General features: G+C 71.1%; 50 protein-coding genes and 3 pseudogenes (2 of these 53 only partly in view). 27 read left to right on the forward strand and 26 right to left on the reverse strand.

The window, feature by feature from the left end; genetic code table 11:
• Both CLV67_RS31910 and CLV67_RS31915 read left to right on the forward strand, forming a co-directional pair.
• Positions 1–134, forward strand: partial view of a lipid-transfer protein gene (locus CLV67_RS31910; protein ID WP_106325033.1) — the 3' portion only. The gene continues 772 nt to the left of window position 1, outside the view; only the last 134 of its 906 coding nucleotides appear in the window; its start codon lies beyond the left edge, outside the window; its stop codon occupies positions 132–134.
• Positions 131–1282: a thiolase domain-containing protein gene (locus CLV67_RS31915; RefSeq protein ID WP_106325035.1), complete on the forward strand. Its 1152-nt coding sequence runs from the start codon at positions 131–133 to the stop codon at positions 1280–1282. Before CLV67_RS31910 ends, CLV67_RS31915 begins: the two co-directional genes overlap by 4 nt.
• A 36-nt stretch (positions 1283–1318) precedes the next feature.
• Here the strand turns inward: CLV67_RS31915 and CLV67_RS31920 are convergent, their stop codons facing one another.
• Positions 1319–2482, reverse strand: coding sequence for an RNA-guided endonuclease InsQ/TnpB family protein (locus CLV67_RS31920; protein ID WP_106325037.1), 1164 nt, complete (start codon positions 2480–2482; stop codon positions 1319–1321).
• Positions 2483–2674: 192 nt separating this feature from the next.
• Between CLV67_RS31920 and CLV67_RS31925 the strand changes: the two genes are divergently transcribed.
• Complete coding sequence (locus tag CLV67_RS31925; RefSeq protein ID WP_106325039.1) at positions 2675–4252, forward strand: GMC family oxidoreductase N-terminal domain-containing protein; 1578 nt, start codon at positions 2675–2677, stop codon at positions 4250–4252.
• 198 nt (positions 4253–4450) lie between these two features.
• Positions 4451–6277, forward strand: coding sequence for a right-handed parallel beta-helix repeat-containing protein (locus tag CLV67_RS31930; protein WP_106325041.1), 1827 nt, complete (start codon positions 4451–4453; stop codon positions 6275–6277).
• Positions 6278–7293: 1016 nt separating this feature from the next.
• Here the strand turns inward: CLV67_RS31930 and CLV67_RS31935 are convergent.
• A complete protein-coding gene (locus tag CLV67_RS31935) occupies positions 7294–8019 on the reverse strand; it encodes an SDR family NAD(P)-dependent oxidoreductase (protein ID WP_106325043.1) in 726 nt (241 codons plus the stop codon).
• Between the two features lie 84 nt (positions 8020–8103).
• On the opposite strand from CLV67_RS31935, the gene CLV67_RS31940 reads away from it, so the two are divergent.
• Positions 8104–9081 (forward strand): helix-turn-helix domain-containing protein, encoded by a 978-nt coding sequence (locus CLV67_RS31940; protein ID WP_106325045.1) that lies wholly within the window; start codon positions 8104–8106, stop codon positions 9079–9081.
• On the opposite strand, the gene CLV67_RS31945 is transcribed toward CLV67_RS31940, so the two are convergent.
• A complete protein-coding gene (locus CLV67_RS31945) occupies positions 9078–9806 on the reverse strand; it encodes a DedA family protein (RefSeq protein WP_146169364.1) in 729 nt (242 codons plus the stop codon). The two genes, CLV67_RS31940 and CLV67_RS31945, sit on opposite strands and share 4 nt — an antisense overlap.
• 188 nt (positions 9807–9994) lie before the next feature.
• Between CLV67_RS31945 and CLV67_RS52790 the strand changes: the two genes are divergently transcribed.
• The 3 genes from CLV67_RS52790 to CLV67_RS31960 are packed head-to-tail and all read left to right on the forward strand — an operon-like array spanning position 9995 to position 12284.
• Entirely contained in the window at positions 9995–10498 is a 504-nt protein-coding gene (locus CLV67_RS52790) for a MarR family winged helix-turn-helix transcriptional regulator (RefSeq protein ID WP_203737730.1), read from the forward strand.
• On the forward strand, positions 10495–11721 hold the full coding sequence (locus tag CLV67_RS31955; protein ID WP_106325242.1) for an MFS transporter: 1227 nt from the start codon (positions 10495–10497) through the stop codon (positions 11719–11721). Before CLV67_RS52790 ends, CLV67_RS31955 begins: the two co-directional genes overlap by 4 nt.
• Positions 11715–12284, forward strand: coding sequence for an HD domain-containing protein (locus CLV67_RS31960; protein ID WP_106325049.1), 570 nt, complete (start codon positions 11715–11717; stop codon positions 12282–12284). Before CLV67_RS31955 ends, CLV67_RS31960 begins: the two co-directional genes overlap by 7 nt.
• On the opposite strand, the gene CLV67_RS31965 is transcribed toward CLV67_RS31960, so the two are convergent.
• Together CLV67_RS31965 and CLV67_RS31970 are read right to left on the reverse strand one after the other, a co-directional pair.
• A complete protein-coding gene (locus CLV67_RS31965) occupies positions 12277–12894 on the reverse strand; it encodes a hypothetical protein (protein WP_106325051.1) in 618 nt (205 codons plus the stop codon). The two genes, CLV67_RS31960 and CLV67_RS31965, sit on opposite strands and share 8 nt — an antisense overlap.
• A 14-nt stretch (positions 12895–12908) precedes the next feature.
• Complete coding sequence (locus CLV67_RS31970) at positions 12909–14132, reverse strand: cytochrome P450 (protein WP_239166859.1); 1224 nt, start codon at positions 14130–14132, stop codon at positions 12909–12911.
• A 95-nt stretch (positions 14133–14227) separates the two neighbouring features.
• Here CLV67_RS31970 and CLV67_RS31975 point away from each other — a divergent pair, with 95 nt between their 5' ends.
• Both CLV67_RS31975 and CLV67_RS52150 read left to right on the forward strand, forming a co-directional pair.
• Entirely contained in the window at positions 14228–15328 is a 1101-nt protein-coding gene (locus CLV67_RS31975; RefSeq protein ID WP_106325244.1) for a steroid 3-ketoacyl-CoA thiolase, read from the forward strand.
• A gap of 13 nt (positions 15329–15341) precedes the next feature.
• The gene (locus tag CLV67_RS52150; RefSeq protein ID WP_170154075.1) at positions 15342–15509 is read left to right on the forward strand and encodes a hypothetical protein; all 168 of its coding nucleotides are present in this window, start codon (positions 15342–15344) and stop codon (positions 15507–15509) included.
• 42 nt (positions 15510–15551) lie between these two features.
• On the opposite strand, the gene pgfA is transcribed toward CLV67_RS52150, so the two are convergent.
• The 3 genes from pgfA to CLV67_RS31990 form a co-directional block, all read right to left on the reverse strand.
• The gene (gene pgfA / locus CLV67_RS31980) at positions 15552–16568 is read right to left on the reverse strand and encodes a cell envelope lipid trafficking protein PgfA (RefSeq protein ID WP_106325055.1); all 1017 of its coding nucleotides are present in this window, start codon (positions 16566–16568) and stop codon (positions 15552–15554) included.
• Positions 16569–16645: 77 nt separating this feature from the next.
• A complete protein-coding gene (locus CLV67_RS31985) occupies positions 16646–17416 on the reverse strand; it encodes an SDR family oxidoreductase (protein ID WP_106325057.1) in 771 nt (256 codons plus the stop codon).
• Complete coding sequence (locus CLV67_RS31990; protein ID WP_106325059.1) at positions 17413–18588, reverse strand: acyl-CoA dehydrogenase family protein; 1176 nt, start codon at positions 18586–18588, stop codon at positions 17413–17415. The genes CLV67_RS31985 and CLV67_RS31990 overlap by 4 nt, the downstream gene beginning before the upstream one ends.
• A gap of 54 nt (positions 18589–18642) precedes the next feature.
• On the opposite strand from CLV67_RS31990, the gene CLV67_RS31995 reads away from it, so the two are divergent.
• The 6 genes and pseudogenes from CLV67_RS31995 (at position 18643) to CLV67_RS54825 (ending at position 26419) form a co-directional block, all read left to right on the forward strand.
• Positions 18643–20136 (forward strand): FadD3 family acyl-CoA ligase, encoded by a 1494-nt coding sequence (locus CLV67_RS31995; protein WP_106325061.1) that lies wholly within the window; start codon positions 18643–18645, stop codon positions 20134–20136.
• Positions 20133–20969 (forward strand): enoyl-CoA hydratase, encoded by an 837-nt coding sequence (locus tag CLV67_RS32000; RefSeq protein WP_106325063.1) that lies wholly within the window; start codon positions 20133–20135, stop codon positions 20967–20969. The genes CLV67_RS31995 and CLV67_RS32000 overlap by 4 nt, the downstream gene beginning before the upstream one ends.
• Positions 20966–22099, forward strand: coding sequence for an acyl-CoA dehydrogenase family protein (locus tag CLV67_RS32005; RefSeq protein ID WP_106325065.1), 1134 nt, complete (start codon positions 20966–20968; stop codon positions 22097–22099). The genes CLV67_RS32000 and CLV67_RS32005 overlap by 4 nt, the downstream gene beginning before the upstream one ends.
• A pseudogene (locus tag CLV67_RS32010) lies at positions 22096–23109 on the forward strand (acyl-CoA dehydrogenase family protein); the annotation flags it as partial. The gene CLV67_RS32005 and the pseudogene CLV67_RS32010, both read left to right, overlap by 4 nt.
• Positions 23110–23293: 184 nt before the next feature.
• Positions 23294–24265 (forward strand): acyl-CoA dehydrogenase family protein, encoded by a 972-nt coding sequence (locus CLV67_RS32015; protein ID WP_106325069.1) that lies wholly within the window; start codon positions 23294–23296, stop codon positions 24263–24265.
• A gap of 9 nt (positions 24266–24274) precedes the next feature.
• A complete protein-coding gene (locus tag CLV67_RS54825; RefSeq protein ID WP_106325071.1) occupies positions 24275–26419 on the forward strand; it encodes a serine/threonine-protein kinase in 2145 nt (714 codons plus the stop codon).
• A gap of 567 nt (positions 26420–26986) precedes the next feature.
• On the opposite strand, the gene hsaB is transcribed toward CLV67_RS54825, so the two are convergent.
• From hsaB to hsaA, 4 genes are all read right to left on the reverse strand, one after another.
• Positions 26987–27538, reverse strand: coding sequence for a 3-hydroxy-9,10-secoandrosta-1,3,5(10)-triene-9,17-dione monooxygenase reductase subunit (hsaB, locus tag CLV67_RS32025; protein ID WP_203737734.1), 552 nt, complete (start codon positions 27536–27538; stop codon positions 26987–26989).
• A gap of 101 nt (positions 27539–27639) precedes the next feature.
• Positions 27640–28548 carry an iron-dependent extradiol dioxygenase HsaC gene (hsaC, locus tag CLV67_RS32030; protein ID WP_106325075.1) on the reverse strand — a complete coding sequence of 303 codons (909 nt, stop codon included), beginning with the start codon at positions 28546–28548 and terminating at the stop codon, positions 27640–27642.
• Complete coding sequence (gene hsaD, locus CLV67_RS32035) at positions 28545–29360, reverse strand: 4,5:9,10-diseco-3-hydroxy-5,9,17-trioxoandrosta-1(10),2-diene-4-oate hydrolase (RefSeq protein ID WP_106325077.1); 816 nt, start codon at positions 29358–29360, stop codon at positions 28545–28547. The genes hsaC and hsaD overlap by 4 nt, the downstream gene beginning before the upstream one ends.
• Before the next feature lie 4 nt (positions 29361–29364).
• The gene (gene hsaA / locus CLV67_RS32040) at positions 29365–30531 is read right to left on the reverse strand and encodes a 3-hydroxy-9,10-secoandrosta-1,3,5(10)-triene-9,17-dione monooxygenase oxygenase subunit (RefSeq protein ID WP_106325079.1); all 1167 of its coding nucleotides are present in this window, start codon (positions 30529–30531) and stop codon (positions 29365–29367) included.
• An 81-nt stretch (positions 30532–30612) separates the two neighbouring features.
• On the opposite strand from hsaA, the gene CLV67_RS32045 reads away from it, so the two are divergent.
• Genes CLV67_RS32045 through CLV67_RS32055 form a run of 3 tightly spaced genes read left to right on the forward strand, consistent with a single transcriptional unit; the run spans position 30613 to position 32902 of the window.
• On the forward strand, positions 30613–31740 hold the full coding sequence (locus CLV67_RS32045; protein WP_106325081.1) for a 3-ketosteroid-9-alpha-monooxygenase, oxygenase component: 1128 nt from the start codon (positions 30613–30615) through the stop codon (positions 31738–31740).
• Entirely contained in the window at positions 31737–31979 is a 243-nt protein-coding gene (locus tag CLV67_RS32050; RefSeq protein WP_106325083.1) for a hypothetical protein, read from the forward strand. Before CLV67_RS32045 ends, CLV67_RS32050 begins: the two co-directional genes overlap by 4 nt.
• Positions 31979–32902, forward strand: a complete 924-nt coding sequence (locus CLV67_RS32055; protein ID WP_106325085.1) for a ferredoxin--NADP reductase — start codon at positions 31979–31981, stop codon at positions 32900–32902. The genes CLV67_RS32050 and CLV67_RS32055 overlap by 1 nt, the downstream gene beginning before the upstream one ends.
• Before the next feature lie 745 nt (positions 32903–33647).
• Here CLV67_RS32055 and dmpG read toward each other — a convergent pair.
• From dmpG to CLV67_RS32075, 4 genes and pseudogenes are all read right to left on the reverse strand, one after another.
• Positions 33648–34679: a 4-hydroxy-2-oxovalerate aldolase gene (gene dmpG / locus CLV67_RS32060; protein WP_203737732.1), complete on the reverse strand. Its 1032-nt coding sequence runs from the start codon at positions 34677–34679 to the stop codon at positions 33648–33650.
• On the reverse strand, positions 34657–35535 hold the full coding sequence (locus CLV67_RS32065; protein ID WP_106325089.1) for an acetaldehyde dehydrogenase (acetylating): 879 nt from the start codon (positions 35533–35535) through the stop codon (positions 34657–34659). Before CLV67_RS32065 ends, dmpG begins: the two co-directional genes overlap by 23 nt.
• Positions 35532–36320 (reverse strand): 2-keto-4-pentenoate hydratase, encoded by a 789-nt coding sequence (locus tag CLV67_RS32070; protein ID WP_106325091.1) that lies wholly within the window; start codon positions 36318–36320, stop codon positions 35532–35534. The genes CLV67_RS32065 and CLV67_RS32070 overlap by 4 nt, the downstream gene beginning before the upstream one ends.
• Positions 36321–36405: 85 nt before the next feature.
• A pseudogene (locus CLV67_RS32075) lies at positions 36406–37980 on the reverse strand (FAD-binding protein); the annotation flags it as partial.
• Between the two features lie 48 nt (positions 37981–38028).
• On the opposite strand from CLV67_RS32075, the gene CLV67_RS32080 reads away from it, so the two are divergent.
• The 5 genes from CLV67_RS32080 to CLV67_RS32100 all read left to right on the forward strand — a co-directional run bounded on the left by CLV67_RS32080 (position 38029) and on the right by CLV67_RS32100 (position 44206).
• Positions 38029–39606: an FAD-dependent oxidoreductase gene (locus tag CLV67_RS32080; RefSeq protein ID WP_275414976.1), complete on the forward strand. Its 1578-nt coding sequence runs from the start codon at positions 38029–38031 to the stop codon at positions 39604–39606.
• Positions 39607–39704: 98 nt separating this feature from the next.
• Positions 39705–41066, forward strand: coding sequence for a hypothetical protein (locus tag CLV67_RS32085; protein WP_146169365.1), 1362 nt, complete (start codon positions 39705–39707; stop codon positions 41064–41066).
• Positions 41063–42052 carry a glutamate ABC transporter substrate-binding protein gene (locus CLV67_RS32090; protein ID WP_106325097.1) on the forward strand — a complete coding sequence of 330 codons (990 nt, stop codon included), beginning with the start codon at positions 41063–41065 and terminating at the stop codon, positions 42050–42052. The genes CLV67_RS32085 and CLV67_RS32090 overlap by 4 nt, the downstream gene beginning before the upstream one ends.
• Before the next feature lie 88 nt (positions 42053–42140).
• Positions 42141–42665, forward strand: a complete 525-nt coding sequence (locus CLV67_RS32095; protein WP_373873215.1) for an NfeD family protein — start codon at positions 42141–42143, stop codon at positions 42663–42665.
• A 29-nt stretch (positions 42666–42694) separates the two neighbouring features.
• Complete coding sequence (locus tag CLV67_RS32100; RefSeq protein WP_106325101.1) at positions 42695–44206, forward strand: flotillin family protein; 1512 nt, start codon at positions 42695–42697, stop codon at positions 44204–44206.
• 20 nt (positions 44207–44226) lie between these two features.
• Here CLV67_RS32100 and CLV67_RS32105 read toward each other — a convergent pair whose 3' ends face one another.
• The 6 genes and pseudogenes from CLV67_RS32105 to CLV67_RS32125 form a co-directional block, all read right to left on the reverse strand.
• Positions 44227–44868 (reverse strand): hypothetical protein, encoded by a 642-nt coding sequence (locus CLV67_RS32105; RefSeq protein ID WP_106325103.1) that lies wholly within the window; start codon positions 44866–44868, stop codon positions 44227–44229.
• Between the two features lie 3 nt (positions 44869–44871).
• The gene (locus CLV67_RS32110; protein ID WP_106325105.1) at positions 44872–46011 is read right to left on the reverse strand and encodes a lipid-transfer protein; all 1140 of its coding nucleotides are present in this window, start codon (positions 46009–46011) and stop codon (positions 44872–44874) included.
• Positions 46008–46376: a hotdog family protein gene (locus CLV67_RS53700; protein WP_275414977.1), complete on the reverse strand. Its 369-nt coding sequence runs from the start codon at positions 46374–46376 to the stop codon at positions 46008–46010. Before CLV67_RS53700 ends, CLV67_RS32110 begins: the two co-directional genes overlap by 4 nt.
• Positions 46368–47210: pseudogene (locus tag CLV67_RS53705) on the reverse strand (bifunctional MaoC family dehydratase N-terminal/OB-fold nucleic acid binding domain-containing protein); the annotation flags it as partial. The pseudogene CLV67_RS53705 and the gene CLV67_RS53700, both read right to left, overlap by 9 nt.
• A gap of 5 nt (positions 47211–47215) precedes the next feature.
• Positions 47216–48352 (reverse strand): acyl-CoA dehydrogenase family protein, encoded by a 1137-nt coding sequence (locus tag CLV67_RS32120; protein ID WP_106325109.1) that lies wholly within the window; start codon positions 48350–48352, stop codon positions 47216–47218.
• Positions 48337–49497, reverse strand: a complete 1161-nt coding sequence (locus tag CLV67_RS32125; RefSeq protein WP_106325111.1) for an acyl-CoA dehydrogenase family protein — start codon at positions 49495–49497, stop codon at positions 48337–48339. Before CLV67_RS32125 ends, CLV67_RS32120 begins: the two co-directional genes overlap by 16 nt.
• Before the next feature lie 101 nt (positions 49498–49598).
• On the opposite strand from CLV67_RS32125, the gene kstR reads away from it, so the two are divergent.
• Positions 49599–50246 carry a cholesterol catabolism transcriptional regulator KstR gene (kstR, locus tag CLV67_RS32130; protein WP_106325113.1) on the forward strand — a complete coding sequence of 216 codons (648 nt, stop codon included), beginning with the start codon at positions 49599–49601 and terminating at the stop codon, positions 50244–50246.
• Between the two features lie 68 nt (positions 50247–50314).
• On the opposite strand, the gene CLV67_RS32135 is transcribed toward kstR, so the two are convergent.
• Both CLV67_RS32135 and kstD read right to left on the reverse strand, forming a co-directional pair.
• Positions 50315–50746, reverse strand: a complete 432-nt coding sequence (locus CLV67_RS32135) for a type II toxin-antitoxin system Rv0910 family toxin (RefSeq protein ID WP_106325115.1) — start codon at positions 50744–50746, stop codon at positions 50315–50317.
• An 11-nt stretch (positions 50747–50757) separates the two neighbouring features.
• Positions 50758–52404 (reverse strand): 3-oxosteroid 1-dehydrogenase, encoded by a 1647-nt coding sequence (gene kstD, locus CLV67_RS32140; RefSeq protein ID WP_106325117.1) that lies wholly within the window; start codon positions 52402–52404, stop codon positions 50758–50760.
• 110 nt (positions 52405–52514) lie between these two features.
• Between kstD and CLV67_RS32145 the strand changes: the two genes are divergently transcribed.
• Positions 52515–53207: a PaaI family thioesterase gene (locus CLV67_RS32145; RefSeq protein WP_146169366.1), complete on the forward strand. Its 693-nt coding sequence runs from the start codon at positions 52515–52517 to the stop codon at positions 53205–53207.
• 3 nt (positions 53208–53210) lie between these two features.
• Here CLV67_RS32145 and CLV67_RS32150 read toward each other — a convergent pair whose 3' ends face one another.
• Positions 53211–54392 carry a hypothetical protein gene (locus CLV67_RS32150; protein ID WP_106325119.1) on the reverse strand — a complete coding sequence of 394 codons (1182 nt, stop codon included), beginning with the start codon at positions 54390–54392 and terminating at the stop codon, positions 53211–53213.
• A gap of 59 nt (positions 54393–54451) precedes the next feature.
• Positions 54452–55504: a pectinesterase family protein gene (locus CLV67_RS32155; RefSeq protein ID WP_239166860.1), complete on the reverse strand. Its 1053-nt coding sequence runs from the start codon at positions 55502–55504 to the stop codon at positions 54452–54454.
• Positions 55505–55662: 158 nt separating this feature from the next.
• Between CLV67_RS32155 and CLV67_RS32160 the strand changes: the two genes are divergently transcribed.
• Positions 55663–56809 carry the 5' portion of a serine hydrolase domain-containing protein gene (locus tag CLV67_RS32160; RefSeq protein WP_106325121.1) on the forward strand. Its footprint extends 401 nt past the window's final position, so 1147 of the gene's 1548 nt are visible here — the first part of the coding sequence; its start codon is at positions 55663–55665; its stop codon lies off the right edge, out of view.

A 56809-nucleotide genomic window follows, 5' to 3' on the forward strand; every position in this document is an offset into this window, starting at 1 on the left:
CGGCCGGGTTGTCGCGGATCGGAGCGGCGGCCGGGGAGGTGATGTCCGGCCGCTCGCTGACCGCGGCCGGGCACGCCACCAGCGGCCCCGCGCTGCAACAGAACCTGATCTGCGCCCTGAGGGGGAAGCGATGAGACGGGCGGCCGTGCTCGGGACCGGGCAGACGGAACATCGGACCCGCCGCACCGACGTGTCGATGGCCGGGCTGTGCCGGGAGGCGATCGACCGGGCGCTCGCCGACTCCGGGACCGACTGGTCGCAGATCGACGCCGTGGTGCTCGGGAAGGCGCCGGACCTGTTCGAGGGCGTGATGATGCCCGAGCTGTTCCTGGCCGACGCGATCGGCGCCGCCGGGAAACCGCTGCTGCGCGTGCACACGGCCGGAAGTGTCGGTGGCGCGACCGCGATCGTGGCGACCACCCTGATCCGGTCCGGAGTGCACCGGCGGGTGCTGGCGGTGGCGTTCGAGAAGCAGTCGGAGTCGAACGCCATGTGGGCGCTGTCGATCCAGCCGCCGTTCAGCGCACCGATCACCGCGGGCGCCGGCGGATACTTCGCGCCGCACATCCGCTCGTACATCCGCAGGTTCGACGCGCCGCGTCACATCGGCGCGCTGGTCGCGGTGAAGGACCGGCGCAACGGGGCTCTGAACCCCTACGCGCACCTGCGGCAACCGGACATCACGCTGGAGTCGGTGCAGGCGTCGCCGATGCTGTGGGACCCGATCCGGTACGACGAGACGTGCCCCTCCTCGGACGGGGCCTGTGCCGTCGTCATCGGTGATCAGCAGGCCGCCGAGGCGTCGGAACGCCAGGTGGCGTGGATCCGGGCGACGGCCATGCGGACCGAGCCGACGTTCTACTCCGGCAAGGATCACGTCGATCCGCGGGCGGGAGCGGAGGCCGCCGCCGCTCTGTGGGCCGCGGCCGGCGTCAAGGACCCACTGGAGGAGATTGACGTCGCCGAGCTCTACGTGCCGTTCTCCTGGTTCGAGCCGATGTGGCTGGAGAACGTGGGCTTCGTCGGGCAGGGGCAGGGCTGGAAGCTGGTCGAGTCCGGCGAGACCGCGCTCGGCGGTGCTCTGCCGGTCAATCCGAGCGGCGGGGTCCTCTGTTCCAACCCGATCGGCGCGTCCGGTCTGCTGCGGTTCGCCGAAGCCGCGATGCAGGTGATGGGACGTGCGGGAGAGCACCAGGTGGCGGGCGCCTCTACGGCGCTCGGCCACGCGTACGGGGGCGGATCGCAGTTCTTCTCGATGTGGGTCGTCGGGAGAAACCCTTAACGGCATCCCACGGATGAATCCGGGGGATTTCCCAGCTCAGACAGCATCTGATTCATCGTCCCGGAAGGAGGCGATCCGATGTCTTACGTCGTCGGCACTGGCACGGTTGCGTTCGGCCGTGGCGAGGATCGTCCTCGCGGCGTTGAGGTCGCGGTCCGCGGTGAAGCCGCAGGCCGGGCGCTCGAAGATTCGTACGCCCAGTCCGAGGCGGCGATTGGTTCTCTCGTCGCACCAGGAGCAGGTCATGGTCGTGTAAGCGGGTGGTACCAGCACCACCATCCGGCCAGCCCGCTTGCCGCGGTCGACAAGTTCCCGTTTGCAGGCGCCGATCGCGGCGTCGGCGGCCTTACGCGCCATCGGCGTCCTGGCGAGAAACGTGGGCTTGAAGTCCTCCACGGCGATCAGGCCGTGGTGGTCGACCACATTCTTGGCCCATACACGGGCGTCGTGGGTGTTCTGCCGGGCGGCTTTCCTGGCGATGCGGGCGGCCTGCCGTTTCGCGGCCAGGTAACCGTTCGACGGGGTCTGCCCTCGGGGCCGGCGGCGGGCCATCCTGCGCTGGGCCTTGGCCAGTTCGGCGGCGCAGCGGCGGCGATGGCCCAGGTGCGGCAGGTCGAAGGCCGGGTTCGTGGTGGTCGCGGTCGTTGTCACGCCCCAGTCCACGCCGATGCCGGGCAGGTCCGGATCCGGTGCGGCGGCGGCGTCGCGGGTGACGACGAACGACGCGTACCAGTGGCCGAGATTGTCCTGGTGGACCCGCATGGACGTGGGATCCGAGGGAAGCTGACGAGACCAGACGATCGGGACGATGATGCCCTTGGGCAGCCGCAGGCGGCCGCCCTCGACGGCGAAGCCATTGGTGGTGAACTCCAAAGTCGGCAGCGCGGCCGTCTTGCGTTTGATCCGAGGCCGGCCCCGGCCCTTGACCGTGAACGAGGCGTTCAGGGCGACGCCGTAGGTACGCAGAGTCTGCTGCTGGGCGTTCTGCGAACCCTGCCGCAGCCACGCGAACCGGGCACGGGCCTCGGTCAGCATCCTCGACAGCCTGCCGAACGTCGGTTTCTGCCCCGATTTCTGCTGGTGGACGGCTTCGTTCCACAGCCAGCGGCAGCGGTTCCACTCGGCGAGCAGTGCGGCCTGCGCGATGCGGCCGGGCCGCAGGCGGTAGGTGAAGCGCACCGTCTCGACCACACCAGCCACTGCACAGACGACATCTTGACCCTTGCAAACCAGGCGAGACTCGATCCGGCGACAACATCACGTATCGCCTGCTGGAAACGTCTGATCGGACGCCCATCCACCCTGACGGCGATTGGGTCACCCTCTGACCTGCTTCGCATGAAATCCCATTCCTTCCCATAGCTGAAGCCAGGGAATCCACGGAGGTTTTCGATGAAACGTCGAACCCTGTTGCAGGCCGGTGCCGCCGCCGCGGTCGCACCGGCACTCAACGTCGCAGCCCTGCGGGGCCGGACCGCGCTCGTCATCGGCAGCGGGTTCGGCGGCGCGGTCGCGGCGTACCGCCTGGCGAAGGCCGGGATGACCGTGACGGTCCTGGAGCGCGGCCGGCGCTGGGACAACGACGGCTCCGGCACCACGTTCTGCACGATCGGCAATCCGGACTGGCGGTGCGCCTGGTTCGGTGACCGGCCGCCGCTCGGGCTGGACGTCAGCAAGACCATCACCCGAGGGGCGGGCCTCATCCAGAAACACGTCGGCGACGGCATCCAGGTGATGTGCGGGGCCGGGGTGGGCGGCGGATCCCTGGTCATCGGCATGTTCCTGCCACAGCCGCGGCGCGCCGACTGGGAGACGGTCTACCCGGCCGAGCTGTCCTGGACCGAGTTCGACAGCACCTACTGGCCTCGCGCACGGCAGAACCTGGGCGCCGCGACGATCCCTTCAGACATTCAGAACCATGCGTCGTACGTCGGCGCGCGTTCCTGGCTCCAGTACATCTCCGAGTTCGGCCGCACCCCGGTGCCCGTGCACTTCGGTGTGAACTGGGACGTCATCCGCGACGAGCTGGCGGGACGCGTACCGGCCTGTCACACGATCGGCGAGGGACCGTTCGGCAGCAACTCGGGCGCGAAGAACAGCGTCGACAAGAACTACCTGGCGTGGGCTGCTGCCACGGGCAACGTGACCGTGCTGCCGCTGCACGAGGTGACCGAGCTGCGGGAGGTGTCCGGGACACAGGTGCTGGAGGTCGCCTGCCGGCAGATCGACGAACGGGGCGCGGTGCTGTCCACCAAGGTTCTGTCCGCCGACTACGTGTTCCTGGCGGCCGGGTCGCTGAACACCACGTCGCTGCTGCTCACCTCACGGGCGCGGGGACGGCTGCCACGGCTGACCAGCACCGAGGTGGGCAAGGGCTGGGGCAACAACGGGGACTTCCTGATCGCCCGGCTCAACCTGCGCCGGACCGTGGGGAGCGCGCAGGGCGGGCCGGGGAACGTGCGGTTCTTCGACGACTCGAACCCGTACGCCAAAGCGGCTATGGCCTGGGAGGCGGCGCCGATCCCGTCGTGGCTCCCGAACACCACGGCGCACCTGATCACCACGCTGGAGCCGGAGCGTGGCGAGATCCGGTACGACGCGGCCACCGGGGCGGGGAAGGTCTACTGGCCGTACGCGGAGATGGCGACCTCCGGCGACAAGGCCGGCCGTGACCTGGCGACGAGGTTGTGGTGGGCGACGGAGGGCTCGAAGGGCTCGCTGCTGACCGGGCTGCCGTCGTACGACCGGAACACGGGCATGGGACTGGGGTCGCGTAACACGTACCACCCGCTGGGCGGCCTGGTGATGGGCAAGGCCACCGATTTCGCCGGAAAAGTCGCGGGATATCAGAATCTCTACTGTGTGGACGGTGCGCTGCTGCCCGGCTCGGCCTGCCTGGCCAACCCGGCCCTGACCATCACCGCGAACGCCGAGCGTTGCCTGGACATCTTCCTGGCCACACACGCCTGACCCATTCCTGCAACAAACCTGCAAATGGATTCCGTTGACTCGCAGATATGCCCGGTGGCAGATTTCGTGAAGGAATCAGTTCCCGATGGCAGTCCGCCGGACCATCCCCAACGCTGCATTCTGCCACGGTTTGCAATTGCGAACCGTGGTCGATGCAACGTGTCCGGCGGATTCATTCTGCGACAGGAGTAATCCCCCATGTCCCCCATCTCCCGGGGCCGCACGCTGCGCCGATCCATCGGTGCCGCCGGCCTGTCCGGCCTGGTGGCGGCCGGTCTGTTCGTGTCGATCGGCACGGCCGAGGCGGCGACGCTCTTCAGCGCGGACTTCGAATCCGGAAGCACCAGTGGCTGGTCGAAATCAGGCGGCACCTGGTCGGTCGTCAGCGACGGCACGCAGGCTCTGCAGCAGTCGGATACGGGCAGCGAACGTGCCCGCCAGTTCGCCGGCACCACCACCTGGACGAACTACTCGGTGCAGGCCCGCGTCAAGGCGACGTCCTTCGGATCGAGCGCCGGTGTGGTCGCGCTGACCGGGCGGGCCGCCGGATCCACGAAGATGTACCGGCTGTCGCTGACCGGCGCCAACAGGGTGCAGCTGGAGACCATGAACGGCAGCGCCGTCACGGTCCTCGGCAGCCTCAGCCAGACCATCTCGGCCGGCACGTACTACACGCTGAAGCTGTCGTTCAGCGGAACCACGATCAGCGGCTCGGTCAACGGGACCAGCGTCGGGTCGGTCAGCGACAGCACCATCACGGCCGGGCGGATCGGGCTGCTCACCGAGAACGCGGCCGGCCGTTTCGACGACATCGTGGTCGACGACGGCGGCGGCACCACACCGACGTCGCCCACCTCCTCCCCGTCGGCCTCGGTCTCGGTCTCGCCGTCGACACCGACCTCGCCCTCGGCCAGTCCGTCGACCTCCGTTCCGCCGGTCTCCGGCGCGCTCTACGTGGCGCCGGGTGGCACGGACAGCGCGGCCGGCACGATCACGGCGCCGACCACGCTGACCTCGGCGATCGGGCGGATCGCGGCGGGCGGGACGATCTATCTGCGGGGCGGGACCTACTCGTACTCGACGACGGTCACCATCCCGGCCGGCAACAACGGCTCCTCGGGTGCACTCAAGACGCTTGCGGCGTACAACGGTGAGAAGCCGGTCCTGAACTTCTCGGCGCAGGCCGAGGACCCGGCCAACCGCGGTCTCGCGGTCAACGGCAACTACTGGAGGGTGTACGGGGTCACGGTCGAACGGGCCGGCGACAACGGCATCTTCGTCGGTGGCAGCAACAACATCCTGGAGCGGACGATCACCCGCTACAACCGGGACACCGGCCTGCAGCTGTCCCGGATCCTGTCGACCACCCCGCAGTCGCAGTGGCCGGCGAACAACCTGGTGCTGAGCGCCGAGTCGCACGACAACGCCGACTCCGACGGTGAGGACGCCGACGGTTTCGCCGCCAAACTGACGGTCGGATCGGGCAACGTCTTCCGGTACGCGGTCGCGCACAACAACATCGACGACGGCTGGGACCTGTACACCAAGACCGACACCGGCCCGATCGGCGTGGTCACCATCGAGGACTCGCTCGCCTACGACAACGGCACGCTCAGCAACGGCGGTCAGGCCGGCAACGGCGACCGCAACGGCTTCAAACTGGGTGGCGAGGACATCGGGGTCAACCACATCGTGCGGCGGACCATCGCCTACAAGAACGGCAAGCACGGGTTCACGTACAACAGCAACCCGGGCTCGATGACCATCTCGAACAACCTGAGCATCGACAACGCCGAACGCAACTTCAACTTCGACGCCGGCAGCTCGGTGTTCCGGAACAACACGTCGTGCCGCAGCTCCAGCGGCACCAACGACCGGATCATCGGCAACTCGGACACCACCAACCAGTTCTGGTCCGGTACGAACGGTTCCCGCTGCGCCGGCTTCAGCGGCGCCCTGGGCTGGTCCTTCGCCTCCGACGGCCGTCTCGCGGTCACGCTCGGCGGGCGCGCGGTCAGCCTCTGACCCCAACTGAGAGGGCCGCCCGCCGCTATGCGGGCGGCCCTTTCGCTATGCGGGCGGCCCTTTCGCGAGGCGGGCGGCCCTTTCGCGAGGCGGGCGGCCGGGCGTCGGCCATCGCGGTTCAACCGGTCGCGCGGGCAGGCCACCCCTCCCGGTTGCGTGGTGACCTGCGGTGCACATATGGGCGCAGATCACCACACGCTGAGCGGCGACAACGAGCGTGGTAACCAGCGGCGCACCCACAGGCACAGATCACCACACACCCGGCCGCGCCAACCAGCGTGGTGACCAGCAGCGCACCCACAGGCACAGATCACCACACACCCGGCCGCGCCAACCAGCGTGGTGACCAGCAGCGCACCCACAGGCACCAATCACCACACACCCGGCCGCGCCAACCAGCGTGGTGACCAGCAGCGCACCCACGGGCACAGATCACCACACGGCTCGGCGGTGGCGCTGTGGGTGTCCGGGCATGCGGACCAGCGGCCGACGCGAGAGGTACGGCAGCGCGAGAAGCGTGACCGGCGCGACCAGTGCGGCTGGCATGGCCGGTCGTGGATGGGCAAAGACCACGATATTCATGGGCTGGACGATCATCTTGCCCGATTGGTGAACCCGGGCTGTGAGGTACGGCTGCTTCCCCGCGTGGGAAGGGTGCGTGGGTCCCTGTCGGGCGATCAAGTAGGGCTCAGGCCCGGTGCGGCCAGCGGGTCGCAGAGATCGCCGCCGGCGACGAGCGCGTGCCGGGTCGACCGACGTGACTTGGCGGAGACCGGGACCGGGGAGACTGCCTGGTCCCGACGTGACTTGGCAGAGACCGGGACCGGGGAGACTGCCTGGTCCCGACGTGACTTGGCGGAGACCGGGACCGGGGAGACTGCCTGGTCCCGACGTGACTTGGCAGAGACCGGGACCGGGGAGACTGCCTGGTCCCGACGTGACTTGGCAGAGACCGGGACCGGGGAGACTGCCTGGTCCCGACGTGACTGGCGGAGACCGGGACCGGGGAGGCTTGCCTAATCGCCGACGTGGCCGAGGCCGCCGTCGACCGGCAGCTCGATTCCCGTGGTGAAGGTGGCGTCGAAGCCCAGGAACAGCACGGCGCGGGCCACCTCGTCGGCGGTGCCATGGCGGCGCATCGGCGTGACCTCGTCGCCGAGCTTCATGATCGCGGCGCGTTCCTCGGCGGTGGCGTCGGTGAACCCCATGGTCGGCGTGTCGATGAATCCGGGCGCCACCGTGTTGACCCTGATCCGGCGTGGCAGGAACTCGGCGGCCAGGACCTTCGCGAATGCGCGTACCGCCGCCTTGGTTCCGGAATAGACGCTCATCGTGGCCGAGCCCCGGCCGTTGGTGACGGAGGTGGTGAAAACGATCGAGCCGCCGTCACGGATCATCGGCGCGAGGCGCTGGACGGCGAAGAAGGCGCCGCGGGCGTTGACGTCGAACATGCGGTCGTAGATCTCGGGGGTCACCTCCTCGAACGGCTGGATCGAGGCGACACCGACGTTGACGTGCAGCAGGTCGAACTCACCGAACCGCTCGGCGACCGTGGCGCCCAGGGCGTCCATCTCGTCGGGGCGGGTAACGTCAGCGCGTACCGCATCCGGGTGTTGATCTGTCGCGGACCGGCCGGTCGCCAGCACCTCGGCCCCGCCCTCGCGGAGTCTCTCCACCACGGCCAGCCCCATGCCGTGGGTGCCGCCGAGAACGACCGCTTTCTTCCCCGTGTATGTGTTCATGTTCCCAGGCTGCCGAGCGGACACGCCCGCGACGAGTGGCAGGACTGACCATGTCCGCAAAATTGCTGCCATAGGCTCGGGTGCATGAGTGGACCGTCCGTGGCGGTGGTCGTGGTGGACCACACCGGCCTGCATCCATGGGATCTGTACGAGGTGGCGATCGCGTCGGCCGTCTTCGCCGTGCCGCAGCCAGATCTGGCCGACAGCTGGTACGACATGTGGCTCTGCCCGGCCGGCGAGCCCGGGCCGCCGGCCGCGCACGGGCTGAGCCTGCGGTCGCCGCACACCTTGGCCGAGCTGCCGGGCGCTGACCTGGGCATCGTCACCGCGGTTCCGGAGACATGCGTGCGCGGGGAGCGGGGATTCTCCGCGGACCTGCTCGACGCGTTGCGGCAGGCGGCCGACGCGGGCGTACGGCTGATGTCGCTCTGCACCGGCGCGTTCGCGCTGGCCGAGGCGGGGCTGCTGGACGGCCGCCGGGCGACCGCGCACTGGGCGCACACCGCGATCCTGGCCGAGCGGTATCCGAGGGTCGAGGTCGACGACTCGGTGCTGTACGTCGACGACGGCCCGGTCCTGACCAGCGCCGGCATGTCCGCGGGGCTGGACCTGTGCCTGCACGTGGTCCGTACCGACTTCGGCGCGCACGTGGCCAACCAGCTGGCCCGGCGGCTCGTCGTCCCGGCGCACCGGCCCGGTGGGCAAGCCCAGTTCATCGACCTGGTCGTGCCCGCTCACGACGGTGACGGGATCAGCGGGGTGCTGGAGTGGGCGACCGCGCACCTGGACCGGCAGCACTCGGTGGAGGATCTGGCCCGCCGGGCCGGTCTCAGTCCGCGCACGTTCTTCCGGCGGGTGCAGGCCGCGACCGGCAGCACGCCGCTGCGCTGGCTGCTGCACCAGCGGCTGGCTCACGCGCGGGCGCTGCTGGAGGCGACGGATCTGCCGGTCGAGACGATCGCCGCGCAGTGCGGCCTGGGTACCGCGGCGAATCTGCGGCGGCACTTCGGTATCCACGTCGGCGTCCCGCCGCAGCAGTACCGGCGGGCGTTCGGTTCCTAGGGAAGCAGGGCGCTCTGGCGGATCGCGAAGTACTGACAGGGGACGACCTCGGGGTGCCCGGTCGGGAGATGGTCCAGGCGGTGACGGGGCCGGAGGATCCGCTCGACGTCGGGTTGTGGCACGGCCTCGGCGCGGGCCGCGTTCTCGCGCCGCCTGACCCGTACCGAACGCCAGCGGGCCACCACGGTGTGCACGACGGTGAGGCCGGCGCCGAGCAGCAGCCCCAACCCGACGCCCATCAGCGGGGAGCCGGCGAACGTCTCACCGCCGAGGCGGCCCAGGCCGATCGTGTACGCCGCCCACGCGGTGCTGGCCAGGACGGTGAGCACCCGGAACCGGCCGAGCGGCATCCGCACCGCCCCCGAGGTCACGGTCGTGGCGGTGCGGCCGTACGGCAGGAACCGTCCGACCAGGATCGCCACGGCGCCGTACCGGTGCAGCGCGCGTTCAGCGGCCTCCCGTGCCGCTGCCAGCTTCCCGCTGCGGAAACGGCCGCCGGTGCGGACGCCGAGCAGATAGGACAGCCGGTCGCCGGCCACCCCTCCGGCCACCACGGTCACGCCGAGGGCCACCAGATCGGGTGAGCCGGTCGCCGACAGGGCGCCCAGTCCGATCACGACCGCCTCGGACGGCATGACCGGCAGGAATCCGTCGATCGTGACCGCCACGAACACGATCAGGTAGAGCCACGGCGAGCAGAGCAGCGGCATCAGTGGGTCCAGCACCGGCACTCCCCCTTCATCGTCGCTGTCATCGACCGTACGAACCTCGGAAGCCTTGCACGATGGGGCAAGCCCGCCATCCCGGGGTAGTGCCAACCCCACCGCCGGACGGTTCGATGGACGCTAATGTGCCCCGCTTAAAGGCATCGTAAAAGTAACAGTGCTTATATAAGTGCTGTTACAGTCTGGGCATGACCGATGAGTGGCTCGCCGACCCGACCGAGGAGAGCGCCTGGCGCCCATGGCGGCTGCTGCAGGCCGCCATGGACGCCGAGATCGCCCGCGTCTACGCCGACGCCCGGATCGACGGGCTCAAGCCGAGCTGGGTGATGGAGCTGATCCGGCTGGGCGTGCACGGGCCCATGACCATCACCGAGCTGGCCGTGTCGGTGCAGCGCACCCACTCGGCGATGAGCCAGAAGGTGGCGGCCATGCGGGCGGCCGGCTGGGTGCGCACCATCGCCGGGCCGGACGCCCGCAGCAAGCGTGTCGACCTGACGGACCGGGCACGGGCCGTCGTCGGGCGGCTGGCCGCCGAGTGGCGGGCCACCGAGGCGGCGGTCGCCGAGATCGAGGCGGAGATCCCCTATCCGCTGACCCGGGTGGTCCGCGACATCGAGGCGGCCCTGGAGCGCAAGAGCCTGCACACCCGGATCACCGAGCGGCTGGCCGGAGACCCGGAGTGGCGGCGGTGAGACGGGCACTGATCGACGTCACGCCGCTGCGGGAGTCCCGCGACTTCCGGCGCTTGTGGACCGGGCAGCTGTTCTCCGGGCTGGGCGGCCAGATGGCGCAGGTCGCGGTGTTGTACCAGGTGTGGGAGTCCACTCACGACCCGATCTGGACCGGGGTCGCCGGCATGGTCCAGGCGCTGCCGCTCATCCTCTTCGGCCTGTTCGCCGGCTCGCTCGCCGACCGGGCCGACCGGCGCCGGCTCTACCTGATCACCGCGGCCGGGCAGGCGGCGTGTGCGGCGCTGCTGGCCGTCCAGGGCTTCGCCGGGTCGTCACCGCTGCTCCTGCTGCTGGCGCTGATCGCGGTCAACTCGGTGTTCGCCGCCGGTGGCGGTCCGGCGGGGATGACCATCCTGCCGCGGCTACTCCCCGCCGGGCAGCTCGCCGCCGGGCTGGCGCTGAAACGGATCGGGTTCCAGGTGTCGATGCTGCTCGGGCCGGCGCTCGGCGGAGTGGTCATCGCCCTCACCGGGCCGGGCGCCTGCTATCTGGTCAACGCCGTGTCGTTCGCGGGCGTGCTGTGGGCCGTCGCGATGCTGCCGCCGATGCCGCCGCTTCCGTCCGAGACCCGCGTCCGGCACGGCGTGCTCGCCGGTCTGCGGTTCCTGGCCGGTCATCGGGCGGTGCGGGGAGCGCTGCTCACCGATCTGGCGGCGACCGTCCTGGTCATGCCGATCAGCCTGTTCCCGATGGTGAACGCGGACCGGTTCGGCGGCGACCCGCGCACGCTGGGGCTGTTCCTGAGCGCGATCGCCGTCGGCGGTGTGGTGGCGTCCGCCCTGTCCGGGTCGTTCACCCGTCTCCACCGGCCGGGCCCGGCGATGTTCACCGGATCGCTGGTCTGGGGCGCCGCCCTCGGGCTGTTCGGGATCGCGCCGGACGTGTGGACGGGGCTGGCACTGCTGGCCGTGGCCGGGGCCGCCGACACGGTCGCGGTGGTGTCGCGAGGCACCGTGGTGCAGTTGCACACGCCGGACGCGTACCTGGGCCGGGTCGTGGCCGCCGAGCAGATCGTCGGCCAGGCCGGGCCGGACCTCGGCAACCTGCGCGGTGGCCTGGTCGCCGCCGCGACGTCGGCCCCGGTCGCCCTCGTCAGCGGTGGCATCCTCGGCGTTCTGGCGGTGGCATTGATCGCCGCGCGCACCCCGGAACTGCGGCGCGAGGTAGCCTCGAGCCGATGTTGATTCCCGGGGATGACGAGATCAGGGCGCTGCACGAGCGGTTCGCCCCGTCGGCGGAAGCCTTCGAGCTGGTGTGGACGCACTCCGTGATCGTCTGCCGGATCGCCGAGCAGGTCGGCGGCGGCGACGTCGACATGACGCTGGTCCGCGCCGGGTGCCTGCTGCACGACATCGGGGTGTATCGGCTGGAGCCCGGCGACCACTACGTACGGCACGGCCTGCTCGGCTACGAGTTGCTCGGCGAGGCGGGCCTGCCGGAGACGCTGCGGCGGTTCTGCGCCCACCACACCGGCGTCGGCATCACCCACGAGGACGTGCTGCGCCAGCAACTCCCGCTGCCGCCCGGCGACTACCTCGCCGAGAGCGGCGAGGAGGACCTCGTGATGTACGCCGACAAGTTCCACAGCAAGAGCACCCCGCCGCGGTTCCTGTCGGCTGCCACCTTCTCGGCGCGGGTCGCCCGCTTCGGCGACGACAAGGTCAAGCGGTTCGAGTCATTGGTGGATCGCTTCGGTACGCCCGACCTGGCCCCGCTCGCCGCCGAGTTCGGTCACGCGATCACGTGAAGTGACGTGCCAGCCGGTCGGCGAACGTCTTCGCGATCGCGACGGACGCGGGTTCGCCGAGTCCGGTGGTGACGGCGTAGGCCAGCACGTCCCCCTGGGCGATCAGCACCGCGCGTATCCGGCGGGACGCGTCGCTGGGGATGCTGAGGCCGAGTGAGGCGTCACCGAGTGCGGGCATCGGCTCTCGTACGATGAGCTGCGGTTGTGGCTCGGCATCGGGACAGCCGTCGATCTCTTTCGCGACGGCGGCCACGATCGACCGGGCGTTCTCCTCACCGGTGGCGCCGATCATCAGCTCGACCGACGCGTCCGCACCGCGTCCGACGGTGCCGAACGAGACGGCGGCGAACCTGACCGGCTTCTTCGGAGCGGGGCCGTCGGCACATCGGTCCCAGACGGCGAAGTCGCTGTCCTGCGTCTCACCGCTGTCGCTGCCGACGAGGGTGAGCCCGGCAGGCATGTCGGCGGCGGTCAGCAGCGCCTGCCGCAACCGCTCGACCGTCGGGAGGCCCGTCGGGAGGTCGGCCGGGAGAGCGGCGGCGGCCGGGGCGGACAGGCCGACGGCGACCGTGATAGCGCAGGCCAGAGCGGCCCGAAGAACATTTCGCACCTTCTCAAGCTAGATCAGCCGTACCGCACCGGGAGGTGTTTTATGCCGTTGATCCAGCCCGAACGCAGCCGCTGGGGTTCGCCGTCGAGGGTGATGCCGGGCATGTGGTCGGCTATCGCGTTGAAGATGAGGTCGATCTCGAGGCGGGCCAGGTTGGCACCGAGGCAGAAGTGGGCGCCGCTACCGCCGAAACCGAGGTGCGGGTTGGGGCTGCGGGTGATGTCGAAGGTGTACGGGTCAGCGAACACCGCGTCGTCGTAGTTGGCCGAGCCGTAGAACATGGCGACCCGCTGGCCTTTGCGGATCTGCTGTCCGGCCAGGACCGTGTCGTGCAGGGCGGTGCGCTGGAAGACGTTGATGGGACTGCCCCAGCGGACGAACTCGTCGACGGCCGTACGGGGGCGGGTCTGCTTGAACAGCTCCCACTGGTCCGGATGTGACAGCAGCGCGTGCATGCCGTGCGAGATGGCGTTGCGGGTGGTCTCGTTGCCGGCGACGGCGAGCATCAGCACGAAGAAGCCGAACTCGTCGACCGACAGGTGTTCGCCGTCGATCTCCGCCTTGACGAGCGTGGTGACGATGTCGTCGCGCGGGCACGTCTGGCGCTCGTCGGCCATCTGCATGGCGTATCCGAGCAGGCCCATCGCGGACTCCATCGGGTCGGCGCCGCTGAACTCGGGATCGTCGTACCCGATCATCGAGTTGGACCACTCGAAGACGTTGCCGCGGTCGGACTGCGGGACGCCGAGCAGTTCGGCGATGGCCTGCAGCGGCAGCTCGCAGGCGACATCGGTGACGAAGTCGCCGCCCGGATTCGCGGCCGCCTCGGCGACGATCTTCAACGCCCGGGCCTGCAACGCGTCGCGCAGGCTGTTGATGGCGCGCGGGGTGAAGCCGCGGGACACGATGGCCCGCTGTGCCGTGTGCTGTGGCGGGTCCATGTTGAGCAGGATGGCCTGCTGCATCTCGATGCCGTCGCGGGTCATGTCCGGCTGGAAGCGGGCGATCGCGGTGTTCTCCCGGCTGGAGAACGTGTCGCTGTTGCGCGACACCGTCATCACGTCGGCGTGCCGGGTGACGGCCCAGTAGCCCTCGTCGTCGAAACCGGCGCTGCCGCGTACCTGCGGGATCCAGCGGACCGGTTCATCGCGGCGCATCTCGGCGAACTCGGCGTGCGGGATGCCGTGCAGATAGATGTCCGGATCGGTGGGGTCGATGCGGGTGCGCGGCTCAGCCACAGCTCCTCCTACAGCAACAAGTTCTACCGATTCAAACATGGGAGGAGAGAGATTTGGTAGGTTCGATTGAGAACAGGTTCTAGTTGGAGGTCGCGGTGGGCGCACCGGTGATCGTCGATGCGGTTCGGACCCCGATCGGCAAGCGTGGCGGCTGGCTGGCGGCCTGGCACCCGGCCGAGCTGCTGGGTGTGGCCCTGCGCCGGGTCGCCGCGGACCACGACGTCGAGCAGGCGATAGGCGGCTGCGTCACCCAGGGCGGCGAGCAGTCGAACAACATCACGCGTACGGCCTGGCTGCACGCCGGGCTGCCGCACACCACCGGCTGTACCACGATCGACGCGCAGTGCGGCTCGGCGCAGCAGGCCGCGCACCTGATCGCCGGGCTGATCGCCGCCGACGCGATCAGCGCGGGCGTCGCCTGCGGGGTCGAGTCGATGAGCCGGGTCCCGCTGCGCGCCAACATCGGCGACGCGGGACTCCCCCGGCCCGGTTCCTGGGACATCGACCTGCCCAACCAGTACGTGGCGGCCGAACGGATCGCCGACCGCCGCGGCCTGACCCGCGCGGACCTGGACCGGTTCGGGGTGCGCTCGCAGAACAACGCGGCGCGGGCGTGGGCCGGGGGCCGGTTCGATCGCGAGATCGTGCCGGTGGGAGAGGTGAACCGTGACCAGGGCCTGCGGGAGACGACCTTCGACGGGCTCACGGGACTGAAACCGGTTCTGCCGGACGGCCGGCACACGGCGGGCACCTCGTCGCAGATCTCCGACGGGGCGGCGGCCGTGCTGCTGATGGACGCCGACCGGGCCCGGAGCCTCGGCCTGCGGCCACGCGCGCGGATCGTGGCGCAGTGCCTGGTCGGGGCCGAGCCCTACTACCACCTGGACGGGCCGATCGCGGCCACCGACCGGGTCCTGGCCCGGGCCGGAATGAAGATCGACGACCTGGACCGGTGCGAGGTGAACGAGGCGTTCGCCAGCGTGGTGCTCTCCTGGCTCGCCGTGCATCGCGCCGATCCGGACCGGGTCAACGTCAGCGGCGGGGCGCTGGCGCTGGGCCATCCGGTGGGCAGCACCGGGGCACGCCTGCTGACCACCGCCCTGCACGAGCTGGAGCGGTCCGACTCGACGACGGCGCTGGTCACCATGTGTGCCGGCGGGGCGATGTCGACCGCGACGATCATCGAACGCCTGTAGAGGAGCCGACACCATGGTCCCGTTCAAGTTCATGCTGCTCAGTGCGGTTCTCGCGGCGGTGCTGGCCGCCATCGGTGTGACCGCGGTGATGGCGGCGCTCAACCCCAGCGCGAGCGAGGTCGCCCAGAACCTCAGCGAGAACGACCCGCTCGTGCCGCCGGACTTCTACGGACAAAGATAGATTTTGTACGGCTACGCCAACCACGCCGGTGCGGTGCCCGCCTCACGGCACCGGCGTCTTGACCGGCTCCGGAGCCTCGGCCGCCCGGTGGCCGCCCCGGCGGCCCGAGCCGCGTGACACCAGCAGGCCCACGACGATCAGGACCAACCCGAGCACGGCCAGTCCGATCGGCACGTAGACGCCGAGCATGTTGAGCTGGTCGCGGCCGCTCGCCGCCTGCTCACCGACCGCGTTCATGGTGGCCTGGTCGTACTGCAGGTCGGCGTCGAAGATGACGACCCGCTCGCCGACGTCCGGCACGAGCTCGCGGTGCTGCTGCTCGCGGTAACCGATGATGGCGCCGGTCTGCGGTTCGACCCAGAGTGTGCGGGTGGCCCGGTAGTTGATGGTGCCGCTGGTGGCGCCGGGCGCCAGGAACGCCAGCAGAGCGCCCAGGCTGTCCGGGTTCATCTCGGCCCGCTGCTCGGGCACCTGCTGCTGGAACCGGTACGCGGGCAGCCCGTTGTACTCCTCCTCGGCCTGGTACTCGATCGGCAGCACCCGGCCCAGTGTGGAGTCCCAGTACTGGTAGGTGCGCTTCTCGGTGCCGAACGGGAAGAGGTAGAGCTGGCCGGCGAACGCCACGTTGCCCGGCACGCAGGGCGCCTGGACCTCGACGTGGCACTGGCCCTCCCACGGCACGGCCTCGCCGGACCGGCGGTCGAGGGCGACGCGGCTCTCGGCACTGTTGATCATCTCGCCGGTGTCGATCCGGTTCGTCGAGTGATACACGTTCCAGACCAGGGTCTCGCCGTCGAGTTCGGCGGCCGCCTTGAAGTCGGGTTTGATGCCGGTGGTCGAGCGCAGCCCGGCGCTCTCCACGACCACCTGCGGCGTGCCGTTCGGCAAGGTCTTGGCCTGCACGAACGACGCGTTGACGGTCTCCACCACCACGTCGGGGGGCACCAGATCGAGCGGGACCTTCCGCTGGGACGGCACGATGACCCACGCCAGGGCCATCGCGAAGAGCAGACAGACTATGCCGAGACCGAACAGTGCCGCACCGGTGATCCGCCGCATCGCGTCCTCCCAGGAACCCCCCGCCCAGAAACTAGAACGCGTTACAATCTACTGCTCCGTAACATCGATGGAAAGGGTTACGGATGCTGGCTGCTCACCGAGATGACCTCACCGGTCAGATAGGTCGAGTAATCACTGGCGAGGAACGCCACCACGGTCGCCACCTCCCACGGCTCGGCGGCCCGCCCGAACGCCTCCCGCCGGGCCAGCTCGTCCAGCTCCGCCTGGCTCATCACCCTGGCCAGGAACGGATGGGCCGCCAGGCTCGGCGCCACCGCGTTGACCCGGATCCCGTGCGCCGCCACGTCCAGCGCCGTGCACCGGGTGAACGCCATCACCCCGGCCTTGGCCGCCGCGTAGTGCGCCTGACCGGCCTGCGCCCGCCAGCCCAGCACGGAGGCGTTGTTGACGATCACCCCTCCCCCGCCCTGCGCGATCATCTGGCGCAGCGCGGCCCGGGTGCACCGGAACGTGCCGGTCAGCGTCACGTCCAGGACCAGCTCCCACTCCGCGTCGTCCATCTCGGTGACCGGCCGGTTACCGCCCAGCCCGGCGTTGTTGACCAGCACGTCGATCCGCCCGTAACGGGTGACCGCCCCGCTGATCAGCCGCCGGACCGCGGCCTCGTCGGTGACGTCGCAGGGCACCGCCCAGACACGGCCCGGGTGGACGATCGACAGCAGGTCGCGGGTCTCGCCGAGGCGGCGCTCGTGACTGTCGCCGAGCACCACGCGGGCGCCCTCGTCGAGGCAGCGGCGGGCCACCGCCGACCCGATGCCGGCGCCGGCCGCCGCGGTCACCACGACGACTTTGCCGCTCAAAAGGCCGTGGCCGGACGGGCCGGTCATCCGCGGGCCTGGCGGGGCAGCCCGAGCACCCGTTCGGCGATGATGCCGCGCTGGATCTCGTTGGAGCCGCCGTAGATGGTGTCGGCCCGGCTGAACAGGAAGTACGTCTCCCAGCGCCGCACCGCCGCCGGATCGGCGTCGCCGTGGGCGAGCACGTCCATGGCCAGTTCGCCGAGACCCTGCCGCCAGCGCGTCCAGAGCAGTTTGATCACCGAGGGCGCGGCCGGGGCGGACTCGCGCAGGATCCGCAGCGTGTGCGAGCGCAGCACGGTCAGATCGATCCAGGCCCGGGTGAGCCGCTCGCGCAGTGCCGGGTCGGCCGCCGCGCCGGTGCTGCGGGCCACCGCGACCAGGTCGTCGAGGTCGCGCTGGAAGCCGACCTGCTGACCGACGGTGGCGGCGCCGCGCTCGTAGGCGAGGGTGGCCATGGCGACCCTCCAGCCCTGCCCCGGCTCGCCGACGACCAGACCCGCCTCGGTGACGGCGTCGTCGAAGAAGACCTCGTTGAACTCGCTGTCGCCGGTCAGCTGCCGGATCGGGCGGACCGTGACACCGGGCTGGCGCATCGGCACGAGCAGGTAGGACAGTCCCGCCGAGCGCGGGCCACCGGCCGGTGCGGGAGCCGTGCGGGCCAGCACGAAACACCAGTCGGCGACGTGGGCCAGCGAGGTCCACACCTTCTGGCCGCTGATCACCCACCGGTCGCCGACGAGCCTGGCCCGCGTGGTGACACCGGCCAGGTCGGAACCGGCGCCCGGCTCGGAGTAGCCCTGGCACCACAGGTCCTCGACCGCGGCCAGCGCCGGCAGGAAGCGGCGCTGCTGCGCTCGTGTGCCCATCTCGATCAGCGTGGGACCGACCATGGTGGTGCCGATGTGGTCGACGCGGCTCGGGGCGCCGGCTCTCGCGTACTCCTCATGGAAGATCACCTGCTGCGACAGTGACGCGCCGCGCCCACCGTGCGCCACCGGCCAGGCCAGCGTGCTCCAGCCCGCCGCGGCGAGCCGCCGGGCGAAGGCGAGCCGCAGCTCGAAGGCCTCGTTCTCCCGGCCGACGCCGCCCGTTCCGCGCAGCTCGGCGGTCATGTTGGCGGCGAGCCATGCGCGGATCTCCCGCCGGAACGCATCGTCGTCGGTCACTGGCGTCGCCTCCCCGATCACGCGTAGGCTCACGCTACCGACCAAGCACTTGCTTGGTAAAGGTCTCGGTACGGCCTGGGAGGTCCGATGGAGACCGTTCCGGCGGCGGTGGCGCACGCGGCCCGCGAGTTCGGCAGGGAGCCCGCGCTGGTCGATCCGTATCAGCGCAGGTGGGACTTCGCCGAGCTGCACGACGACGTGATGACCGTGGCCCGCGCGCTGATCGCGTCCGGCATCGAGCCCGGCGACCGGGTCGCGCTCTGGGCGCCGAACACCGCGCGCTGGGTGCTGGCCGCCCTCGGCGTGGCCTGCGCGGGCGCGACTCTCGTACCGATCAACACCCGGTTCACCGGTGGCGAGGCGGGCGACATCATCGCCCGCAGCAACGCCAGGGGCCTGATCGTGTCCGGCCCCTTCCTCGGCGTCGACCGGCTCGCGTCACTTCCGCCGGACGTGCTGCCGCCCTTCGTGCTGCCACTGCCGCACTGGGACGCGTTCCTCGACCGGGCTGCCGCGGTCCCGCTTTCCGAGGCCTCCCGAACCGCGGAGGCGGTACGGCCGGACGACCTCGCCGACGTGCTGTTCACATCCGGCACCACCGGGATCAGCAAAGGCGTGATGAGCGCGCACCGGCAGTCGCTGGGCGTGGCACGGGCGTGGGCCTCGCTCGCCGGGCTGAGTGCCCGCGACCGGTACCTGGTGATCAACCCGTTCTTCAACAGTTTCGGCCTGAAAGCCGGCATCCTGGCGTGCCTGACCGGCGGGGCGACGATCGTGCCGCAGGCCGTGTTCGACGTGCCGCGCACCCTCGACCTGATCGAGCACGAGCACATCACCGTGCTGCCGGGGCCGCCGACGCTCTACATCGGGCTGCTCGACCATCCGGGCCGCGCCGGGCGCTCGCTGGGTTCGCTGCGGCTGGCCGTCACGGGGGCCGCGACCGTGCCGCCGGTGCTGGTCGAGCGGATCCGCGACGAGCTGGGCTTCACGACCGTGCTGACCGCGTACGGGCTGACCGAGGCCGTGGTGGCGACCATGTGCCGGCCCGGTGACGACACCCGGACCATCGCGTTCACCAGCGGACGGGCCGCAGCCGGATTCGAGGTGCGGATCGGCGAGAAGGACGGCGAGGTGCTGCTGCGCGGGCCGAACCTGATGCTCGGCTACCTCGACGACCCGGACGCCACCGCGGCGGCCGTCGACCCGGACGGCTGGCTGCACACCGGCGACGTGGGGCGCCTCGACGAGCAGGGCAACCTGACGATCACCGACCGGCTCAAGGACATGTACGTGTGCGGCGGCTTCAACGTGTATCCGGCCGAGGTGGAGCGGGCTCTCGCCGGGCTTCCCGGGGTGGCGGAGGTGGCCGTGATCGGGGTGCCCGACGAACGGCTCGGGGAGGTCGGCCGAGCCTACGTGGTGCCGCGGCCCGGCCACGCGTTCGACCCGGACGCGGTGATCGCGTTCTGCCGCGAGCGGCTGGCCGGGTACAAGGCCCCGCGCTCGGTCGAGGTGTGCTCCGGGCTGCCGCACAACGCGAGCGGGAAGGTCCTCAAATACCTGCTGCGGGAGAACCCATGAGTGGTGAGGTGCTCTACGAGCGGCGTGGTGTGGTCGCGGTCGTCACGATGAACCGGCCGCGCTATCGCAACGCGCAGAACTCGGCGATGACGTACGCGCTCGACGACGCGTTCACCAGGGCCGTCGACGACGATGACGTACGGGTGATCGTGCTGGCCGGGGCAGGTGAGCACTTCTCCGCGGGGCACGACATCGGCACTCCGGAACGCGACGCCGACACGTCGTTCCCGCGGCGGGCGGTGACCTGGTGGGACCACACGACCAAGGCCGGAGCCGATCGGCGGTACGCCCGTGAGTCGGAGGTCTACCTGGGCATGTGCCGGCGCTGGCGGGACATCCCGAAACCGGCGATCGCCATGGTGCAGGGCGCCTGCGTCGCCGGTGGGCTGATGCTCGCCTGGGTGTGCGACCTGATCGTCGCCGCCGAGGACGCGTTCTTCGCCGATCCGGTGCTGCGGATGGGCATCCCGGGCGTCGAGTACTTCGCCCACCCGTGGGTGGTGGGGCCGCGTTTCGCCAAGGAGATGCTCTTCACCGGGGAGAGATTCGGGGCGCGACGGGCGTACGACATCGGGATGGTCAACCGGATCGTGCCGCGTGCCGCTCTGGAGACCGAGACTCTCGCCCTGGCCGCGAAGGTCGCCACGATGCCGCCGTTCGGGCTGGCGCTCGCCAAACGGGCGGTCAACCAGTGCGAGGACCAGATGGGCATGCGCGCCGGGATGGACTCGGTGTTCGGGCTGCATCATGTCGCGCACTCGCACAACGCCGAGGTCAGCGATGATCCGCTGGCGGGGCTGGACGCGGCGGCGATGAAGCGGGCCGCGGAGTGAACCTCGATCTGGACGCTGAGGCTGTCGCGTTCCGCGATCTTGTGCGTGCCTTTCTCGGAGAGAACGTTCTTTCTGCTCCCCTGCCCGCCGTCGACACCCCGGCCGGCGCCGCCGCGCACCGCGCGTGGGAGCGCAAGCTCGCGGACGCCGGGCTGGCGGCCGTGTCGTGGCCGGTCGACTACGGCGGGCGGGCCGCGCCGCCGCTGCACGCGCTGCTGTTCGACGAGGAGTATCACGCGGCCGGGGCGCCCGTGCGGATCGGACAGAACGGTCTGTTCCTGCTGGCGCCGACCCTGCTCGCGCACGGAACCGCCGAACAGTGCGCGCGGGTGCTGCCGCCGATGGCCCGTGGTGACGAGGTGTGGGCACAAGCCTGGTCCGAACCGTCGGCGGGCAGTGATCTCGCGTCGATCCGGTCGCGGGCGGTCCGGGGTGACGGCGGGTGGGTGCTGTCGGGGCAGAAGACGTGGAGTTCGCGGGCAGTCGTCGCGGACCGGGCGTTCGGGCTGTTCCGCAGTCATCCCGGCGAGCCGCGGCATCACGGGCTCACGTACCTGATGTTCGACCTGCGGGCGCCCGGCGTGACGGTACGGCCGATCCGGCAGCTCGACGGCACGGCCGGGTTCGCGGAGATCTTCCTCGACGACGTGTTCGTGCCGGACGCCGACGTGATCGGCACGCCGGGCGACGGCTGGCGGGTCGCGATGAGCACAGCGGGCCACGAACGCGGGCTGTCGCTGCGCGGTCCGGGCCGCTTCACCGCCGCCGCCGGCCGTCTGATCGAACTCTGGCGCTCGTCCCCGGCCGGCACCCAGCGCGGTGACAGCGGGCCGGAGACGGCGGTGGACGCCGGCCGGGTGGTGGACGCCTGGATCGGGGCTCGGGCCTACCGGATGCAGGCGTATGCGGCACTCGAGGAGCCGGTCTCGCCCAGTGCCACCAAACTGTTCTGGTCCGAGATGGACGCCGGCCTGCACGAGACCGCGCTCGACCTGCTCGGACCGCACGCCGAGATCACGCCCGGGTGGACCGGCGGCTACCTGTTCTCGCTGGCCGGGCCGATCTATGCGGGGACCAACGAGATACAGCGGGACATCCTCGCACAACGTGAGCTGGGGTTGCCGCGATGAGGCTCGGGCCGTCCGAGGAGCAGCGCCGCTTCGCGCAGGTGCTGCACGAGATGCTGACGGGGAACGAGTCCGCCCCGATGCGGCGGCTGTGGGCGGCGCTCGGCGACGTCGGTGTCACCGGGTTGACGGTTCCGGAGCGGTACGGCGGGCTCGGCGCGGGAGCGGACGACCTCGTGGTCGCCTGTGAGCAGCTCGGGCGGCATGCGGTCGCGGGGCCGGTCGCCGAGTCGATCGCGGCGGCTCCGGCGCTGCTCCCGGGGGATGTCAGGCGGCTCCCGGGGCTCGTCACAGGACGGTTGATCGCGTCGCTGGCGGCGGCGCCGTGGCTTCCGTACGCCCTCGACGGGGACGCCGTGGATCTGCTTCTCCTCGTGGACGGGGACACGGTCCATCTCGGGCGAGCCGGCGAGGTTCACCGATCGATGGATCCGGCTCGACGGCTCGTCGCGGTGCAGAGGGGCGCCCTCGTCGGAACCGGTCGTCCGGTCGGGCGGGCGCTCGATCTCGGGGTGCTGGCGTGTTCGGCTCAACTGCTCGGCGCCGGCCGGGCCCTGCTGGACATGTCGGTCGAGCATGCGCGGACACGGACCCAGTTCGGGCGGCCGATCGGAGCCTTCCAGGCGGTCCGGCACCGGCTGGCGGACGTGTCGGTGGCGCTCGACTTCGCGCGGCCGCTGCTGTACGCGGCGGCGGTCGCCCTCAACGAGACGGGCGGGTCAGCGGCGGTCACCCTCGACGAGACGGGCGGGTCGGCGGCGGTCACCCTCGACCGGGCGAGCGGGATCCCGGCGGCTGATGTTGACGCCGGGCGCGATGTTTCGGCGGCCAAGGTCGCCTGTGGACGTGCGGCGCTGCTCGCGGCGCGGACGGCGTTGCAGGTGCACGGGGCCATCGGGTACACCGCGGAGCACCGGCTCGGGCGGTATCTGACGCTGGTCCGGGCGCTGCATCTGTCCTGGGGCACACCGGACCAGCATCGGCGGCGGGTGCTCGCGGCGATCAGCGGCGGCCCGGACGGCCCGATCGGGGTGCGCGAGGCACCGCAGGCCGGTGCGACAGCCGGTGACCCCACGCCTCAGCCCGTGAGCGGCCTTGGGGCCGCGAGTGACGCGGACGTCGCGTCGGAGTCACGGGGCGGCCTGCAATCGGCGGGTGCGGGCGTCGCCCGTACCGAAGAAGAAAGAAGTTGATCTTATGTTGGAGGAGCATGCGGCGTTGCGGTCCGCGGTGCGCGGCCTGGTCGGCTCCGCCGGGCCCGACGTGGATCTGTGGGCGAGGTTGTGCAAGGAGATCGGGGTCGCGGGGCTCACCATTCCGGAGGAGTACGGCGGAGCCGGCGCCACCCTGGCCGAGGCGGCGATCGTGCTGGAGGAACTCGGCCGGGTGCTGAGCCCCGTCCCGATGCTCGGCAGCCTGCTGGCCGTGGAAGCACTGCTGCGCTGCGGGGACGAGGAGGCGCGCGCCCGGCTGCTGCCCGCGATCTGCGCCGGTGAACGGACCGTGACCGCCGCCTGGGACGGTTCCGCGACCGTCGAGGACGGGCTGGTCAGCGGGGAGTTCCGGGACGTGTTCGCCGCTGATGTGCTGCTCGTCGTGGTGGACGGCAGACTGTACGAGGTGGAGTCCGGCGACGACGTCGGACACACCATCGACCTGAGCAGGCAGGTCGGCGCCGTGCGGCTCGACCGGCGCCCGGCCGTCCCGTCCGGCACGGCTGCCGACCTGCGTGACCTCGCCTGCGCGGCACTCTCCGCCGAACAGGTCGGCACCGCCGAGCGCGCCCTCGAACTGACCGTCGCCTACGTCAAGGAACGGCACCAGTTCGGACGGCCGATCGGCTCGTTCCAGGTGCTGCAGCATCGGCTCGCCGAGGCGTACGTCCGGGTACAGGCCGCCCGCTCCGCCTCCCAGACCGCCGTCGACGCCCTGGTCAGCGGCTCACCCGACGCCAGCAGGCTGGCCGCCGTCGCGAAGGTCACCTGCTCGGAGACGCTGCGCGCGACGGCCGCCGAGATGGTGCAGATGCACGGCGGCATCGCGATCACCTGGGAACACGACGCCCACCGGTTCCTGCGGCGGGCGTGGGCGTCCGCGCGGCTCTACGGACCGCCGGACGTACATGTCGCACGGCTCACATCGACGGTCCTGGTGGACTTCGCCCACTAGCATGATCCGGTGCTTTCACCGGGGGACGTGCTCAACGGCCGCTACCAGTTGACCCAGCGGATCGCGGCGGGCGGCATGGGCGAGGTGTGGCGCGGCGACGACCTGCTGCTGCACCGGGAGATCGCGGTCAAGGTGCTCCTCCCCGCACTCATGTCCGATTCGGATTTCATCACCCGGTTCCGCTCAGAGGCCCGGATGATGGCCGCGCTACGCCACCCGGGCATCGTGCAGGTCTACGACTACGGCGAGAACGCACAGGTCGGCGCACACCGGCTCGACTATCTCGTGATGGAGTACATCGACGGCACCCCGCTGTCGAAGAAGATCCAGCAGGCCGGTCGCCTCGGCGCTGGTGAGACGATGACCGCTGTCGCCCAGGTCGCCGACGCGCTGCACGCCGCCCACGAGGCCGGCATCGTGCACCGCGACGTCAAACCCAGCAACCTGCTCGTCCGGCCGGCCGGCGCCATCGTGCTCGTCGACTTCGGGGTCGCCCGGTCCACCGGGATCACCGGCATCACCAGCACGAACGTGGTGCTCGGCAGCGCACACTACATGGCGCCGGAACAGGCCGAGGGCCGGCCGGTCACGGCCGCCACCGACGTGTACGCGCTCGGCGCCGTCGCGTTCAGCTGCCTGACCGGGCGGCCGCCGTACGTCGGCGACAATCCGCTCGCGGTCCTCGCCCAGCTCGTCCACGGCCAGCCGCCGGTGCTGCCGCCGGACGTGCCGCCCGCGGTGGCGTCGGTGGTGCTGCGGGCGCTGGCCAAGGACCCCGGCCGGCGTTTCCCCAGCGCGTCCGGTTTGGCTGCGGCGGCTCGGGGCGCGGCCTCCCAGCCGGGCCTGATCGCCTCCGGCGGCAGCCCGCTGTCGTACGGGCCCGCGTCGCACGGTGCTGCCCTCTCTCCGGGTTCTGCTCTCCCGCAGGGTTCTGCCGCGTCGACCGGTTCCGCTCTGTCCCAGGCTCCTGGCCTGTCACACGGGACCGGATCGGCGCAGGGTGCTGCTTTGCCGCACGGCTCGGGTTCGCCGCAAGGACCTGCCTCGCCGCACGGCTCGGGTTCGCCGCACGGGTCAGCGGTGCCGCAGTGGCCTACTTCGACGCATGGGGCTGCGCCATCGCACGGTTCTGGTTCGTCGCGCGGGCCTGCCTCGTCGCATGGGCCCGGTCATCCGCATGGCTCCGCCGCGTCCGGTGCGGTTCCGGTCTCGCCTGCCCGGCCCGGCGGCGCCGGGCCCGGGTCGTTCGCTCCCGGGTCGGCCCAGGTCGGTGGGCCGTCGCGCGGCCGCTACGCCGCGGGCTCGGCGACTTCGGGCTTCCCGGCAGCCGGCGCTGCCGGGGCCGGCTATGCCGGGTCTGCTGGAACCGGGTCTGCCGGGACCGGGTCTGCCGCGGGCTTCGCACCCGCCGCTGCCGGCCCGGCCGGCGGTGATGGCGCCGCCTCGGCGCGGCGGCGCAACATGACCGTGGCGCTCGCGGCCGCCGCCGTCGTGGCTCTGCTCGCGGGCGTCGGCATCATCCTGGGCAACCGCGCCGGCGGCAGCCCTCCGATCGTCGAGTCGCAGGCCGGTGGTCTCCCAGCCGATCAGCCGCAGGCGGGCGGCGACGGCGAGAAGCCCCGCAACCGGACCAGCACCCGCCCGGGCGGACAGAAACCGTCGCCGAGGAGCGGGAATGCCACAGTGACGACCGCACCCGGTGAGGACGGGGCCACGGCCGGTCCGGACACCTCCGGAGAACCGACCGCCACCGCGACCACCGACCCGGGTGGCGGCCCGGGTGGCGACCCGGGTTCGACCACCCCGGTGACCAACCCGCACGACGACCCGGTCGAACTCTGCGGCGCCGGCTACACGGTGATCAACTCGAAGAAGCTGACGACGTCCGCCGGGGTGCTGCGTGGCACGATCTACCTGCTCCACCGCGCTTCCGGCGGAATGAACTGCGTGGTCACCATCAAGGCGAACACCCTCGACCAGAAGACCGCCATGGCTGCGGCGCTCGAGGTGCAGGACGGCGTGACCAAGGCCGACAAGGGCTCGTTCCAGTACTACGCCGGCCCGGTGACCGCGGCGGCGCCGTCGACCTGCATCCGCTGGGGCGGCACGATCGGCGGCCTGACCTTCCTCAGCGAATGGTCCCACTGCACCTGACGGTCACCTCCGCTCGCTCCCGGTGAGGTCGATGCCGATCCCGGACGGCACGGTGAGCGCCACCCGCTCATGGATGATCCCGAGAGCCGCATCAGGCCGAACGCGACGCCGGCAGCTCACGGGAGAAAGCCGCAACGTTCGCATCGCCATGGGCCGCACCGTTGCAGGCCCAGGGCACGGCGATCGGCCAGACCTCCGCCGGAGACTCCTCGGCGTGATCTTGCGCGGTTCGAGTCGCCCGCGGCACCCACCATCACGGGTCGCCTGACGATCACCACGGCCGGTTCTGCCTGCCGCCGTCACCCGCGAGACACACGCTCGGGCTCAGCGTGTGCTCCCGAGGTCGCCGGCAGCAACGGTGAGATCCCACATTGCCGGTCCGTGGACATTCACCGCCGCCCTCACGACGGCAAGGCCGCACGCAATGGCTGCGTGTGACCCCACTGCCGCAGCACGGGCGCTCCACAACACCGCCCTCCCGAGCACCGGATCATGACGCGGTCTTCGATCGAGCTGGAAACCGCATGCAGGACCGCCAGACGTACACCACCACGTACGGCAGGCGGGTCAGATCCAGTCGGTGTGGCGGGGCCACGAGAGCAGGGTGTCCACGACCTCGGGCGGCTCGTAGGGGGACGTCGGCGTGACAGTGGTGTAGCGGCTGCGGTGGAAGAGCAGCGGCGCGGTGTCGCGGCACGGCCCCAGGGTGGTGACCCGGCCGATGACGACGACGTGGTCGCCGCCCGGATGGACCGCTTCGACAGCACACTCGGCCCACGTCAGGGCACCGGCGAGGACGGGCGCTCCGGACGGCGCCGGAGTCCAGTCGAGGGCGGCGAACCGGTCGGCGCCCCGGGTTCCGAAGAGCCGGGAGACGTCCCGCTGGTCGGAGGCGAGGATGTTGACGCAGAAGATCCCGGTGGCGTGGATGCGGCGCCAGGTGTCCGAGCCGTTCTGCGGGCAGAAGAGCACCAGCGGCGGGTCCAGCGACAGCGGCGCGAACGCCTGGCAGGCGAAGCCCGCCGGGCCGTCCGAGTCAGCCGTCGTGATCACCGTGACGCCTGTTCCGAAATGCCCGAACACCTGCCGGAACCGGCGACCGCCGTCGCCGGCCGGCAGAGATGAGGGATCGGCGGGAGACGAGGGGTCGGCGGGAGACGAGGGGTCGGCGGGAAGGGAGGGCGAGCCGGCGGGGTGGGAGAAGGAAGGCGGATGGGTGGTCAATGGCCGCCGCCGGCGGAGAAGCGGTGGCCCCAGACGCTGTGGGCCGTGGTCTGGCGGGCCACCCAGGTGGTGTCGTCGACGGTGAGGCCGCCGTAGCCGTACTCGATGTCGAAGCCGCTCGGGGTCCGGACGTAGAAGGAGACCATCTCGTCGTTGGCGTGGCGACCCAGGGTGGAGATCATCGGGGCTCTGTTGCGGGCGCAGCGGTCGATGGCCCGGCCCACGTCGTCGAGGGTCTCGGTCTCGATCATCAGGTGGATCAGGCCGCTGGGGGCCGGTATCGGTGCCAGGGCGACGCTGTGGTGGCGCGGGCCGCAGCCGAGGAAGCGCATCCACAGGGGGCGGTCGCTGGGCGGCAGGCCCAGGTGCTCGGGGACCAGCCGCATCGAGTCGCGGAGGCGGAAGCCCAGGACCTCGGTCCAGAACCGCAGGGACGCGGGGTCGTCGCGCGCGGGCAGGACGACGTGGCCCATGCCCTGGTCACCGGTGACGAACCGGGTTCCGTACGCGCTCAGCGACGGCCGGGTGTCCAGGGCCGCTCCGCAGAAGAACTCGAGGCGGTTGCCGGCCGGGTCGTCGACGCTGATCAGGTGGGAGACGCGGCGGTCGGCGAGCTCGTCGGCACCGGCCGGCTTGACGGCTATGCCGGCCTCGTCGAGAGTCTGGACGAGCCTGGTCAGAGCGGCCGGGTCGGCCAGTTCCCAGCCGGAGGCGGCCAGGCGGTCCTTCTCGCCGGGCACCACCACGATGCGGGCCGGCAGGTCGTCCATGCGCAGGTAGACGGCCTGCGGGTCGGGGCCGCGGCCCTCGGTCATGCCGAGCACCTTGACACCGAAGTCGCGCCAGGCGGGCAGGTCGGTGGCTTCCACACGCAGGTAGCCGAGCGATCGGATCAGGTTGCTCACGAGCGGTCCTCTCCGGACGGAGACAGGAAGTCGATGGCCAGGCGGTTGAACTCGTCGAATCTCTCCAGGTGGGCCCAGTGGCCGCAGCCGCCGAAGACGTGCAGGCGGGCGTTGCGCAGGACCTTCAACGCGACCAGGGCGCCATCGAGCGGATTGACGCGGTCCTCGCGGCCCCAGACGAGCAGGGTCTCGTGGCGGAGGCGGTGCGCTTCGCGCCAGAGCATCCCTTCCTCGTACGTGCGCGGGTCGCTGAACGACGCACCCATCTCGCGCATCGCCCGCATGGCCGCCGGGTCGCGCGCGGCCTGGAAACGTTCCTCGATCAGTTCGTCGGTGATCAAGGACGGATCGAACACGAGGGTACGGAGGAACGCGCCCAGCCGTTCGCGGCTCGGGTCACGGCCGAACGCGCCGAGTCGCTTGACCCCCTCGGTCGGGTCGGCGGAGAAGACGTTGAGTGAGAGTCCGCCGGGTCCCATCAGGAGCAGTCGCCGGGCCCGTTGCGGGTGTGTCAGAGCGAATCGCACGGCCGTGCCGCCGCCGAGCGAGTTGCCGATCAGGTCGACCTGTTCGATGCCGAGCTTGTCGAGCAGGGCGGCGAGCTGCGAGGCGGCGTGGGTGAAGTACTGCCCGACGATGGGGTCGCCGAGCGAGCCACCGTATCCGGGCTGGTCGACCGCGATGACGTCGAAGGAGGAGGCGAGCGCGGGGATCGTACGACCGAAATTGCTCTTGGCGGAGGCACCGGGACCGCCCCCGTGGAGCAGGACCACCGGAGGCCCCGCGCCGTCGCGGTGAAAGGCGAGTGTCATGGGTTCACACCATCGCGTCGTTGAGCGGCAGGCCGAACTCGCCGCGGCCGAACATGGACAGTGCCCGTTCCGGGTCGTTGATCGCGTGGACCCGGCCGGAGTGGGCGTCGCGCCAGAAGCGCTGGATCGGGGTGCCGACCGCGAGCGCGCGGCCGCCGGAGTTCTCGAAGAGGCGGTCGACGGCGCGGATGGCGAACGCGGTCCCGCGGACCTGGTCGCGGCGTATCCGCAGGCGCAGCGGCATGGGGAGTTTGGCGCCGGCCGTGGTGAGGTCCATGAGTTCGCGCATGTTGGCCTCGACCGCGTACCAGGCGGAGTCGATGTCGGCGGCGGCCTCGGCGACGCGGACCTGCGAATGCGGGTCCTCGGCTGCCTTGACGCCGGCATAGGCCGCCCGGACCCGCTCGCGGGTGTAGTCGACGTGGGCGCGGTAGGCGCCGGTCGCCATGCCGATGATGGGCGTGGTGATCGCGTAGGTGAAGATCGACGCGTACGGGATCCGGTAAAGGGGTCCCGGGTTCTGCTCCTGGCCGGGGCAGACGCAGCGGGCCGTGTCGTTGAAGCTCAGCGCGCGGTGGGCCGGGACGAAGGCGTTGTCGACGACGATGTCGTTGGAACCGGTGCCGCGCAGGCCGACGGTGTGCCAGACGTCCTCGATGGTGTAGTCGGCGGCCGGCAGCAGGAAGGTGCAGAAGTCGGCGGGCGTGCCGTCGTCGCCGGGTGGGACGATGCCGCCGAGCAGCACCCAGGTGGCGTGGTCGCAGCCGGACGAGAAGCTCCAGCGGCCGTTGACGCGGTATCCGCCGTCGACCCGGGTGATCTTGCCGGTGGGCGCGTACGACGACGACATACGGGTGCTCGTGTCGGTGCCCCAGACCTCCTGCTGGGCCCGGTCCGGGAAGAGCGCGAGCTGCCAGGGGTGCACGCCGACGACCGAGGCGACCCAGCCGGTGGAGCCGCAGGCCGAGGCGATCTCGCGGACCGCGGTGAGGAACGTGAGCGGGTGCGCCTCGTAACCGCCGAAGCGGGCCGGTTGCAGCAGGCGGAAGAAGCCGGTCTCGGCGAGCGCCTTGACGGTTTCCGGTGCCAGCGCGCGGCGATCCTCGGTCTCCTGAGCGCGCTCCCGCAGAACAGGTAACAGTTCTCGAACTCCGGCGAGGACCGCTTCCATGAGATCCCTCCAGGCTGGTTGGCCGCGTGTCGAGCGCCCCCTATACTAGAACACGTTCTACCTGACGACCAGGAGCGGCTCATGAGCATCAGCCAGCAACCGCGCACCATCGACGTCGGCAGACCACCCGCGAGATTCGCCCGGGGCTGGCACTGCCTGGGGCTGGCCGAGGAGTTCCGCGACGGCCGGCCGCACGCGATCGAGGCGTTCGGCACGAAACTCGTGGTCTTCGGCGACTCGGACGGCGCGTTGCACGTGCTCGACGGCTACTGCCGGCACATGGGCGGCGACCTCACCCAGGGCACGATCAAGGGCGACACGATCGCGTGCCCGTTCCACGACTGGCGGTGGAACGGCGAGGGCCGATGTGTCGAGGTGCCGTACGCGCATCGCATCCCGATGCGGGCCCGCACCCGCTCCTGGACGACCTGTGAACAGAACCGTCAGCTGTTCGTCTGGAACGATCCGCAGGGCAACCCGCCACCGCCCGAGGTCGCGATCCCCCGCATCGAGGGCGCCTTCTCCGACGAGTGGAGCGACTGGACCTGGGACTCGGTACGCATCGACGGCGCGAACTGCCGGGAGATCATCGACAACGTCGTCGACATGGCGCACTTCTTCTACATCCACTTCGCCTTCCCGACGTTCTTCAAGAACGTCATGGAGGGTCACGTGGCGGCGCAGTTCCTGAACACCCGGCCGCGGCCGGACGTGCCGTCCGCGGCGAGCCAGTCCGGGGAGTCCACGCTGCGGTCGGAGGCCGCCTACTACGGGCCGTCCTACATGATCGACTACCTCTACAACGACTGGAACGGCATCAACATCGAGTCGGTGCTGATCAACTGCCACTACCCGGTCAGCCCGGACTCGTTCGTGCTCCAGTGGGGCGTGATCATGAAGCGCCTGCCCGGCCTGACGACCGAGCAGGCGGCCAGGGCTGCGGCGAAGTTCTCCCAGAGCATCGGCGTCGGGTTCCTGCAGGACGTGGAGATCTGGAAGAACAAGACCCGCATCGACAACCCGCTGCTCTGCGCCGAGGACGGGCCGGTCTACCAGCTGCGGCGGTGGTACGAGCAGTTCTATGTCGACGTCGACGACATCACCGACGACATGGTGGCCCGTTACGAGTTCGAGGTCGACACCACCCGCGCGGTGCAGACCTGGGAGGCCGAGGTCGCCGAGAACCAGGCGCGGGCCGCCGCGTCATGAGCGAACGCTCCGAATACCTGGAGGGCGGCCTGGTCGGCGTCGGCTGCGACGAGTGCGGGATGCCGGTCCGGGCCGGCAAGCGCAGCACGATGCAGACCAGCGTCCAATGGACCGGCGGGGCGTGTGCGCTGCTCACCGCCGAGGCGGGCGGGCGGCCCACGGCGCTCGTGCCGACCTGCCCGAAACTGCGCGAAAGCATCGACCGAGCGGTACGTGAGGGCCGTCTGGAGGTGAGTTGATGCCGTCCTTCCGGCCGATCCGGATCAGTGCTGTCGTCCCGGAGACCGCGGACGCCTTTTCCCTGGTGCTCGACACCGACCTCGACTATCAGCCGGGCCAATATCTGACGGTGCGGACTCCGGCCGGGGCGCGCTGCTACTCGCTGTCCAGCGCGCCGGGAATCGACGCGGCGCCCACGGTCACCGTGAAACGGGTGCCGGGCGGGCAGGTGTCGAACTGGATCTGCGACAACGTCAAGGCCGGCGACGTTCTGGAAATGGCCGGACCCGCCGGGACGTTCACGCCGGACTCGCTCGACGACGAGCTGTTGCTGCTGGCGGCGGGCTCGGGAATCACGCCGATCATGGGGATCGTCAAGTCGCTGCGGCGGCAGCCGGCTCTCGTCTACGCCAATCGGGACATCGATGCGGTCATCTTCCGGGACACGCTCGACCGGATGCTGCCGGTGAACCATTGGCTCGACAGCGAGCGGGGTGTTCCTACCGCCGACTCGTTGCGGGACGTGCTCATCCCGTACACCGGTAGGGAGGCTTTCGTCTGTGGTCCGGAGGCCTTTGTGGCGGTCGCCGAGAAAGCGCTGCAACTGGCCGGGGTGCCGGCGGCACGCATTCGCGTCGAACGGTTCGAGATCGAGCCGGTCGACAGCCCGGAATCGGTCGCCGAGGTGACCATCGACGGGCAGACCCACGTGCTGCCGTGGACGCCCGGGAAACGACTCCTCGACGTGATCATCGACGCCGGGCTCAACCCGCCCTACTCCTGCCGGCAGGGCCAGTGCGGCGCGTGTGCGGTCCGGCTGCTCAGCGGCGAGGTCACCCTGGTCAACAACGAGATCCTCGAGGAGGAGGACTTCGCGGACGGTTACACGCTGGCGTGCCAGGCGCTCCCGGTCACCGAGCACGTTTCGGTTACTTATTACTAGATTGTACGGACTACGCGGAGTTCTGTTCCCTACGGCGCGAGAGGCTGCCCGCCTCACCGGCCCCAGCGCGACCGCCGGGGCTGAAGCGGTTCCTCACCGATAGGCTGCACCCGCTGGAGATCGTCACCAGAATCGACACCGGCCACCCTCTCGAACGCCTGACGCGCCACCCGCCACCGCCGCCGCCCCGCGGGCACCGTCCTCCGTCGTCGCGGAGTTTTGGCCCGGCCCGCGTCTTCGGCCCGCCCAGCCGCACCTGATCACTCGGCAGCAGCAACCGCACCCCTCACCACCCACCCGATCACTCCGCAATGACAGGCGCACCCCTCACCACCCCACTTGATCGGCCGGCGGTGGCATGCGCACCCTTCCCTGCCCGGGAAGCAGCCATATCGCACAGCTCGTCCTTAAAACAGGGTCACGATGATCGTCCAGCACCGGGTCACTGCTGTTTTCTCCCAGCCGAAGCCTCACTCGACGCCAGCAATGCGGGCTCTTGGTCTGGGTTTGAGGACGGGGCTGTGCGATATGGCTGCATCCGAGCCCAGGAGGGGTGCGCGAACCACTGCAGACCGATCAGGCAGGCGCCCAGAGCCGATCGGGATAGGGTCGGGGCGCCGAGCAGGACAGGACCGGACACGCCGAGCCCGTGCGAACCCAGGCGGCGGGCAGGGCAGGGCTGAACGGACAGGCCGCAGCGCCGAGCGAAGCGGGGCCGGAAGAGCCGGACCGGCCGGAGTGCCGGTCAGGGCAGAGATGGAGCGATGCCCGGGCGGGAGCCGCTCAGTTCGCGGGCGATCGTGATCAGCTGGTCCTCCTGGCCGCCGACGAGTCGCCGCTCCCCCGCTTTCACCAGGATCTCCGCGCCGGACACGCCGTACCGGGACGCCAGCGCGTACGCGTGCATGAGGAAACTGGAGTAGACCCCGGCGTACCCCATGATCAGGGCCATCCGGTCCAGTTTGCACTCGTCGGCCATCGCCGGGCGGACCACGTCCTCGGCGGCGTCGACGATTTTGAAGAAGTCGACGCCCGTACGAATGCCGAGTTTGTCGCAGACGCCGACGAACGCCTCGACCGGAGTGTTGCCGGCACCCGCTCCGAATCGTCGCGTGCTGCCGTCGATCTGCTTCGCGCCGGCCCGGTAGGCCAGCACCGAGTTGGCGACGCCGAGCCCCAGGTTCTCGTGGCCGTGGAACCCCACCTGTGCGTCCCCGCCGAGCTCGGTGACGAGTGCCGCGACCCGGTCGCTGACCTGGTCGAGGACGAGCGCCCCGGCCGAGTCGACGACGTAGACGCACTCGCAGCCGGCGTCGGCCATGATCCGGGCCTGCGCGGCGAGCCGTTCCGGCGGGATCGAGTGGGCCATCATGAGGAACCCGACCGTCTCGAGGCCCAGTTCGCGGGCGATGCCGAAGTGCTGCACCGAGATGTCGGCCTCGGTGCAGTGGGTGGCGATCCGGCAGACCGTGGCGCCGTTGCCGGCAGCTACCCGGATGTCGTCGAAGACGCCGACGCCGGGAAGCATGAGGAAAGCGATCCTGGCGCGGGTCGCGGTACGGACGGCCGCGCTGATCAGGTCCTGCTCGGGGGTGCGGCTGAGGCCGTAGGTGAACGACGACCCGCCGAGCCCGTCGCCGTGGGTGACCTCGATGACCGGCACGCCGGCGGCGTCGAGGGCCGCGACGATCGCGGTGACCTCGTCGACGGTGAACTGGTGACGTTTGGCGTGTGACCCGTCCCGCAGTGACGAGTCAGTGATCCTCAGGTCCAGCAAGTTCCTCACCCACCCTGGTCGCGGCAGCGGTCATGATGTCCAGGTTCCCGGCGTAGCCCGGCAGGTAGTCGCCGGCGCCCTCGATCTCGACGAAGATCCCCACGCGCAGCTGATCGCCGACCTGATCGAACTGTGGCTCGTCGAGCAGGCGGTAGCCGGGGACGTACGACGCGATCTCGGCGACCCGGTCCTCGACGGACTTGGTGACGACCGCCCGGTCGGCGTCCGGGGCGACCGCGCAGAAGATCGTGTCCCGCATGATCAGCGGCGGTTCGGCCGGGTTGAGCACGATGATCGCCTTGCCGTGCGCCGCTCCCCCGATGGTTTCCAGCCCGCGGCTCGTAGTGCGGGTGAACTCGTCGATGTTCGCCCTGGTCCCCGGCCCGGCCGAGCGGGACGCCACGGTGGCCACGATCTCCGCGTAGGCGACCGGCGTCACCCGCGACACCGCGTGCACCATCGGGATCGTCGCCTGTCCGCCGCAGGTGATCAGGTTGAGGTTGGGCGCGTCCCGGTGCTCGCCGAGGTTCACCTCCGGCACCACGGCGGGTCCGACGGCCGCGGGGGTCAGGTCGATCGCCCGGATGCCGGCGTCGGCGTAGCGGGGCGCGTTCGCCCGGTGCACCGCCGCCGATGTGGCCTCGAACACCAGGTCGGGCAGCGGGTCCTGCCGCAGCAACCAGTCGGCGCCGTCACTGCTGACCGCGAGTCCGGCGTCCGCGGCGCGCCGCAGTCCGGGGCTGTCGGGGTCGGCGCCGGCCATCCAGCGTGGCTCGATCCTCGGTGATCGGAGCAGCTTGTACATCAGGTCGGTGCCGATGTTGCCGGACCCGACGATAGCCGCGCGCAGTGTCATGCCCGTACCTCCGCAAAGGTCAGTTCCACCGTGCCGAGCCCGTCGAACTCGGCCCGGAACTCGTCTCCCGGCCGCGCGTCCACGGCCCGCGCGCACGCTCCCGGCAGGATGAGGTGGCCGGCGCGCAGCCGTACCCCGAATCGGGCGACGGTCCGCGCCAGCCACGCCACGGCGGTCACCGGGTTTCCGAGCACGGCGTCCGACCTGCCGGCCGCCACGACCTCGGCTCCGCGACGCAACACCGCGGCGATGCCGCGAGGATCGATTTCCTCCGGTCGTACGCGCCCCGCGCCGACCACGAATCCGGCGGAGGAGGCGTTGTCGGCGATCGTGTCGGCCAGGCTGATCTTCCAGTCCGCGATCCGGCTGTCGATGAGTTCGATCGACGGGGCGAAGGCCTCGGTCGCGGCGAGCACGTCGTCCTCGGTGCAGTCCTCACCCGGCAGGTCGTCGCCGAGCAGGAACGCCACCTCGATCTCCACGCGGGGGTAGCAGAACCTTCCGGCGTCGACGGGTTCGTGCTCGGACAGGCGCATGTCGGCGAGCAGGTGGCCGTAGTCGGGCTCGTCGACGCCCATCATCTCCTGCATCGCCTTCGAGGAGAGGCCCACCTTGTGCCCGACGATCGGGGCGCTGCGCCGCCGGATGTTGTGCAGCTGGATCTCGTACGCGTCGCTCGCCGTCAGTCCGGGGAACTCGGTGGTGATCGGCGCGATGGGCGCCCGGTCCCGTTCCGCGTCTCGCAGCCGGCCGGCGATCCCCCGCACCGTCTCAGCGCTGACCATCGTTCTCCACCCCTTCTTCCCGGCTGTGGCGTACCGCTGCCGGTTCTTGATCTTGACAAGCGGCGACGTGGCGGGCCGCGGCATGGCAGGCGGCGGCGTGGCGGCCCGCTCGGCGGCCGGAGAAGACGCAGTCGGCAAGGGAGAGGCCGCTGACGTACGAGCCGGAGCAGATGCCGACGGCGGTGCGGCCGGCCGCGTACAGGCCGGGGATCGGCGACCCGTCCGGGCGCAGCACCTCGCCGGTGTCCTCGTCGACGGTGAGGCCGCCGAGCGTCAGCATCGGCGCCGGAACGGCTCGCAGCGACACGTCCAGCAGCGAGTACGGTGCCCGCTCCAGCGACCGGGTCAGCTCGGCGGGTTTGCCGGTGGGGTCGGGTGCTCCCTTGAAACGGGCGAGGTTGGCGGCCGACACGGTCGCGGCCAAGCCGTCCGGGTCGATGCCGGCGCGGCGGGCCAGCTTCGCCAGTGTCGGCGCTGACGTCCGCCGGGCCGTGAACAGCCACCACGACTGCCAGCGCTGGAACCACAGTGTCTGCGAGAGCAGCTGCTGCCGTGCCTCGCGGAACACGTCGCGGTCCAGGAGCAGCCAGGCCTTGCCGTCGGGGCAGGCGCGGACGGCGTCACCGATCGCCGCCCCGTACAACGATTCGTCGCAGACCCGCCGCCCGTCCCGGTCGACGAGCAGCCCGCCGGCCAGGGCCGAGGGCGGGGTGAGAAAGCGCCAGAGGCTGATCCGGTCGAGATGCCGGGCACCGGCGCCCGCTTCCGTACCGAGCCGGATGCCGGAACCGTCGTCACCGTGCGTTCCCAGCCGCAGCCCGCGAACGCCCGGCGCGTGCTCGCGCATCATCTCCCGGCCGAAGACGAAACCACCGGCGGCCAGCACCACGGATTCGGTGCGGATGCGCAGTTCACGGCCGTGACGCTGCTCGATCCGGGCGACTGCCCGGTGCAGCGCACGCCCGAGTCCCGGCAGGTAGAGGCCGGGCTTGACCGACCAGCGGTGCAGCGTGCGATGTGCGAAACGGGCCCACAGCGGCGCGTCCCGCAGCGTGGAGCAGATCAGTTCCGGTGTCGTACCGCTGTCTCGGCCCGCCTGAGACAGCGGTACGACACAGCCGGGACTTTCGAGGGCGACGGCGCGGGTCTGCGGCAGGAAACGGACGCCGCGGGCGAGCGCGGCCTCGGCCAGGGCCGCGTAGAGGGTTCCGCCGGAAGTGCCGGGCGCGTGGGTACGGTGTCCGCGCGGCGCCGGGTCGGGATGGGCGTGCTCGCTGCCCGACTGGTACAGGTAGTGGCGGTTCGTGGGGTACGACGTCTTGTACGGGCAGAGCGTCGCGTCGAACGGGACGCCGTGGTCCTCGAGCCACGCCAGCTGGCCGGCGGACTCGTCGCAGAACCGGCGCAGGGTCGCGGCCGAGACGGCGTCGCGGGTTTCGTGGCGCAGGTAGGCGTACATCATCTCGGGGTCGTCCTTGATCCCCGCGGTGATCTGCTGCCGGGTGCCGCCGCCGGCGTAGACGATGCCGCCGGAGATGGCGGTGGCGCCGCCGCCGGTGAAGCGGTCGACGACCAGGACGTCGGCTCCGGACTCGGCGGCCTCGATCGCGGCGCAGGCCCCGGCCGCGCCGAAGCCCACGATCACGACGGTGGCCTCCACATCAACCTCCCGATGGCGGCAGGGGCCGAATAACTATAACCTGTTCTAGTGTTGCGCGAGGAGGAATTCGACGTCGTCGTGGTGGGCAGCGGCGCGGCCGGCATGACCGCCGCGCTCACCGCGGCCCACCATGAGCTCAGTGCAGTCGTCATCGACGGCGCCGATGTGTACGGCGGCTCGACCGCCCGCTCCGGCGGCGGCCTGTGGCTGCCCGGACCCGAAGCAGCCACTTACTTGAAACACGTTGCAGGCGATGAGGTGCCGTCGGCCCGGCGGGACGCGCTGCTCGAGCACGGCCCGGCGGTACTGGCGTTCGTGTGCAAGCACACCCCGCTGGAGTTCGCCCGCGTGCCCGGCTACCCCGACTACCACCCGGAGGCGCCCGGCGGACTCGCCGAGGGCCGGACGCTCGAGCCCCGCCCCCTGGACGTGCGCCTGATCGCCGACGAGATCGACACGCTGGCCCCGCCGTACCGGGCAGCGCCGAACCAGATGGCGGTGACCGCCGTCGACTACCGGTGGCTGTCGCTCGGGCTGCGGCATCCGCGGTCGGCGCTGACCGCGGTGAAGCTCGCGGCCGGACGGTTCCGTGGGCGGCGGCTCACCATGGGTCAGGCACTGGCCGCCGGGCTGCGGGCCGGGCTGCGGGCGGCCGGAGTGCCGGTGCGGCTGGGCACGCCGATGACCGGGCTGCACGTCGAGGACGGCCGGGTCACCGGGGTGGACAGTGCCGAGGTGCGGTTCCGGGCGCGGCGCGGGGTGGTGCTGGCCAGCGGCGGGTTCGACCACAACGAGCCCATGCGCCGGGAGCATCAGGGGCTGGGCAACGCGTGGACGGTCGGCGCCGCGGGGAACACGGGCGCCGGAATCGAGGCGGGACACCGGCTGGGCGCGGCACTGGATCTGATGGACGAGGCCTGGTGGGGGCCGTCGCTGCCGCTGACCGGTGGGCCGTACTTCTGCCTCGCCGAACGCAACCTGCCGGGCAGCCTGATCGTCGACGGCACCGGCCGCAGGTTCGTCAACGAGGCCGCGCCCTACGTCGACGTCGTGCACGCCATGCTGGGGCGCACCGGGTCGGGCCGGCATCTGCCGTGCTGGCTGGTGACCGACCGCTCCTACCGGGACCGGTACCTGTTCGCCGGGCGTGCCCCGCGTGCCCCGCTGCCGCGCCGCTGGTTCGACGCGGGGATCGCGCACCGGGCCGACACCCTGGACGAGCTGGCCGGGCGGATCGAGGTGCCGGTCGCGGCGCTGCGGGAGACGGTGGAGCGGTTCAACGGGTTCGCCGCCCGCGGGCGGGATGACGATTTCGGGCGCGGCGATTCGGCGTACGACCGCTACTACGGTGATCCACGGCAGCGGCCGAATCCCTGTCTGGGGCCGCTGCGCCGGGCGCCGTTCCTGGCGTTCTCGCTGGTGCCGGGAGATCTGGGAACGAAGGGCGGGCTGCGCACCGACGAGCGGGCCCGTGTCCTGCGCGCCGACGACACCCCGATTCCCGGTCTCTACGCGGCCGGCAACGCGAGCGCCTCGGTGATGGGCCGTGGCTACGCGGGCGCCGGCGCCACCCTGGGTCCCGCCATGACATTCGGCTACCTGGCCGCCCTGGACCTCGCCGCCTGAACCCCGGCTGCGGCTCGGCCGGGGGTGTGGACGTGATTCCCTACCGTGACCGGTGGCACCGTATGGTGACCGTCCCGAGTGGATCACAGGGGGTGAGTGTGCCGACCCGACTCGCGCCTGTCGCGACCAAGCCCGCCCAGACCCGGCCCGCCGAGGTCGTGCCGGCCCCGACGGAACCGGGCAGGCTCACCGCACGGTTACGTTCCCGGCTCAACACCCCCCGGATCTACTGGCTGGCGGCTGCCGGCCTGGTGGTGCTGGCGCTGGCGACCGGCGCGGCCGCGGTGGCTGACGTCCGGCAGCGCGAGGCGCTGATCACCGACGTCGCCGAGGTCAGCGGTCCGATCAGCGTCGACGCGCAGACGCTGTACCGCAATCTCGCCGACGCCGACGCCACGGCCGCGACCGCGTTCCTGGCCACCGACGGCGAGTCGCCGGAACTGCGGACCCGCTACCTCGACGACCTGGCCCGGGCCACCGCGGCGCTGACGATCGCGCTGCGCGACGCCGACGACGAGGAGGCGGCCTGGCTGCGGATCGTCGCCGACCAGCTGCCCGCGTACACCGGACTGGTGGAGACGGCCCGGTCGAACCAGCGCCTCGGCGTGCCGCTGGGCGGCGCCTACCTGCGGGAGGCGTCGGGGCTGATGCAGCAGACGATCCTGCCGGCCGCCGCCGAGGTGTTCAACAGCACGCACCGGCGGCTGATCGCCGAGCAGGAGGAGGCGGCCGGCTTCCCGTGGCTGGTGACGCTGCTGGTGCTGGCGACCGGTGGTGCGCTGATCGCCGCGCAGGTGCTGGTGGCCCGGCGCAGCCGGCGCACCTTCAACCTGGGGCTGGTCACGGCGAGCGCGGTCACGGTGCTGGCGCTGCTCTGGTCGGTGGTGGCGCTCGGTGCGTCGGCGGGGCGGCTGGAGACCGGGCGGCGGGACGGCTCGGTGCTGGTGTCTCTGCTGGCGAACTCCGGCCGGGCGGCGTTGCAGGCCCGGGCCAACGAGTCGCTGACGCTGGTGGCCCGGGGTGGCGGCGCCACGTTCGAGAAGACGTTCACCAGCCGGTTGGACGAGCTGATCGGCGCCGACGGGCAGGGCGGGCTGTTCGCGCAGGCGCTCGCGCAGGCGCCGTCGTCGGACCGGCGGCTCATCGCCGACGCCCGGGACGAGGCGATCCGGTGGCGCACGCTGCACGAGCAGGTACGGGCGGCGGACAACGGCGGTGACTGGGACAAGGCGGTGGCGCTGGCCACCCAGTCCGGTGACGAGGCGCTGCCCGCGGTGTTCGCCCGGCTGGACGGCGGTCTGACCGAGGCGCTGACGGTCGGCAACGGGCGCGTCGACGAGCAGGCGGAGCAGGCGGCGAACGCGTTGCGCGGTCTGCTGCCGGGTCTGGTCCTGCTCACCGGTGGCCTGGTGGCCGCAGTGGTGATGGGGTTCCGGCCGCGAATCGGGGAGTACCGGTGACGACGAGGACGAAGACGACGAAGGTGGCGGCGGCGCTGCTCCTGGTCACGCTGGTGGCCGCCGGTTGCGTCAGCCCCGGACAGCCGCGACCGGTGGCGGCGAACGCCACGGCGGCGGTGCCGCAGCCGCTCAACGTGCAGGACCCGGCCGAGATCCCGAGCAGGGCACCGGTGCCGGACTGCGACAACCGGGCCAGCCTGCGGCCGCCCGCCTCGATGCCGAAGGCCGGCGTCATGCCGGCGAACAGCACGATGGCGCAGATCGCGAAGCGGGGGCGGCTGGTGGTCGGCATCGACCAGAACGCGTACCTGTTCGGGTTCCGTGACCCGGCGACCGGCGAGCTGGTCGGCTTCGAGATCGACTTCGCGCGGGAGGTGGCGCGGGCGATCTTCGGCGATCCGGACAAGGTGCAGTTCCGGGCGATCACCACGGCCGACCGCATTCCGGTGCTGCAGAACAAGGAGGTCGACCTGGTCATCCGGACCATGTCGATGACCTGCGAGCGCTGGCAGCAGGTGTCGTTCTCCACCGAGTACATCGCCTCGCGGCAGCGGCTTCTGGTCCGCAAGGCCGACGGCGTCAAGGACTTCCCCGACCTGGCCGGTAAGAAGGTGTGCGCGACGCGGGGCAGCACCAGCATCATCACCATCGCCGAGCAGCCGTCCAAGCCGATCCCGGTGAGCACCGACAGCACGCTGGACTGCCTGGTGCTGCTGCAGCAGGGACAGGTGCAGGCGGTCTCGACCATCGACATCCTGCTGGCCGGGCTGGCCGCGCAGGACCCGACGACCGTGGTGACCGGCAAGCCCGTCTCCGACGAGCCGGCCGGGATCGGCATCCCGAAGGAGCACGCGGACATGGTCCGCTTCGTCAACGGGGTGCTCGAGAAGATGCGATCCGACGGTACGTGGACGCGCATCTACGACCGATGGCTGAAGGCGCGGCTCGGACCGGCGAGCCCGCCGGTGCCGGTCTACTCCGACTGACGGTCGTTCGGACGACAGTGCAGGTAGACGGCCTGCACTACCCTGACTCAGCCGGTGGCGGACCGGCCTGGACTTCAGGATGGTGCACGTGCTGACCGCGACCGTGGTGTTCCTGGTGATCGGCGGCCTCGCGGTGGCGGTCCTGGCCGTCGCCCTGCTCGGTGGTGAGCTGCTGCATCTCGGTCACCCGGACGCCGGCGGGCCGGTGTCGACCGAGGTGGTGGCCGGTTTCGTCGGGGCGTTCGGGTTCGCGGGCGCTGCCGCTTCGGAGCTGCTCGGCGCTCGTACGACCGGATCGATCGCCGTCGCGGTGGTGATCGGCGCGCTGGCCGCCGTGCCCGCCGCCTGGCTCGCGTGGCGGCTGTCGCGGGCCGCACGCGACATGCGCACCGACGCCACCCCGCAGCGGCAGCACCTGGTCGGCTCGCTCGGTGTGGTGGTCACGCCGGTGCCGGCCGGTACGGGTTACGGCGAGATACGGGTCCGGCTGGGCGGGCAGCCGGTGAAGCTCTACGCCCGCGCGGATCGGGCCATCCCCGCGGGCGCCCAGGTCTTCGTGATCGAGGCGCCCAGTGAGACGAGCGTCGTCGTCGAGGAAACCCCAACTACCTGACGAAAACCCTCATACATAGGACGGTTTGAATGAGCCCACTGTTGATCGCGATCGGCGGCGGTGTGCTGCTGGTCGTGCTGCTCGTCGTGTTCATCCTGTCCCGCATCAAGGTGGCCGGACCGAACGAGGCGTTCATCATCACCGGCCGCAAGGGCAAGACGACCCAGGGCCTGGACGGCACCAGCAGCACCGACATGTCGGGGCAGAAGGTCGTCATGGGCGCGTCGGTGTTCGTGCTGCCGATCGTGCAGAAGCTGCAGTCGCTGGACCTGTCGAGCCGCCGTATCGACGTCGGCATCAAGGGCGCGGTGTCGAAGCAGGGCATCCGCGCGGAGCTGCACGGTGTGGCGATCGTGAAGGTCGGCGGCACCGAGGGCGCGATCCGCGCGGCCGCCCAGCGGTTCCTGCACCAGCAGTCGGAGATCGAGGACTTCACCCGTGAGGTGCTGGCCGGTGCGCTGCGGTCGATCGTCGGCCGGCTCACCATCGAGGAGATCATCCGGGACCGGGCGGCGTTCGCCAGCGCGGTCGCCGAGGAGGCCGAGCACTCGATGACCAACCAGGGTCTGGTGCTCGACACGTTCCAGCTGCAGGACATCGTGGCCGAGGGGTCGTACCTGCAGGACCTGGGCCGCCCGGAGGCGGCGCGCGTGCTCAAGGACGCGGCCATCGCCGAGGCGAGGGCCCGGCAGGCCGCCGAGCAGGAGCGGCTGCTGGCCGAGGAGGCGATCGCCGAGGCGCAGCGGAACCTGTCGCTCAAGCAGGCCTCGATCCAGGCCGAGATCGACGCCGCCAAGGCCCAGTCGGCGGCGGCCGGTCCGCTGGCGCAGGCCGAGCGGGACCAGAAGATCCTGGCCGAGCAGCAGAAGGTTGCCGAGCAGAACGCCGAGCTCAAGCAGCGTCAGCTGGACACCGAGGTGCGCAAGCCGGCCGACGCGGCGCGTTATCGGGTGGAGCAGGAGGCCGAGGCGGCCCGCAGCGCGGCGGTGCTGCACGCCGACGCGCAGCGGCAGGCCACCATCGCCGGTGCGCAGGCGCAGGCCGAGCAGGCCCGCCTGGTCGGTGAGGGTGAGCGGGCGCGGCGTGCCGCGCTGGCCGAGGCCAACGCCATCGAGGGCGCCAAGGAGGGTGAGGCGGAGCAGCGGCGTCGTACCGCCATTGCCGAGGCCATCGAGCGGGAGGGTTCGGCCGAGGCCGCGGCGATCCTGGCGAAGGGCCAGGCCGAGGCGGAGGCGATGGCGAAGAAGGCGGAGGCTTTCGCGGCGTACGGCGACGCGGCCGTGATCGACCTGCTGGTGAAGGTGCTGCCGCAGGTCGTCGAGGCGGCCAGCGCGCCGCTCGGCAACGTCGACAAGCTGACCGTCATCTCGACCGACGGCGCCACGTCGCTGACGAAGTCGGTGGCCGGCAACGTGGCGCAGGGCCTGCAGATCGGCACCGACCTGACCGGTATCGACCTGACCGGCCTGCTCGCGAAGCTGGGCGGCGCGGCGAAGGCGAACGGCGACCACCCTGCCGTCGAGGCGAAGATCAGGGACTGACCCGATGTCCGGCCGGCCGGTCACAGACCGGCCGGCAGGCAACCCGTCCCACTGCCCTCGATCCCGGCCGCCTTGTGCGTCGTCAGGAAATCGGTGCCCTCGAGCCGGAAACGGTATTCGAACTTGTACTCGGGACACTTCGCCTGGTTCGGTTTCAACGAGCCGTCCGACTCGTAGGACGGCTGATAGCCGTTGAACTTGACGGCGATCTCCCCCGACCGCACCTCGGCCTGGGTGACCCACGGTTTGAGGTGGTCGGCGTCCCCGGCGAGCAGAGGCTTACCGACACGCCAGGGACGCTGTGCCGGCGACGATCCGTCGAAGACCTCGATCGTCGAGGGAATGTAGGTGGTGGCGCTGTCACAGGTGCGGACCACGACGGCGTCCGCGACGCCGTCGCCGGTCACGTCACCGGTGACGACCTGCTGGACGACCGGCTCCTGTTCGGGGTTCTTGCAGGCGAGGACGAAGGTGTCCCAGTCGGCTTCGGTGCCGACCGCGGAGAGCGCACCGCGCGGCGCCTCGGCCTCCGGCAGGTCGCCGGGTGGTGACGGCGGGACCGCTGACGCGGCAGTGGACGGGGTGACATCCGGCGCCTTCTCGTCATCCGTGCACCCCGCCAGCAGTGCAAGCGGAATCGCCACGAACAGCGCAAACCTCATGGATCACAGATTAGGCGTGAGAACCAGTCCGCTGGTGGGAACGCCGGTTCCGGCGGTCACCAGGACCGGTCCGTCGCCGGGGACCTGGTTGACGGCGGTGCCGCGGACCTGCCGTACCGCCTCGGCGATGCCGTTCATGCCGTGGATGTAGGCCTCCCCCAGCTGGCCGCCGTGCGGATTGACCGGCAGCCGCCCGTCGATCTCGATGCCGCCGCCGGCGATCAGATGGCGGGCCTCCCCCGGGCCGCAGAAACCCAATTCCTCCAGCTGCATCAGCACGTACGGGGTGAAGTGGTCGTACAGGATGGCGGTGCGCACGTCGGCCGGCCGGAATCCGGACCGCTGCCACAGCTGCCGCGCGACCACGCCGATCTCCGGGAGCGTGGCCGTCGAGGACCGGTAGTAGCTGGTCATCACGAACTGCCCGGGTCCGCTGCCCTGTGCGGCGGCGGCGATCACCGCGGGCGGGCAGGCCAGGTCGCGGGCCCGTTCGAGGGAGGTGACGACGACGGCGACCGCGCCGTCGCTCTCCTGGCAGCAGTCGAGCAGCCGCAGCGGCTCGGCGATCCACCGGGAGGCGCGGTGGTCGTCGAGAGTGATCGGGCGGCCGTGGAACCAGGCGTGCGGGTTGGTCGCGGCGTGCCTGCGCATCGCGACCGAGACACGGCCGAAATCGTCGCCGGTGGCGCCGTGCTCGTGCATGTAGCGGCGGGCCACCATGGCGACCTGCGCCGCCGGGGTGGCCAGGCCCATCGGCACGTGCCAGCCGGAGTCCGGGTCAGGGGACACGTAGGCCTGCCCGAACCGGCGGCCGGACCGCTCGTTGAGTGCCCGATAGCAGACGACCACGTCCGCGATCCCCGCGTCGACGGCGAGGACGGCCTGCTGCACGACCGCGCACGCGGCGCCGCCGCCGTACCCGATCCGGGTCAGGAAGGTCAGCTCGCCGATGCCGAGCTCGCGGGCGACGGCGATCTCGCTGTTGTTGTCCATGGTGAAGGTGCACAGCCCGGACACGTCGGCGGGCCGCAGGCCGGCGTCGTCGAGGGCGGCACGGATCGCCTCGACGGCGAGCCGTAGTTCGCTGCGGCCGGAGTCCTTGGAGAACTCGGTCGCGCCGATCCCCGCGATCGCGGCGGTCACGACGCCACCACCACGGAGCCGGTGACGTGCACGCCGTTAGCGGTGCGGCCGATAACGTCGACGCGATCACCGAACACCTGACCGGTGAACACGAGTGTGTCGTAGGCGTGGCAGGGCGTACCCAATCGGATCCTGATGCTCTTGATCTTGCGGGAAAAGCCGAGCCGGTCGGTGACGAAGCGCTGGACCAGGCCGGTCGTGGTGAGGATGTTGAGGAAGATGTCCTTGCCGCCGAGGCGGACCGCCGAGTCGCGGTCGTGGTGGACGTTCTGGAAGTCACGGGTCGCGAGTGCGGTGCTGACGATCAGGGTCGGTGTCACGTCCAGCGTCCACGGTTCGAGGGCCGGCACGTCGGGGCGCCAGATCGGCAGGTCACCGTCGAGGTCGACGCGTACCGGGTCGCCGATCTCAGGCCGGGGGCCACGGTGTTCGGCGACCATGCGGACACCTTCGGGCAGGTCGACGAGCGCGACGGTGAACGGCGCCCTCCGGCCGGGCACCGGTGGATGGTGGTGGACGACGTAGCTGTGGACGGTTCCGGTTCCGGCCGCGATCGCGTGCTCCTGCTTGAAGGAACCGCAGGCCGGGCACGCCGGTCCGGGCGGATGACGCAGGACACCGCATTCGCCGCATCGTTGCAGGCGCAGTTCGCCGGCCGCGACGCCCTCCCAGAAGAACGCGTTGTCGGCGGTGATCACCGGTTCGAAGGGTTCGGCGGTGGGGGGCGGACTTCCGGCGGCGGGCCGGTAGCGCAGGATCCGGAACGTCATCTCGGCGACCTTCTCGTCGCCCACGTGCCAGGTCGTCACCGTGGTGATGAACCAGCCCTCGCCGAGCGAGGTCCTCTTGGGGCCGATCACCGATTCCAGGCGGCTGCGCACGGTGATCTCCTCGCCGACCCTCAGGTGGCGGTGATAGGTCTGCGAGGAGTCGGTGGCCACCACCGCGACGAATCCTTCCTCGTCGCACAGGTTCGACATGACCTGCAGCGGATCGGTCGACGTCGGTGGTGTGAGGCCGCGCATCGTCCAGACCTGGATCATCGCGGGCGGAGCGGTCCCTGTCCGTTCGTAGACCGGGTTGGCGTCCCCCATGGCCTCCAGCCAGTTGCGGATCATCGGCAGGTTGACCGGGTCCCGCCCGGCCGCGGCGGGCGTCTCCCCCGCTGCGCGCAGCCGCTCCGCGGTCTCCAGGATCATGGGCTTCACCTCGGCACTCTCGGCAGGCCGAGGCCCGCGCTCGCGATGATCTCCCGCTGGATCTCGTTGACGCCCCCGCCGAACGTCAGCACCAGGTCGCGCCGCTCGTGCACGTCCAGCCACTCGAGCAGTTCGGCGGTCGCCGGATCACGTGGGTCGCCGTGGCGCGCCACGACCTCGGAGAGCTCCTGCCCGAGGCGCAGCAGCCGTTCGGAGGAGAAGACCTTGGTGGCGGAGGCGTCGGCGGGCCGCGGTCCGGCATCGGCGACCTGCCAGTTGAGCAGCTCGTTCACGCGATGTGCGGCGTGGGTCCGGGCCAGGGCGCGGCGGACGTCCGCTTCTTTTTCAACCCCCATGTCGTACGCCCAATCGCGCACCCGGTCGAGCAGTGCCCCGACCCGCCCGGCCGGGCCCAGCATGACGCGCTCGTGGTTGAGCTGGGTGGTGATGAGTCGCCAGCCGTCGCCCTCGGCGCCGACCCGCCGGGCGACCGGCACGCGGACGCCGCTGAGGTAGGTGGCGTTGACGTGGTGGGTGCCGTCGCAGGTGATGATGGGCGTCCACGAGTAGCCGGGGTCGGTGGTGTCCACGATCAGGATCGACAGTCCGCGGTATCGCTCGGGTGCCGTCCGGCAGGCCAGCCACAGGAAGTCCGCCTCGTGTGCGCCGGTGGTGAACGTCTTCTGCCCGTCGACCACGTACTCGTCGCCGTCGCGCACGGCCCGTGTTCGCAGGGCGGCCAGGTCGGTGCCGGCCTCCGGTTCGGTGTAGCCGATCGCGAAGTGCAGCTCACCGGCGAGGATCCGGGGCAGGAAGTAGTTCTTCTGCTCGTCGGTGCCGTGTGCCAGCAGCGTCGGCGCGACCGTCTGCAGGGTCACGGCGGGCAGTGGCACGTCGGCGCGGGCCGCCTCGTTGACGAAGATCTGCTGCTCGGCGGGGCCCAGGCCGCGGCCGCCGTACTCGACGGGGAAGCCCAGCCCGAGCCACCCGTCGCGGCCGAGGCGGCCCACCAGCTCACGGAACGCGGCGCCGTGTCGCTCCCGCAACAGCACCCTCCGCTGCGCGGGCGTCAGGATCCCGCCGAGGTACGACCGGAGCTCGTCTCGCAGCGAGCGCTGCTCTCCCGTCAGCTCGATGAACACGCCGCACCCCCGTCCAGCACCCGGCCCGGCTCACCGGCGCCGCATCGCGCATCGCCGGCCGCTGTCCGGCCCGGCTCACCGCTGCTGCTTCTCGCGCCGCCGGCCGTCACCCGGTCGGCCAGCGCGCTCAAGCGGTGTTCGCCGCCGCCGAGGAAGCGGACGAGGTCGCGGATCAGCCCGGTGTGCCGGTGCAGCGGGTAGTCGACCGACAGGCCGAGGCCGCCGTGCAGGTGGTGGCAGGTACGGGCGGCGGGTGGCGCCTCGGCGGTGAGCCATTGGGCGGCCACGTCGAGGTCGTCGCCGGCCGGTCGGCCGGTGGCAAGCGACCAGGCTGCGGTGACCGTGATGAGGTGCAGCGTCCGGCTGGTGATGTAGACGTCGGCGATCTGCTGCGCGACGGCCTGGAACGTGGCGAGCGGGCGCCCGAACTGCTGCCGCGTCCGGACGTGCTCGGCGGTGAGATCGAGCGCCCCGGCCAGCGCCCCGTCGCCGAGCGCGCAGGCCCCGGCGATCGCGAGACGAAGCAGTTCGGCGTGGCACTCCACGCCGCGAGCGCGTCCCGCGACGGCATGCGCCGCGGCAGCGGAACCCAGCCTTTCCCCCGGCGGCGAGCCCAGCATCTCGGCCGGGACGCGGTCCAGGGCGAGCACCCCGCCGGTCAGGGTTGCCCCCGGGGCCGCGGGGTCGACGATCGCGACGGCCGGGCCGCTCACCGTCACGAGGAGACGGTCGGCGGCGGCGACGCCGATCTTGACGCCGGTGACCGTGCCGTCGGCGGCGACGGCGGTGCGGGGTGCGGCGGGCATCGGGTCGCCCGGTTCGGCGACGGCCGCCCCGAGGACACGGCCGGTCAGCAGCTCGTCCTGCTGCTTCTCGGTACCCCAGCGGGCGACCGGGAGCACGCCGAGCGTCAGATGCGGCAACGCCGGGACGCCGATCGCGCGGCGGCCGATCTCGGTGAGCACGAGCGTGGTCTCCAGGATGCCGAGCCCGGCGCCGCCGAGTCGTTCCGGCACGGCGAGGGTGAGCAGTCCGGCCTGGGCGAGCGCCGTCCACGATTTGTCCGGTTCGCCCGCGACGCCGTCGAGCACCTCGGCGGCGAGACGGGTGATCGCCTCCTGCGTCTCGTCCAGCCGGAAGTCCATGAGACAGATTAGAACACGTTTCAGTTTGAGGTCGCCACCACCGGGTGACACGAAGACGCAACGGGCCGTTGCTAGGCTTGATTCAGAACGAAGGAGCGGCCATGGCGGCAAGAACGGGCACAGCAGCAGCGAGAACGAGTACCAACCCACGTAACACTCTCGCCGGCGCGGAGACCGAGCAGGGGTCGGCGGCGCAGCGCGACCGGCGGCGCCGGATCCTCGAGGCGACGCTGGTGCTGGCGTCCAAGGGCGGTTACGACGCGGTGCAGATGCGCACGGTCGCGGAGCGGGCCGGGGTCGCCCTGGGCACGCTCTACCGCTACTTCCCGTCGAAGATCCACCTGCTCGTGTCGGCGCTGGCCTCCGAGTTCGAGTCGATCCAGGAGAAGCTCGGGCGCAAACCCATTCCGGGCGACACTCCGTACGATCGGATGCTCTATGTCCTCGGCCGGATGACCCGGGCCATGCAGCGTGAACCGCTGCTCGCCGAGGCCATGACGCGGGCCTTCATGTTCGCCGATCCGTCCGCGTCGGCCGAGGTCAACGCGGTGGCCCGGCTCATGGAGGAGATGTTCACGCGCGCCATGCACGAGGGCGACGGTGCCGAGCCGACCGCCGACGACCGGGCGAAGGCACGCGTGATCGGTGACGTGTGGCTGTCCAATCTGGTGGCCTGGGTGACCCGCCGCGCGTCCGCCAACGACGTGGTGAACCACCTCGAGCTGGCCACCCGCCTCCTACTGCACTGACCACCCCGCGTGGTGAACTGCGGCTCGCCCGCGGGCACAGATCACCACGCAAGCGGGGTGGGCGGGGGTCAGGCGAGCAGCGCGATCAGCTTGTCGAGGGCCTGCTTGGCGGCGGGGCCGGCCTGCTTCTCGAGCATGGCGGCCATCGGGCCGTTGAGGGCCGGTCCGGCGAACTCCATCTCGTAGGTGATCGTCGAGCCCGCGCCGTCGGGTTCGATGAGGAAGCGGTTCTTCGCCTTGACGCCCATCGGGCCGTCGCCGGCCATCTCCAGACGGTTCGGGGCGTCGGCGGCGACGACCTTCCAGGCCATCTCGGCGGGCATGCCCATCAGCTTCACCTTCTGCTTGTACGTGGTGCCCTCCGCCACCGTCGCGGGCACCTCACCGGTGAAGCCCTGGTGCATGTTGTTCCACTCGGGGGTCCGGGGCAGATCGGTGACGACCTGCCACACCTTGTCGGGCTCGGCCGTCGCGGTCGCCGAAACGGTCACCTTGGGCATGATGGTTCCTCCTATTGAGCCGTGGCCGCGATGTCGAGGCCGGCCACGTGGCCGAAGGTCATTGCTGGTCCGAGGGTCGATCCGGCGCCGGCGTAGCTGTGGCCCATGACGGCGGCGCTCGCGTTGCCGGCCGCGTACAGGCCGGGGATCACGGTGCCGTCCGGGCGCAGCACCCGGGCGCGGGCGTCGGTGGCGAGGCCGCCCTTGGTACCCAGGTCGCCGGCGACGATCTTGAAGGCGTAGTACGGCGGCAGCCAGATCGGCGCGAGGCAGGGGCTCGGCCTGTTGGTGGGATCGGCGAAGTAGGCGTCGTAGACGCTGTCACCACGGCGGAAGTCGGGGTCGCGCCCGGCCCTGGCCTGGGAGTTGAACCGCTCGACGGTGCTTTTCAGAGCAGCCGCCGGTACGCCGATCTTCGCGGCCAGCCCGGCGAGGGTCCAGTCCTTGACCAGCGCTCCCGAGGAGTACCAGTCGTCGGGGTAGGGCAGCAGCGGGGCCAGGTCCTTGAACAGGTACCGGTTGCGGTAGTCCTGGTCGGTGATCATCCAGCAGGGGACGTGGCCCTTGTCGTACATGGTGTGCACGACGTCGCTGTAGGGCGCGGCCTCGTTGACGAACCGTTTGCCGGCCTGGTTGACGAAGATGGTGCCGGGCAGGGTCCGCTCGGAGAGGCAGAACCAGGGCTCGTCGGGCAGCGGGATCATCGGCCCCCACCAGGCGTCGTCCATCAGGGCGAGCGCCGCACCGGCCCGCTGACCGGCCTCGATGCCGTCGCCGGTGTTGGAGTCGGCGCCGATCGTCCAGTCGGTCCCGATCGGCGCGGCCTGGAACTGCTTGCGCATCCGCTCGTTGCGCTCGAACCCGCCGCTGGCGACGACGACGGCGCGCCGGGCCCGGATCAGTGTCTCGGTGCCGTCTCGGCGGACCAGCACTCCGGCCACCCGGCCGTTCTCGGCGTGCAGGTCGAGCAGCGGGGTGTCGAGCCAGACCGGCACTCCGGCCGCGATCAGCCCGGCCCGCAGGCCGCCGGCGAGCGCCTGGCCCATGGTGACCGGTTTCTGGCCCTGGGCGGCGAGTTGCAGGTAGCGCCAGACGATCTCGGTGGCCACGGCGAGACCGCGCGGATGGCGGGCGACCAGGGACAGCCACTTGTAGTCGACCGTGTAGACCACGGTGCCGGCCGGGCTGGCCTGGTAGGGACCGTTGAGGTGGGCCAGTTCGTCGCCGAGGACGTTGGCGTCGAGGGCCCGTGGCTCGATCGAACGGCCGTTGGGCATCCCGCCGGGCAGTTCGGGATAGTAGTCGGGGTAGCCCTCCATCCACGCGAACCGCAGCGGTGTCCATTTCTGCAGGTAGGCGATGGCGCGCGGGCCGTGGGTGAGGAAGGCCTGACGGCGGGCGGCGGAGACCTCGGGTCCGACGACGGCGGCCATGTACGTGTCGGCCTTGCTGAAGGTGTCGGGCACTCCGGCGGCGAGCAGGACGTCGTTGTTCGGCACCCAGATACCGGCCCCGGATCGGGCCGACGATCCACCGTAGACAGACGCTTTTTCAACGAGAACCGTGTTCAGTCCGGAGCGGGCCGTTGTCAGTGCGGCCGTCATGCCGGCGGCACCGGCACCCACCACGACCACGTCGTACTCCACGGTGACAGCCATGGCATCCCCATCCGCCGAGCCGTTTACCCCTTCGCAATAACTAGAACAGGTTATAGCAGTGTGATGAGATTCACTAGGTCCGATACCGTCGCGTATAGGAGCCTGTTGCTGTGAGCGATATCGACAACGGGCGGCGGCTGCGGGCCGTCGACGACGGGCTGCTGCGGCGGCGTGAGGCGATCGCCGACCTCGGTGACGCGCTGCGGCTGCTGATCGAGAACGCCACCGCCACCGAGGCGCCGACCGAGGAACTGATCCGCGCCGCCGAGCGGATCCGGCGCGCGGCGGCCCCGCTCGGCGAACGGGTCCGCGGCCGGTTCGAGTCGGCGGCCGCCGACGACCTGCTCGGCGGGGTGCGCCTCTACAACCCGGTGACCGGGGCCGGCAGCGCCTTCGCCCCGCCGCTGGAGATCAGCCGGGAGGACGGCCTCGCGGTCGGCACCTGCACGCTGGGTCTCGCCTTCGAGGGCCCGCCCAGCTACGCCCACGGTGGCGTCAGCGCAATGCTGCTCGACCAGATGCTGGGGTACGCCGTGAGCGTCTCCGGCCATCCGGGCATGACCGGGCGCCTGGACACCGCCTACCGGCGGCCGGTGCCGTTGCACACCCCGCTGCGGCTGACCGCCGAGGTCGCCGCGATCGAGGGCCGCCGGGTCACGGCGACGGGCACGATAGCCACGGCCGACGAGCCCGGCGAGGTCCTGGTCGAGGCGACGGGCGTGTTCGTGGCGCTGCGGGCCGAACAGGCGCAGCGGCTGTTCGGCCCGGTCATCGGCCGCAACCGGGAGTCGCGCGCCGGCTGAGAGCTACTCGATCACCCGGGCGATCGGGGACCGGGTGCCGGGGTCCGTGCCGATCCGGGCCAGGGATCTGTCCAGCAGATCCGCCTGAAGACCGGAACGTTCCGCCAGCCAGGTGACCCAGTCGCGCAGGAGTGCGAGCAGCGCGGCCTGGTCGCCGAGGTACTCGTCACGGATCCGCCCGGCCGCCGCCTCCACCCGGTGCGGCGAGCAGGTGTCGAACAGACTCGGCGCGAGCACCGGCCAGGCCTCGAACAGGTCCTCGATCAGGTCGTCGAGATCCTCGGGCTCGGGCCGGTCCGCACGGTCCCGCCACCAGGCGGCGAACGCGGCCGAGCCCGCGTCGAGGGCGGTGCCGCGCACCTTCGCCCTGATCACCGGCGGCAGTTCGAGGACCGACTCCGCCAGGCTCCGGCAGCGGTGATACTCGCCGAGCTGCTCGGCCGTCTCGACGCCCATCGCCGCGATCTCCTGCGGAACCGGCAGCAGATCCTCCAGCAGGTGGGAGTCGTCGATCCGTCGCCACGACGTGCCACCGGCGGCGACCGCCCCGACCGCGAGCTGCCACGCGGCCAGAGCCTCCTCCGGAGAGGCGTAGAAGGCAGTGTGCACCGGCGTCGGCGCGAAGTCGCAGGCGTCGAGGTCCCACAGGTACCAGCGGACCGGTCCCTCCGGCGTGCCGAACGGGGCGATGACGGCGAACCGGCTTCCGTAGCGGTCACAGGTCCAGAGCACCTCGCCGGCGACGGTCCGCTCCGGCGCCCGCAGCTTCAAGCGGTCCAGCAGCGGCAGGGGCAGGATCGCCGCCAGCGCCGCGAGCACCCGGGCGGCCGCCTCGCCGTCGCGGGCCGCCAGGTCGCCGGCGAGGGCCGCGGCCAGGTGGTCGGGACCGACGTAGCCGCCGTCCGAAGGCAGATCACCGAGAGCGGCGAGCACCGGGCCGAGACTCGCGCACAGCTCGTCCTCCAGGGCGGTCCCGGTCCGTGGTGAGGCGAGGAGCCGCTCGGCGAGCTCCGCGGCATGGGGCCGGGCCAGCTCGGTCCGCATGATGCGGCTCTGCTCCCAGCTCGACGCGAGATCCCGGAACGCGTTCTCGCTCCGGATCCGCCGGATGTTGTCGCGGCGGCGGTCCGCCCGGACCGCCGCCGCCGACTTCGGGGACTTCTTACGTTTACGTGAGACCGGCACGGGCCGAGAATATGCACGGATCTCTCCGCGGGCCGACCGGCGTCACCCGCACGGGCGTCTCAACAGCGCGCAGGGTTCCACCCGTCCGAGCCACTCAGGAACGCCTCGACGGTGGTGGATGCGGCCTGCTCGGCGGTCAGCTGCGGGCGGTTGTCCGACACGATCGCACCGGGGCCGAAGTTGCGGTACTCGGCGAACCGGGCCTCCTCCCACGGCCATGTGCCGAAGGCGGTCCAGGCCACCTCCGGGATGTGCGCGCCGATCCACGACTCCCGGATCACGGTCTGTCCGATCGCGTTCGGGTCCTGGCTGGGGTGCCAGGGGCGGCCCAGGAAGACGGTCCCGGCCGGGGCGTCCGAGGTGAACCGGCAGCGGTGGAACAGCAGCCCGTGCGGGTTGGTGATATCGGTGCTGGGCGCGGTCACGTACCCGTTCGGTGTGCTGCCTCGGTCCAGCGAGTGGATCCGGCACCGGTCGAAGACCGCGGTGGCCCGGCCGAAGATGAAGTCGACGTCACCCTCCACATAGCAGTCGCGCAGGTAGACGCGCGCGATCACCCCGGCCGCGCTGCTGTTGACGTACAGCGTGTCCTGGTTGGCAAGGAATCTGACCTTCTCGAAGACCAGCCGGTCGGCGCGGGTCAGCACGGCCACCGCCTGCCGTCCGGTGATCTCCGGGTGCGCGGCCTCGTCGAAGAGGTTGGCGAAGGTCAGGTTGGTCGCCTTGAAGCCGGCGCCGTCGACGGTGACCGACGCGCTGCCCGAGGTGCCCCAGGTGCCGCCGCCCGGCTTGGGGGTGCCGTTGGCGCGGTCGTCCGCGATCACCACCTGGTCCGGGCGGCGGCCGAGGCCGCGCAGTTCGAGGTTCGGCTTGGTGGCGGGGATGACCACCTGACCGAGGTACGTGCCGGGACGCACGCCGATGACGTACGGCACGCCTGCCGCGGCGGGTGCGGCGTCGACGGCCGCCTGGATCCCGCTGTGATCACCGCTGCCGTCCGTGGCCACGATCGCGTCCGGCCGGCGGCCGCCCGCGACGGCCGGCGTGGACACCATCCCGGTGGCGACGATGCCGAGCCCGGATGACATGCCGAGGAAGGTACGCCGACGCACACCATTCTCCTAACGTGGGGATTGCGCTGGGGGAAAGCGCTTTCCTCGCCACGGTAGGGGTCGCACTCGCCGACGTCAATGGGAACCTGCGGCGTGTCCCTTGTGGATACAGTCTGCAGGGTGCGCCGGCCGGCGCCGTGATTCCTGGGGAGGATCCGATGACCGAACCGATGTCCCGCCGAACGCTTCTGCGCACCGCCGCCGGTGGGGCCGCCGCCGTGGCAGCCGGGGTGGTGGCCGGCTCACCCGCCGCAGCGTCCGCGGGCCGGGTGCCACGCGTGGTACGCGAGCTCGAGGAGAAGATCCAGGCCGGGATGGCCGCGTACGGCGTTCCCGGCGTCGCCTACGGTCTGCGGTACCAGGGTCGCGACTACGTCGGCGGCTTCGGCGTGACCAGCGTGGCCGAACCCGCGCCGGTCGACGGGGACACCCTGTTCCGGATCGCCTCGACGACCAAGACCTTCGTCGGTACGGCCGTGATGCGCCTGGTTGAGCGGGGACGGCTGGACCTGGACCGGCCCCTGCGCACGTATCTGCCGGACTTCCGGACCAGCGACGAGGCGGCGTCACGGCGGGTGACACTGCGGCAGACGCTCAACCACAGCGCGGGCTGGCTCGGCGACGTCTACACCGACACCGGCAGCGACGACGCGTTCCTCCAGCGGTACGTCGATTCGCTGGCCACCGTGCGCCAGGTGACGGCTCCCGGCGCGTTGTTCACCTACAACAACACGGCGCTCAACGTGGCCGGCCGGGTCCTCGAGGTGGCGTCGGGCCGGGGGTTCGAGCAGGCCGTGCGTGACCTCGTCCTCGATCCGCTGCGGTTGCGGAGCAGCGTGTTCACGCTCGGCGAACTGGCGGGCGCGCGCGTGGCCGTACCGCATGGATTCGATCTTGAAGGGAATCTCGTCGCCGCTCCGGAGGCCCTGGCCATCCCACGGAGCCTGCACCCTGCCGGTGGTCTCTTCTCCACCGCCCGTGATCAGCTGAAGTGGGCCCGCTTCCATCTCGGCGACGGGAGTCCGCTGCTCAGCCGGCGGTCGCTGCGGGCGATGCGGTGGCGTCCAGGGCCCGGCGGGACGCTGTTCGTGGAGCTCGACGGGGCCGGGGTGACGTGGATGCTGCGGCCGACCGCCGAGGGCCCGCGGGTCGTGCAGCACGGAGGTGACCTGCCGGGACAGCACTCCGGGTTCATGTTCGTGCCGGAGAAGGACTTCGCGCTGACCCTGCTGACCAACTCGACGGGCGGCCCGTCGCTGAGGGCCGAGCTGTTCGGCGACGACTGGGCGCTGAGCCGGTTCACCG

The organism is Actinoplanes italicus (genome assembly GCF_003001815.1).
Taxonomy (GTDB): domain Bacteria; phylum Actinomycetota; class Actinomycetes; order Mycobacteriales; family Micromonosporaceae; genus Actinoplanes; species Actinoplanes italicus.

Coding starts and splice junctions, on each gene's coding strand:
- CLV67_RS31915 (WP_106325035.1), top strand. CDS start 131: ATGAGACGGGCGGCCGTGCTCGGGACCGGGCAGACGGAACATCGGACC.
- CLV67_RS31925 (WP_106325039.1), top strand. CDS start 2,675: ATGAAACGTCGAACCCTGTTGCAGGCCGGTGCCGCCGCCGCGGTCGCA.
- CLV67_RS31930 (WP_106325041.1), top strand. CDS start 4,451: ATGTCCCCCATCTCCCGGGGCCGCACGCTGCGCCGATCCATCGGTGCC.
- CLV67_RS31935 (WP_106325043.1), bottom strand. CDS start 8,019: ATGAACACATACACGGGGAAGAAAGCGGTCGTTCTCGGCGGCACCCAC.
- CLV67_RS31940 (WP_106325045.1), top strand. CDS start 8,104: ATGAGTGGACCGTCCGTGGCGGTGGTCGTGGTGGACCACACCGGCCTG.
- CLV67_RS52790 (WP_203737730.1), top strand. CDS start 9,995: ATGACCGATGAGTGGCTCGCCGACCCGACCGAGGAGAGCGCCTGGCGC.
- CLV67_RS31960 (WP_106325049.1), top strand. CDS start 11,715: ATGTTGATTCCCGGGGATGACGAGATCAGGGCGCTGCACGAGCGGTTC.
- CLV67_RS52150 (WP_170154075.1), top strand. CDS start 15,342: ATGGTCCCGTTCAAGTTCATGCTGCTCAGTGCGGTTCTCGCGGCGGTG.
- pgfA (WP_106325055.1), bottom strand. CDS start 16,568: ATGCGGCGGATCACCGGTGCGGCACTGTTCGGTCTCGGCATAGTCTGT.
- CLV67_RS31985 (WP_106325057.1), bottom strand. CDS start 17,416: ATGACCGGCCCGTCCGGCCACGGCCTTTTGAGCGGCAAAGTCGTCGTG.
- CLV67_RS31995 (WP_106325061.1), top strand. CDS start 18,643: ATGGAGACCGTTCCGGCGGCGGTGGCGCACGCGGCCCGCGAGTTCGGC.
- CLV67_RS32000 (WP_106325063.1), top strand. CDS start 20,133: ATGAGTGGTGAGGTGCTCTACGAGCGGCGTGGTGTGGTCGCGGTCGTC.
- CLV67_RS32015 (WP_106325069.1), top strand. CDS start 23,294: ATGTTGGAGGAGCATGCGGCGTTGCGGTCCGCGGTGCGCGGCCTGGTC.
- hsaD (WP_106325077.1), bottom strand. CDS start 29,360: ATGACACTCGCCTTTCACCGCGACGGCGCGGGGCCTCCGGTGGTCCTG.
- hsaA (WP_106325079.1), bottom strand. CDS start 30,531: ATGGAAGCGGTCCTCGCCGGAGTTCGAGAACTGTTACCTGTTCTGCGG.
- CLV67_RS32045 (WP_106325081.1), top strand. CDS start 30,613: ATGAGCATCAGCCAGCAACCGCGCACCATCGACGTCGGCAGACCACCC.
- CLV67_RS32050 (WP_106325083.1), top strand. CDS start 31,737: ATGAGCGAACGCTCCGAATACCTGGAGGGCGGCCTGGTCGGCGTCGGC.
- CLV67_RS32055 (WP_106325085.1), top strand. CDS start 31,979: ATGCCGTCCTTCCGGCCGATCCGGATCAGTGCTGTCGTCCCGGAGACC.
- CLV67_RS32065 (WP_106325089.1), bottom strand. CDS start 35,535: ATGACACTGCGCGCGGCTATCGTCGGGTCCGGCAACATCGGCACCGAC.
- CLV67_RS32070 (WP_106325091.1), bottom strand. CDS start 36,320: ATGGTCAGCGCTGAGACGGTGCGGGGGATCGCCGGCCGGCTGCGAGAC.
- CLV67_RS32100 (WP_106325101.1), top strand. CDS start 42,695: ATGAGCCCACTGTTGATCGCGATCGGCGGCGGTGTGCTGCTGGTCGTG.
- CLV67_RS32105 (WP_106325103.1), bottom strand. CDS start 44,868: ATGAGGTTTGCGCTGTTCGTGGCGATTCCGCTTGCACTGCTGGCGGGG.
- CLV67_RS32125 (WP_106325111.1), bottom strand. CDS start 49,497: ATGGACTTCCGGCTGGACGAGACGCAGGAGGCGATCACCCGTCTCGCC.
- kstR (WP_106325113.1), top strand. CDS start 49,599: ATGGCGGCAAGAACGGGCACAGCAGCAGCGAGAACGAGTACCAACCCA.
- CLV67_RS32135 (WP_106325115.1), bottom strand. CDS start 50,746: ATGCCCAAGGTGACCGTTTCGGCGACCGCGACGGCCGAGCCCGACAAG.
- kstD (WP_106325117.1), bottom strand. CDS start 52,404: ATGGCTGTCACCGTGGAGTACGACGTGGTCGTGGTGGGTGCCGGTGCC.